The sequence below is a fragment of the Streptomyces sp. NPDC028308 genome (assembly GCF_055565855.1).
Genome location: NZ_JBVHTO010000022.1, coordinates 1 through 51,616, shown reverse-complemented (window position 1 = coordinate 51,616; position 51,616 = coordinate 1). Strand labels below are relative to the sequence as shown.

At 70.2% G+C, this 51,616-nt stretch carries 37 protein-coding genes and 5 pseudogenes; 16 read left to right on the top strand and 26 right to left on the bottom strand.

All coding sequences use genetic code 11. The features are described 5' to 3' along the window. Window positions 1-6 precede the first annotated feature (6 nt). Window positions 7-69: a hypothetical protein gene (locus tag ACZ4VA_RS37915; protein ID WP_392206104.1), complete on the top strand. Its 63-nt coding sequence runs from the start codon at window positions 7-9 to the stop codon at window positions 67-69. A gap of 238 nt (window positions 70-307) precedes the next feature. Here ACZ4VA_RS37915 and ACZ4VA_RS37910 read toward each other — a convergent pair whose 3' ends face one another. Next, the gene (locus ACZ4VA_RS37910; RefSeq protein WP_356175061.1) at window positions 308-712 is read right to left on the bottom strand and encodes a hypothetical protein; all 405 of its coding nucleotides are present in this window, start codon (window positions 710-712) and stop codon (window positions 308-310) included. A 475-nt stretch (window positions 713-1,187) separates the two neighbouring features. Between ACZ4VA_RS37910 and ACZ4VA_RS37905 the strand changes: the two are divergent. The 3 genes and pseudogenes from ACZ4VA_RS37905 to ACZ4VA_RS37895 all read left to right on the top strand — a co-directional run. Beyond that, window positions 1,188-1,426 (top strand): annotated as a pseudogene (locus tag ACZ4VA_RS37905) (alpha/beta fold hydrolase); the annotation flags it as partial. Between the two features lie 107 nt (window positions 1,427-1,533). Then, window positions 1,534-2,526, top strand: coding sequence for a sigma-70 family RNA polymerase sigma factor (locus tag ACZ4VA_RS37900; RefSeq protein ID WP_356175058.1), 993 nt, complete (start codon window positions 1,534-1,536; stop codon window positions 2,524-2,526). A gap of 111 nt (window positions 2,527-2,637) precedes the next feature. After that, the gene (locus ACZ4VA_RS37895; protein ID WP_356175055.1) at window positions 2,638-3,834 is read left to right on the top strand and encodes an NAD(P)/FAD-dependent oxidoreductase; all 1,197 of its coding nucleotides are present in this window, start codon (window positions 2,638-2,640) and stop codon (window positions 3,832-3,834) included. Window positions 3,835-3,966: 132 nt separating this feature from the next. On the opposite strand, the gene ACZ4VA_RS37890 is transcribed toward ACZ4VA_RS37895, so the two are convergent. Together ACZ4VA_RS37890 and ACZ4VA_RS37885 are read right to left on the bottom strand one after the other, a co-directional pair. Further along, window positions 3,967-4,452 (bottom strand): GNAT family N-acetyltransferase, encoded by a 486-nt coding sequence (locus ACZ4VA_RS37890; protein WP_356175052.1) that lies wholly within the window; start codon window positions 4,450-4,452, stop codon window positions 3,967-3,969. 487 nt (window positions 4,453-4,939) lie between these two features. Continuing rightward, a complete protein-coding gene (locus ACZ4VA_RS37885) occupies window positions 4,940-5,197 on the bottom strand; it encodes an amphi-Trp domain-containing protein (RefSeq protein ID WP_355794348.1) in 258 nt (85 codons plus the stop codon). Window positions 5,198-5,436: 239 nt separating this feature from the next. On the opposite strand from ACZ4VA_RS37885, the gene ACZ4VA_RS37880 reads away from it, so the two are divergent. Continuing rightward, window positions 5,437-6,924 (top strand): FG-GAP and VCBS repeat-containing protein, encoded by a 1,488-nt coding sequence (locus ACZ4VA_RS37880; RefSeq protein ID WP_356175049.1) that lies wholly within the window; start codon window positions 5,437-5,439, stop codon window positions 6,922-6,924. 439 nt (window positions 6,925-7,363) lie between these two features. Here the strand turns inward: ACZ4VA_RS37880 and secD are convergent, their stop codons facing one another. From secD to ACZ4VA_RS37865, 3 genes are all read right to left on the bottom strand, one after another. Continuing rightward, the gene (gene secD, locus ACZ4VA_RS37875) at window positions 7,364-9,700 is read right to left on the bottom strand and encodes a protein translocase subunit SecD (RefSeq protein WP_468084467.1); all 2,337 of its coding nucleotides are present in this window, start codon (window positions 9,698-9,700) and stop codon (window positions 7,364-7,366) included. A 99-nt stretch (window positions 9,701-9,799) separates the two neighbouring features. After that, a complete protein-coding gene (locus ACZ4VA_RS37870; protein ID WP_356175043.1) occupies window positions 9,800-10,177 on the bottom strand; it encodes a hypothetical protein in 378 nt (125 codons plus the stop codon). A gap of 160 nt (window positions 10,178-10,337) precedes the next feature. Continuing rightward, window positions 10,338-10,631 (bottom strand): hypothetical protein, encoded by a 294-nt coding sequence (locus ACZ4VA_RS37865; RefSeq protein ID WP_468084465.1) that lies wholly within the window; start codon window positions 10,629-10,631, stop codon window positions 10,338-10,340. A 34-nt stretch (window positions 10,632-10,665) separates the two neighbouring features. Here ACZ4VA_RS37865 and ACZ4VA_RS37860 point away from each other — a divergent pair. Continuing rightward, a pseudogene (locus ACZ4VA_RS37860) lies at window positions 10,666-11,005 on the top strand (transposase); the annotation flags it as partial. 10 nt (window positions 11,006-11,015) lie between these two features. On the opposite strand, the gene ACZ4VA_RS37855 reads toward ACZ4VA_RS37860, so the two are convergent. After that, on the bottom strand, window positions 11,016-11,666 hold the full coding sequence (locus tag ACZ4VA_RS37855; protein ID WP_468084463.1) for a hypothetical protein: 651 nt from the start codon (window positions 11,664-11,666) through the stop codon (window positions 11,016-11,018). Between the two features lie 305 nt (window positions 11,667-11,971). After that, entirely contained in the window at window positions 11,972-13,048 is a 1,077-nt protein-coding gene (locus ACZ4VA_RS37850) for an alpha/beta hydrolase family protein (protein WP_468084461.1), read from the bottom strand. Between the two features lie 112 nt (window positions 13,049-13,160). Between ACZ4VA_RS37850 and ACZ4VA_RS37845 the strand changes: the two genes are divergently transcribed. The 3 genes and pseudogenes from ACZ4VA_RS37845 to ACZ4VA_RS37835 form a co-directional block, all read left to right on the top strand. Next, the gene (locus ACZ4VA_RS37845) at window positions 13,161-13,796 is read left to right on the top strand and encodes a GNAT family N-acetyltransferase (protein ID WP_356175034.1); all 636 of its coding nucleotides are present in this window, start codon (window positions 13,161-13,163) and stop codon (window positions 13,794-13,796) included. After that, window positions 13,793-14,680 carry a PaaX family transcriptional regulator C-terminal domain-containing protein gene (locus ACZ4VA_RS37840; protein ID WP_468084459.1) on the top strand — a complete coding sequence of 296 codons (888 nt, stop codon included), beginning with the start codon at window positions 13,793-13,795 and terminating at the stop codon, window positions 14,678-14,680. The genes ACZ4VA_RS37845 and ACZ4VA_RS37840 overlap by 4 nt, the downstream gene beginning before the upstream one ends. A 130-nt stretch (window positions 14,681-14,810) precedes the next feature. Then, window positions 14,811-15,458: pseudogene (locus ACZ4VA_RS37835) on the top strand (DNA polymerase III subunit alpha); the annotation flags it as partial. 254 nt (window positions 15,459-15,712) lie between these two features. Here ACZ4VA_RS37835 and ACZ4VA_RS37830 read toward each other — a convergent pair. After that, entirely contained in the window at window positions 15,713-16,177 is a 465-nt protein-coding gene (locus ACZ4VA_RS37830) for an SRPBCC family protein (RefSeq protein WP_468084457.1), read from the bottom strand. A gap of 46 nt (window positions 16,178-16,223) precedes the next feature. Between ACZ4VA_RS37830 and ACZ4VA_RS37825 the strand changes: the two genes are divergently transcribed. Then, on the top strand, window positions 16,224-16,832 hold the full coding sequence (locus ACZ4VA_RS37825; RefSeq protein WP_389392551.1) for a TetR/AcrR family transcriptional regulator: 609 nt from the start codon (window positions 16,224-16,226) through the stop codon (window positions 16,830-16,832). An 83-nt stretch (window positions 16,833-16,915) separates the two neighbouring features. Then, on the top strand, window positions 16,916-17,470 hold the full coding sequence (locus ACZ4VA_RS37820; RefSeq protein WP_468084454.1) for a hypothetical protein: 555 nt from the start codon (window positions 16,916-16,918) through the stop codon (window positions 17,468-17,470). A 383-nt stretch (window positions 17,471-17,853) separates the two neighbouring features. On the opposite strand, the gene ACZ4VA_RS37815 is transcribed toward ACZ4VA_RS37820, so the two are convergent. Next, on the bottom strand, window positions 17,854-19,602 hold the full coding sequence (locus ACZ4VA_RS37815) for a S8 family peptidase (RefSeq protein WP_468084452.1): 1,749 nt from the start codon (window positions 19,600-19,602) through the stop codon (window positions 17,854-17,856). A 534-nt stretch (window positions 19,603-20,136) separates the two neighbouring features. Here ACZ4VA_RS37815 and ACZ4VA_RS37810 point away from each other — a divergent pair. Further along, window positions 20,137-31,518: pseudogene (locus ACZ4VA_RS37810) on the top strand (amino acid adenylation domain-containing protein); the annotation flags it as partial. Between the two features lie 321 nt (window positions 31,519-31,839). Here the strand turns inward: ACZ4VA_RS37810 and ACZ4VA_RS37805 are convergent. The 3 genes from ACZ4VA_RS37805 to ACZ4VA_RS37795 all read right to left on the bottom strand — a co-directional run bounded on the left by ACZ4VA_RS37805 (window position 31,840) and on the right by ACZ4VA_RS37795 (window position 35,338). Further along, entirely contained in the window at window positions 31,840-32,172 is a 333-nt protein-coding gene (locus ACZ4VA_RS37805; protein WP_468084450.1) for a hypothetical protein, read from the bottom strand. Between the two features lie 464 nt (window positions 32,173-32,636). Next, entirely contained in the window at window positions 32,637-34,379 is a 1,743-nt protein-coding gene (locus ACZ4VA_RS37800; RefSeq protein ID WP_468084448.1) for an endo-1,4-beta-xylanase, read from the bottom strand. 332 nt (window positions 34,380-34,711) lie between these two features. Next, complete coding sequence (locus ACZ4VA_RS37795) at window positions 34,712-35,338, bottom strand: nucleotidyltransferase family protein (RefSeq protein ID WP_356243952.1); 627 nt, start codon at window positions 35,336-35,338, stop codon at window positions 34,712-34,714. Window positions 35,339-35,414: 76 nt separating this feature from the next. On the opposite strand from ACZ4VA_RS37795, the pseudogene ACZ4VA_RS37790 reads away from it, so the two are divergent. Beyond that, a pseudogene (locus tag ACZ4VA_RS37790) lies at window positions 35,415-35,841 on the top strand (transposase); the annotation flags it as partial. 108 nt (window positions 35,842-35,949) lie between these two features. Here ACZ4VA_RS37790 and ACZ4VA_RS37785 read toward each other — a convergent pair. After that, window positions 35,950-36,909 (bottom strand): AraC family transcriptional regulator, encoded by a 960-nt coding sequence (locus ACZ4VA_RS37785; RefSeq protein ID WP_468084445.1) that lies wholly within the window; start codon window positions 36,907-36,909, stop codon window positions 35,950-35,952. 117 nt (window positions 36,910-37,026) lie between these two features. Here ACZ4VA_RS37785 and ACZ4VA_RS37780 point away from each other — a divergent pair, with 117 nt between their 5' ends. Further along, window positions 37,027-37,707: an NAD(P)H oxidoreductase gene (locus tag ACZ4VA_RS37780; RefSeq protein ID WP_355793663.1), complete on the top strand. Its 681-nt coding sequence runs from the start codon at window positions 37,027-37,029 to the stop codon at window positions 37,705-37,707. A 142-nt stretch (window positions 37,708-37,849) separates the two neighbouring features. Here ACZ4VA_RS37780 and ACZ4VA_RS37775 read toward each other — a convergent pair whose 3' ends face one another. The 7 genes from ACZ4VA_RS37775 to ACZ4VA_RS37745 form a co-directional block, all read right to left on the bottom strand. Next, window positions 37,850-39,625, bottom strand: coding sequence for an asparagine synthetase B family protein (locus tag ACZ4VA_RS37775; RefSeq protein WP_356176283.1), 1,776 nt, complete (start codon window positions 39,623-39,625; stop codon window positions 37,850-37,852). Window positions 39,626-39,752: 127 nt separating this feature from the next. Next, window positions 39,753-40,262: a hypothetical protein gene (locus ACZ4VA_RS37770; RefSeq protein WP_356176281.1), complete on the bottom strand. Its 510-nt coding sequence runs from the start codon at window positions 40,260-40,262 to the stop codon at window positions 39,753-39,755. Between the two features lie 52 nt (window positions 40,263-40,314). Next, window positions 40,315-41,178: a hypothetical protein gene (locus tag ACZ4VA_RS37765; RefSeq protein WP_468084442.1), complete on the bottom strand. Its 864-nt coding sequence runs from the start codon at window positions 41,176-41,178 to the stop codon at window positions 40,315-40,317. A gap of 1 nt (window position 41,179) precedes the next feature. Then, the gene (locus ACZ4VA_RS37760) at window positions 41,180-41,332 is read right to left on the bottom strand and encodes a hypothetical protein (protein ID WP_356243941.1); all 153 of its coding nucleotides are present in this window, start codon (window positions 41,330-41,332) and stop codon (window positions 41,180-41,182) included. A gap of 1 nt (window position 41,333) precedes the next feature. Continuing rightward, on the bottom strand, window positions 41,334-42,422 hold the full coding sequence (locus ACZ4VA_RS37755) for a hypothetical protein (RefSeq protein ID WP_356176274.1): 1,089 nt from the start codon (window positions 42,420-42,422) through the stop codon (window positions 41,334-41,336). After that, window positions 42,419-43,498, bottom strand: a complete 1,080-nt coding sequence (locus tag ACZ4VA_RS37750) for a phage holin family protein (protein ID WP_468084439.1) — start codon at window positions 43,496-43,498, stop codon at window positions 42,419-42,421. The genes ACZ4VA_RS37755 and ACZ4VA_RS37750 overlap by 4 nt, the downstream gene beginning before the upstream one ends. Next, complete coding sequence (locus tag ACZ4VA_RS37745; protein ID WP_356176268.1) at window positions 43,495-44,238, bottom strand: cupin domain-containing protein; 744 nt, start codon at window positions 44,236-44,238, stop codon at window positions 43,495-43,497. The genes ACZ4VA_RS37750 and ACZ4VA_RS37745 overlap by 4 nt, the downstream gene beginning before the upstream one ends. 288 nt (window positions 44,239-44,526) lie before the next feature. Here ACZ4VA_RS37745 and ACZ4VA_RS37740 point away from each other — a divergent pair, with 288 nt between their 5' ends. Continuing rightward, window positions 44,527-45,201 carry a hypothetical protein gene (locus tag ACZ4VA_RS37740; protein WP_468084437.1) on the top strand — a complete coding sequence of 225 codons (675 nt, stop codon included), beginning with the start codon at window positions 44,527-44,529 and terminating at the stop codon, window positions 45,199-45,201. Window positions 45,202-45,557: 356 nt separating this feature from the next. Here the strand turns inward: ACZ4VA_RS37740 and ACZ4VA_RS37735 are convergent, their stop codons facing one another. The 4 genes from ACZ4VA_RS37735 to ACZ4VA_RS37720 form a co-directional block, all read right to left on the bottom strand. Then, the gene (locus tag ACZ4VA_RS37735) at window positions 45,558-46,745 is read right to left on the bottom strand and encodes a L,D-transpeptidase (RefSeq protein ID WP_468084435.1); all 1,188 of its coding nucleotides are present in this window, start codon (window positions 46,743-46,745) and stop codon (window positions 45,558-45,560) included. A 517-nt stretch (window positions 46,746-47,262) separates the two neighbouring features. Further along, window positions 47,263-47,748: a hypothetical protein gene (locus tag ACZ4VA_RS37730; RefSeq protein ID WP_468084433.1), complete on the bottom strand. Its 486-nt coding sequence runs from the start codon at window positions 47,746-47,748 to the stop codon at window positions 47,263-47,265. 140 nt (window positions 47,749-47,888) lie between these two features. Continuing rightward, complete coding sequence (locus ACZ4VA_RS37725) at window positions 47,889-48,383, bottom strand: hypothetical protein (protein ID WP_468084431.1); 495 nt, start codon at window positions 48,381-48,383, stop codon at window positions 47,889-47,891. Window positions 48,384-48,504: 121 nt separating this feature from the next. Next, complete coding sequence (locus ACZ4VA_RS37720) at window positions 48,505-49,320, bottom strand: Rossmann-fold NAD(P)-binding domain-containing protein (protein ID WP_356176258.1); 816 nt, start codon at window positions 49,318-49,320, stop codon at window positions 48,505-48,507. 86 nt (window positions 49,321-49,406) lie between these two features. Between ACZ4VA_RS37720 and ACZ4VA_RS37715 the strand changes: the two genes are divergently transcribed. Beyond that, complete coding sequence (locus tag ACZ4VA_RS37715; protein WP_355795318.1) at window positions 49,407-49,829, top strand: winged helix-turn-helix transcriptional regulator; 423 nt, start codon at window positions 49,407-49,409, stop codon at window positions 49,827-49,829. A gap of 161 nt (window positions 49,830-49,990) precedes the next feature. On the opposite strand, the gene ACZ4VA_RS37710 is transcribed toward ACZ4VA_RS37715, so the two are convergent. After that, a complete protein-coding gene (locus ACZ4VA_RS37710) occupies window positions 49,991-51,337 on the bottom strand; it encodes an aminotransferase class V-fold PLP-dependent enzyme (RefSeq protein WP_468084428.1) in 1,347 nt (448 codons plus the stop codon). Between the last annotated feature and the right edge of the window lie 279 nt (window positions 51,338-51,616).

Here is a 51,616-nt window from a genome sequence, read left to right as displayed (position 1 = left end):
TACGCACTGCGAGTCCTTGGCCAGTCATACGCCGAACACCCCGCCTACCAGCAGGAATGGCGCCCCTAGCCTTTCAAGGAGACAGTCTCTAGCTGAGACACCTGGGCGCACGTTTCGGGGCAGTAGCTCTCATACTTACTCGGCCGTTTCGGCTTCCCGGCCTCAGCGACTGCCCGGCGGAGGAAGGTGACTGTGGAGGACGTGTCCGTACTTGTCGATCTTGACGTGGGCTTCTTCCTGATGTCCTCTGCGAACGTCCATACCGACAAGACGGCATCCACGCGGACTTCCTGTGTGGTTCCCTGGTCTACAGCTGTCCCCTCGGGGAGTCCTTGCTCCGCTCGTGCTTCCTCCGCCGGTTCCAGTCCTGTAGGGCCACCTCGGCGACCAGCCGGGTGCGCCACTCTTGCAGACGCTTCATCTCGTAGTCGCCGAGGTTCTCGTCGACGCCGTAGATCGTCCCCCGTTCGGCTTCGATCTCATCCTCCAGGAGGTCCAGGGCCTCCTGGAGGTCGCCGTTCAGCTCCAGCGCCGTGACCAGGGCCGTGCGTATTGACCGTGCCTCGTCCTTCCGCTGCCAGCCGAAGGTCTGGGACTCGGCATACAGGACTCGCAGCAGGCGTACCCCCTCGACCGCTTCGCCGTTCTCGGCGAGGAACCGGGCCAGGCTCGCCCGCCAGCGGTGGGTGTCGGCGTGGTCGGGGCCCAGCACCCTGGCGGAGTCGTCCGCTCCCGCCCGCGCCTGCGTGACGGCGCCGTCCAGATCACCGACCCCGCGGCGGCGCCCGAGGACGCGGGCCTGGTGAGCCGGCTGTGACCGGCCCGTCCGAAGGGGACGTACGCAGGGGTGGGGTGTGCCTCTCCGGTGGCTGGCCGCGTCTCTGCGGTGATGTCACCGTAGAGCTGGACGGGCCTGGGCCGCTTGACCAAAGGAGACGCAGGACTTGTCATTTGGGGACACCGCACAGCGGACACCTCTCGGTGGCGAGCTGCGTGCGGGAGGTGGCGGACATAGCGGAGAGAGAGCCGCAACCGGACGAGTCGGGTCCTGTCCGGAATCACCGTCGCTCTTGATCGGCTCGCACTCCTATCGAACCCCTGCGATCAGCGGATCCACCCGCCACTACGACAGCACCTCATCACCCGGAGCTGTGGAACCCGGCGCCACTGCGAGACGGCACTTGGGCGAGTGCATCCAAGGCCTCCCCGAGACGCACTTCACGGAGGACCCGCGGAAGATCGATGTCCCGGTGCTCCTCACGCACGGCACCGACGACCCGGTCGTGCCCTACGCGGACGCGGGACCCAAGAGCGCCCAGATCCTGCGGAACGCCACCCTGAATGCCTAGAGGGATACCCGCACGGGATGCTGTCCGTCCACCCCGACGTCCTCAACCCCGTGATCCTCGGCTTCCTTACGACTTAGCCGCCACCTCCGGGCACGTGCGGGTCCCGTGCGTACGGCGCCCGCAATCATCTGCCGGGCCCCCGACCACCTGAAGATCGAAGGAGCCGTCTGCGTAGGATCCTGGAATGGCCCTGCCCTTCAGCGACGTCGACCAGTTCGAGGCGGCAAGGCCGCGCCTCGAAGCCATCGCCTACCGCATGCTCGGCTCGGCGAGTGAGGCACAGGACGTCGTCCAGGAGACTTATCTGCGATGGCAGGCCGCAGATGCCGCCCGCATCGACGTCCCCCATGCCTGGCTGACCAAGGTGCTCACCAACCTCTGTCTCAACCAGCTGACATCGGCCCGCGCCCGCCGTGAGACCTACGTCGGTGCATGGCTGCCGGAGCCGTTGCTCGAAGGCGACCCGATGCTGGGCCCGGAGGAGACGGCCGAGCAGCGGGAGTCGGTGTCGTACGCCGTGATGGTCCTGCTGGAGCGGCTCTCGCCCAAGGAGCGCGCGGTGTACGTCCTCAGGGAGGCGTTCGCGTACTCCCACCGCGAGATCGCCGAGATCCTCGATCTCAGCGTGGACGTGAGCCAGCAGACCTACCATCGCGCCAAGAAGCACGTGGCGCAGGGCAGGGAGCGAGGGCCTCTCGGCGGAACTCCCGGCGCCGTCCCCGGCGAGGAGGGGGCCGGTATCGACACATCGGCCGCGCGCCGGATCGTGGAGGAGTTCCTCGCCGCCGCGACCAGCGGAAGGATCGAGCCCCTGATCGAACTGCTCACTTCGGACGCCATCGCGGTCGGAGACGGCGGCGGGAAGGTGCCGGCCCGGGCCAGTGCCTGGGAGGGCGCACGCGCGGTGGCGAAGTTCCTGCGCGGGATGTTCAAGCCGGCCAAGGCCAAGCGGGACCTGGTCGGCGGTTCCCCCGACCTGTACGCGATCCGCGCCAACGGCGGTCCCGCGCTCGTCGCCGTGGTCGACGGGCGCGTCTTCGGCATCATGTGCCTGGAGCGGACGCCGGAGGGCATCGTCGCGATCCGCAGCCAGGTCAACCCGGACAAGCTGCACCGCGCGACGCAGCGCTGGGCGGCCGGCGGCTTCGGCTCCCCCGTGCTGGCCGAAGCCCTGTGACCCATGTGGCGCACGTCACACCTTGCTCCTGTCAGGAATCGGCGGGCTGTCCGGTTCAAGGGGCGTGACCGCGCCAGGGGGTGCGGGAAACGCGCAGACAGGAGCCAAGACATGCAGCACCGGATCATCGTCCTCGGGGGCGGCTACGCCGGGACGACCGCGGCGGGCCGACTCGCCAAGCGGCTGCGCCGTGAAGACGTCACCATCACTCTCGTCAACGCCGAACCGGACTTCGTGGAACGGGTCCGGATGCACCAGCTGGCCACGGGCCAGGACCTCAAGGCGCGTCCGCTGCGCGAGATGCTCGCCGGCACGGGCGTGGAGCTGAAGGTCGCACGGGCCACCTCCATCGACGTGGACCGCAAGACGGTGGCCCTCGAAGGGGCACAGGGCACGGCGGAACTGCCCTACGACACCCTCGTCCACGCCATCGGCAGCCGCGGTGCCGACCACGGCGTCCCCGGTGTCGCCGAGCATGCGCACCAGATCGCCGGCCGCACCGGCGCGCTTGGCCTGCGCGAGCGCCTGGCCCGCCTGGCCGCGGGTGAGGAGCTCCTCGTCGTGGGCGGCGGTCTGACCGGGCTGGAGTTCGTGACCGAGGTGGCCGAGGCCCGCCCGGACCTTGACACCACACTGGCCACGCGCGCAGAGCTGGGCGACTGGCTCTCCCCCAAGGGCCGCGCCCACCTACGCAGGGTCATCGACGGGCTCGGGATCCGCGTGCTGGAGAACACAGCGGTGACCGCCGTGGAGGCGAACCGGGTCACGACCGAGGACGGCCGGACTCTCCCCGCTGCCGTCACCGTGTGGACCGCGGGCTTCGCCGCCCATCCCATGGCGGCGGCGACCGGCCTCGAACTCGCCGATGACGGCCGCGTCATGGTCGACCGGACGATGCGTTCGGTCTCCCACCCCGACGTGTACGCGATCGGTGACGCCGCTCAGGCAATCGGCGCCGGTGACAGACCACTGCGCATGTCGTGCGCTTCGGGCGTCCCGATGGCCTGGCAGGCCGCCGACGCCATCGCCGCGCGCCTCACCGGCGGCAAGCTGCCGAACGTGTCACTGCGCTATTTCAACCAGTGCATCTCCCTGGGCCGCAGGCAGGGCCTGATCCAGTTCGTCACCGCCGACGACCAGGCGGTGGACCGCGCCCTGACCGGCCGCTTCGCGGCCCGCTACAAGGAGTTGGTCTGCAAGGGCGCCGCCTGGGGCACCAGCCATCCGACGCTGGGCATGCCGGTACGGCGCCGGCGCGCGGTGGCCGGCGGCCTCCCGTCGAAGGAGACAGCACAGGCGGCGTCCTGACGCGCATGCCATCGGCACGGCACGGATGTCACGGACTCCTGCGTGGCATCCGTGCCGGCCGGCCGCTGCGTCGTCGCGCAGTTGTCGCGGTCATGGCCCCTGGGCGCGGGACGCCGGCGACGGCCGGCGCGTTCACTTGTCCGCGGCCGCCGGAGCGTGACGCAGCCAGGTGTAGTCGACGGGCTGGGCGGCATTCCAGTCCTTGGCGAGTACTGGATCCACCGGCACGAACCCGGCACCCAGATAGCACCGGAGGGCCCTGTCGTTGTCCGGGTGCACACGCATGTACACGTCGTCGAATCCCGCTTCGATCGCTCCCGCCAGCAGGCCCCGCACGAGTTCGCGCCCCAGACCTTCACCGCGTCGTGCGGGGTCCACGATGAGCCGGGCCAGTTCCACCTCGTTCTCCTCGGCGTCGAGCCACAGTTCCCCGTAGCCGAGGAGTCTGTCGTCTTCGACGAGCACGTAGGCTCGTACGTCTTCGGCCGTCCGCCACGCGGAAACCGTTTGTTCACGCACCGGGAACTCGCCCCCGCACCACATGACGACTTCTGCCTCGGAGGTCGGCCACCGGGCCACCGAAACGGCGTCGGCGGGGGCAGAACGACGAAGATTCATGAGGTGGATCCATCCTGGCCGGGGCCGACTCGGTCTGGTGGCAGCGGTGGTCGTCTGATCCAGGCACCACGTCGGCGAGACTACGCGGGGCGCTCCGGCCTTCGCCTCCCGATAAGGGCCCGCTGCCCTTCCCCCGGCCGGCGACGTCAGTAGCCGTCAACTCCCCGACACGCCGGCGGCCCACCAGAGGGGCCAGGGCCACAGTCGCCACACACGCCTGGCTCCCCGCAACAGAGGCTGTTGCGGGGAGCCAGGCCGGAGCCGGGCTGTTCACCCAACCCGGCGGCGAACGAGTAACCGCAGCACCTCGCACCCCTTTCGCGCGTCCCCGCGCGAGAGGCAGTCGCCTCTGGCGGGTGCCTTTCCGGAAAGGGCTGCGTGCCTCCGGCAACGGAGTTCATGGAGACGTCGACGGGCAGGATGAAGCAGACGGAGGCATACGTCTTCATGATCCGGTCGATGAGGCGGTGCGGGGGCCGCGCAGCGGTCAGTCGCCTGTGTCTGAAGGCCGGTCAGGCTGCTTCGTACTCCACGACAGCTCGATCTCAAGTTCGATCTTGCCGTCCTCCAGTTCGACCTCGATCTCCGTGCGGAGTTCGTCGGGAATCCGAAGTGTCAGCGTTCCGGGCCCGAGGTCCAGTTCCGCCTGGCCACCGCGCCGGAGTGCGGCTGCCAGGGCGTCGAGCTGATCGGCGGCCTCGACGCGTGACATCGTGCGCTTCTGTTCGAATTCAAGATCCTTCACAGATACCTCACCAGCCGAGGGGAACATGGGATTTCCCTTCCCATCCTGACGCCATTCGTCCTCGTCAGCCCGTCAGAACGGACGGTGCGCGCCTTGGGTGCCCTAGTTCAGCGCCACACCTGTCTCCTCGGTTACGAATCCATGACATTGGGACGTACAACTGGGATCGCCCAACTCGAGTCGTACCAGCTGAACGCGGCCTTCCGCGTACAGAACCGACCGACTCGAAAGGTTCACGTATGTCCCGAGCACACCGCCGAACCCGTACCGCGCTCACCACACCCCTGGCAGCCGCGGTGCTGCTCGCCGGAGGATTCGGCGCCATGGCTCTCACCGGGGGCCCGGCGCTGGCGGCCACCGGGTCCGCGGACACGCAGGACGACTTCAACGGCGACGGATACGCCGACCTGGTCGTATCGGCTCCGGACGCCACGATCTCCAGCAAGGCCAAGGCGGGCTACGTGGCCGTCACGTACGGCTCCGCCAATGGGGTCTCCGCCGCCAACAAGAAGCTCATCAGCCGCTCCACCAGCGGCGTTCCCGGTTCCGCCACCGCGAACCAGCGATTCGGCACCAACTTCACCAAGGGCGACCTGGACGGCGACGGCTTCAGTGACCTGGTGATCTCGGGCGGCAGTCCCGGCTCCGTCATCCTCTGGGGCTCCGCCTCCGGACTCACCGGCGGCACGGCCATACCCCGGTACGGGCAGTCCCCCACGACCGGCGACTTCGACGGCGACGGCAAGACGGACCTCGCCCTGTTCTCCTACCTGTCCGGCGCAGGCGACGACCCGGCGAGCGGCGACGCCACCGTGTGGAAGGGCCCGGTCACCCGCGCCGGACAGCCCACCGCCACCCTGCCGCTGCTGGACAAGGCCGACTGGTGGGGCTACGACGCCAACGACGCGTCCTGCGCCACCAACGGCGGCTGCCAGGAGGACGGCGACTCGATCAGTGGGCCCATCCGCTCCACCCGGACCGGCGACGTCAACGGCGACGGCAAGGACGACATCGTCGCCTGGAAGTACGCGGGCGACGGCCAGTGGGGCAACCGTCTGTTCCTCGGCGGCGGCAGCACGGGCTTCACCAGCGGCTGGGTCCCCGCGGACGGCACGGCGACCGGTACGGGCACCGGCATCGGGGACGTGAACAACGACGGGTTCGACGACGTCGTCGTGGGCAACTACTGGAACGGCGGCAAGGTCCAGATCGCGTTCGGGTCGGCCTCCGGCCTGTCCGAGGAGCGCGTACAGACCTTCGACCAGGACCTGCCCGGCTTCCCCGGCGTGGAGGAGGAGGGCGACGGGATCGGCTCCACGGTCTCGGTGGCGGACGTCAACGGTGACGGCTTCGGCGACATCGCACTCGGCATCCCGGGCGAGGACATCGGCGACATCGACAACGCCGGGGCCGTCGCCCTGGTCCCCGGAAGCGCCTCCGGCGTCACGGGCGCCGGTACGCAGACCTTCCACCAGGACACCGCCGGAGTACCCGGAGTCGCCGAGAAAGACGACCAGTTCGGCACGAGCAGCGCGCTGCTGGACCTCGACGGTGACGGCCACGCCGACCTCGCGGCCGGTTCCGTGGCCGAGAACAGCTGGAACGGCGCGGTCTGGGTGCTGCGCGGCACGGCGACCGGTCTCACGGCCAGGTCGTCCCTGGCGTTCGGCGCCGGCGACCTCTCGGCGCCCGCCACGGGCGCCCGCTTCGGCGCGCTCCTGCGCTGAGCGAGCCGATCGGGCAACGCGGGGTTCGGTGGGGCGGCCTCGCGCGGTCCCACCGGAGCCTCGCCGTTCCCGATGAAGGGTCCCCACTCTCCGCACGCGCGCGGATGGTCCCTAGGCCGGCTGCATCGGGAACGTCCTTGCGGACTGCTCCCCGCACGCGCGGGGAGGGTCCCGCCCGGGTCGTGATCGGGTGCGGCCGGGGACTTCTGCTCCCGCACGCGTCGGGATGGTCCCAACGGCGATGCGCTTCGCCACAAGACGCGCCGCTGCCCGGCCGATACAGCGGCCTCGTCGTACGGCACATCTGCTCCTCGCAGGCGCGCGGCCGGTCCCACAGCCCCGCGCGGGGTGCGGTCCCCGCACGCCCAGCGAGGTGGGGGCTGCATTGGGAAGACCAAAACGACTCAGGCGTGCAGCGACAGAAGCCCGCACTCTGGGCTCAGACGACCGCCCCCGTCTTCCTCCGCGCCTCCAACGGGGTGTACCCGTCATCAACTCCCACCGCGGCGTGGCGGCCCGGTGCCGGTGGTGGTGGCGGGTTGCGGTGTTCCAGGGCGATCGCGATCGGGACGGCGGTGAAGATGGTCGAGGCGATGCCGACCAGGACGCCCGCGATCAGGGCCACGGAGAAGTCCGCCAGCGAGTCGCCGCCCAGTACCGCCAGTGCGGTCAGGATGAACAGGGCTCCCATGCCCGTGTTCACCGTGCGCGGAAGTGTCTGGACCACCGCGTGGTTGGCCGTTTTCTCCAGGTTGCCTCGTGGGTCTCGGCGGCGCGCTTCGCGGACGCGGTCGAAGACGACCACCGCGTCGTTCACGGAGTAGCCGATCACCGTGAGCAGCGCCGCCAGGAAGACGCTGTCCACCGGCCTGCCCAGCCAGGCGAACAGGCCCACCACGAGGAGGACGTCGTGGACCATCGCAGAGACTGCCGCTGCCGCCAGGGTCCAGCGGAACCGCACGCTGAGGTAGATCAGTTGGGCGGCCACCGCGATGCCCAGGGCGAGGAGCGCCTTCTGGCGCAGTTCGCTGCCGAGGCTCGGGCCGATCTGTTCGTCACGCTCCACCGTGACGGTTCCGCCGGACTTCTCCAAAGCCGCCTTGACGCGCTGCTGTTCGTCGTCGGTGAGCTTGTCCGTGCGTACGGTGATGTCGCCGTCGCCGGACTCCTGCACCACCGCGCGCGGGAACCCCGCGTCGGCCACGGCGTTGCGGGCCGTGTCCGCGTCGACGGACCTGCTGGTGCTGTACTCGACGAGGCGGCCGCCGGTGAACTCCACGCCGAAGTCCAGGCCGCGGATGAGGATTCCTGCGACGGCCAGCGCCACCAGGAGTGCGCTCCCGCCGAGCCAGCGGCGACGGTGGCGGACCAGGTTCGGGTTGCGGCCCGACAGCCATGTGCGGACTCGGCCCGTCGAGGCGATGCCCGTCAGACCGGGGCGCTTGCGTACGAAGCTGCGGGCGACGGCGAAGTCCGCGAGCGCGCGGGTGATCACGAGCGCCGTGAGCATCGATGCCAGGACGCCGATGCACAGGGTGACCCCGAAGCCCTTGACCGGGCCCGTGGCGAAGAAGAACAGCAATCCCGCAGCGAGCAGCGTCGTGATGTTCGAGTCGATCACCGCGCTCCATGCCTTGGCGAAGCCGGTCTTCACCGGCTTCGCCAAGTCCTTGGAACGGGCGCCCAGGTACTCCTCCCTGGCCCGTTCGAAGACCAGGACGTTTGCGTCCACCGCCATGCCGATCGCCAGGACGAACCCGGCGAGCCCCGGCAGCGTGAGCGTCGCGCCGAGCGCCACCAGAGCGGCGTACGAGATGAGGCCGTACAGCGCGAGGGCCAAGGCGGCGAGTGCGCCAAGGAGCCGGTAGACGACGGTGATGAACAGTGCGGTCAGGGCGATGCCGATGAGCGCGGCCTTGGTGCTCGCCTCGATCGCGTCGGCGCCGAGCGTCGGTCCGACCGTGCGCTGCTCCACGACGTTCAGGGGCACCGGCAGCGCGCCGCCCTTCACGAGCGCCGCCAGGTCGCGTGCCTCGGCCCGGCCGAAGTCGCCGCTGATCTGAGTGGAGCCGCCGGTGATGCCGGTCCCGCACACCACGTCCGCGTCGACGCCGGGCGCCGAGATGATCTTGTTGTCGAGGGTGATGACGACGCGGCGCTCCGGAGCGCCCTGAGGGGCGCAGGCCGCGTCCGCGGTGATCTTCGCCCAGGTGTCGCCCGCGCCCTTGCGGAAGTCGAGGGAGACCATCCAGCCGTTCAGCGACTGCTGGTCCAGGACCGCCTCGGCGTCCTTGACCCCCTCGCCGGTGAGGGCGGTGGGGCCCAGCTTCAGGTGGTTGCCCGGCTGGTCCGGGTCGGGCAGGGTGCGCGACCCGTCGGCCTCGGGCTTCGCGGAGCCCTTGTCGGCCGTCGCCCCCGTCACCGGGTGGACCGTCAGCTGTGCGGTGCGGCCGATGACCTCGGCGGCCTTGCGTGGGTCCTGCACTCCGGGCAGTTCCACGATGATCCGTTTCTCACCGGAGCGGGCGATGCCGGGTTCGGAGACGCCGAGGGCGTCGACGCGCTGCCTGATGACCTCCAGAGCGCGGTCGGTGGATGCGGCGTCGGCCTTGACGGTGGGTGAGTCCCGGGTCTCCAGGACGATCTGGGTGCCACCGCGCAGATCGAGGCCGAGGCGGGCGGATTGGGTCAGGGCGATGCAGAGGGACAGCGCGACGGCCGCCAGCGCGACGATCGCCCTCCACAAGGGTGGGCGGGACAAATGTGCGCGAGACATGCGTACTCCACGATGAGGGCAGGACGGAGGGACGCGTGACCGGCCCCGCGCGGTGTGCGCCGGGTCGAAAGGGTCAGGCGTAGATGACGGTCTGCGTGCTCATCGGTGGGGCGGGCCGCGCGGGGCGGCGGACTCGGCCGGCCTGTGCGGCGGCGCGAGTGCGGTGGCGGGGCCCGTGTCAGGCCCACCCAGGGCGCGGCTCGGGGCCGTGTCGACGGCCGTACGCGCGGGGCCCGCGGGCTGCGGGCCCGGGATGTGTGCGTCAGGTCGGTGCGTGACCGCGACATGCAGCGCCGGGACGTCGTCCGGTCCTGCCCCTTGTCCGGCGTGCCCCGCCACCATGTGGTGGGCGAGCGGCCGGCCTGCGGGCATGGGCATGCTCTGCGCCCCGGTCACCGGGACGAACAGCGCCAGGACGGTGACGACGAGGGTCAGCGCGGACGCGGCCAAGCGCGCGGAGCGGCTCCGTTGCGGCACGCGTCCCCCATCCCTACGGTGCTCGTCGGGTGCGCACAACGTGGGCCCTCCACCTCAACGTATGGGGTGCCCGGTCCGTTCCGTGTTCCTCGGTTCCCGACGGAGGCAAGGAGAGCTCGTGCCAAGCCGGTCAATCCCGGTGGCAGTTGTCAAGCAGGCCCTAATCCCAGTGGCTGGGATCGTGGACGGCCCGGGTCCACTGGGCCTCGAACTCTTCTGGGCCGATCACGAACGGCACCCAAGCGGGGTCGTAGCGGTCCACCAACGGCGGGTTGAAGGGCCAGTCCTCGGGAGTGCTCCGGTAGGACATTCCGTCCTCGGTCAGCTCGACCTGGCGGAGCCGACGACCGTCGGGGCCGACCTCCATCAGGTAGACCATCGGGTCGTCGTCCTCGTCCCACCGGCGGCTCAGGTACAGCAGGTGCTGGCCGGCCAAGGCTCCGAAGCCCGGCATGCCACGCTGGGTCTCTCGTTCGGCTTTTGATCTTGTGGCGGGTCGAAGCGAATTGACGGAGGCGGCGTGGCAGCGGATAGCGCCCGTTGCCGCAGGTGAACGGGCACGGCCGTCCGTGGCGGGACCACCGTCAGGTGGTCATGGCGTGCTGTGGCGTCTGCGGACCGGGCTCCATGGCGTGACCTGCCTGAGCGATACGGGACGCCGGCAGACGGCTGCCATGGGAATCAGACGGCACTTGGGCCCGCCTGCTCGAACACATCCAGGTCAACGACGAGGCGGTGGGCCACCTGGAGTGGACCGTCTCGGTCGACTCCGTTCGGCGCGTAACGGGGGTCGCCCGCGAACAACGCTCAACCGGGGAGCGCCACGGGCAGTTCGGGATCAGCCGCCACCCGAGCCGGCCGAGGCCGAACCGCCGGAGACCCAGCCGGAGTTGGGTCGCGGCCGATCACGCGTGCTGCGCTCGGTGCGCAGCTCCACCACGACCCCAGCCGGGCCGAGCAGGGCCGTCAGCGCGTCGGCGAGCCGCTGCGGGTCGCCGCCGTCGGGGAACGTGAGCCGCTCCCGGACGCCCTGCAGGACGAGTTCCAGCCCGAGCGTGGAGACGGCCGGCTTGTAGTCCCCCTGGTAGGGCTCCACCACCGTGTGCGTCAGCCGCACCTCGCTCAGGGCCTTGACGGGCAGCCAGTCGTCCGGCGCGGTGGCCCGGACCAACCGCACAGACGCGGGCACCCCGGCCGGCGCGAACTCCACCCGCATGATGTCCCGGGCCCGGGAAAAGACCAGCGCCAGCCAGCCGATCAGGTACTCCAGCCCGGCGATCACCCCCACCACCACGAACACGGTCGACGCCCGCGCCCCGGCCAGCACCATCCAGAAGGCGACGAGCAGGGTCGGCACGCCCAGAGCGAGCGGAGTGAACAGCGCCGGCCCCGCCGAGGCCAGCGCGTTCCACATCCGCCCGGCCGGGCCGATACGCAGGACCAGATCCGTCGAGTCGGGGCCCTGCCTCAGCAAGGGATGGGTGGCCATGCCTCCAGCGTAGGACCGGTCCGCAAGAGCGCCTCGACCGTATCCGGCTGACGGAGCACGGCTTCTGACGGCCCGTAGCCCACAGCCGACGGGCACGGCGTGCTCCCAGGGCTCGAACCACGGGTGGGGCCACCGCACGGCGGCGGCCATCAGCCGGCTCCATCTATGTCTGCGGCGAGGAACTCGGCACCCGTGTCGTCGCCGCAGACATCCGCGCCAAGTGGCACAGTCCCGAAGTCGGCGGCCACCCGCGCCGCTTCGCCCTGCCGGTCTCCGACGAACGCGCCGTGCCGGGTTCCGTCTCGTCATCCATGCCGTCCCTCGGCATTCCCGCCAGGACCGGCCTCCTCGAGGAAGTGCCGCTGGTCGCCCAGGAATCCGTCCGCGAAGAGCGTGCGCGGGGCGAAGACGGCGGTGAGCGTGAATCTGAGGTCCGACCGTTCGACGGACCGCTTCACCAGGGAGTGGGCCGCGTCCGGGTAGTGCCTGACCGTCAGTGCGCCGCCCGCGTCAAGCACCTTCCGGTAGTCGCGTTCCGTCTCGGCGGTGTCCACGTTGACGTCGTGGCCCGCCAGAGTCAGCAGCACCGGCACGCCGCGCAGGGCCCGCAGGTCCCGGGTGGCGTCCGCAGTGTGGTTCCTCGTGATGAAGCGCCACCGACGGGCCGTCATCCCGTCCGCGTCGCCGTGCGTCGCCCGGAGGTACTCCTCGAACGTCGCGTGCCGCTGAAGCAGGCGGCGAACGGTGTCGCTCCGGGCGATCTCGGCCTTGGTGCGGGAGGCGGACGCACCGTCGGCCCGCAGTTCGGCGAGCAGGTTGTAGCGGCCCTGTCGGAGCCAGTTGATCGCGGGCGAGACCGCGATGACGAAACGCACGGACGTCCTGGCGGCGACCTTCGGCAGGACCCAGCCGGCCTGACTGGCGCCCCAGAGCCCGATCCGGTCACCGTCGATGTCCGGGCGGGTGCGCGCCCAGGCGATGGCGGCGGCGGTCTCGTCGGCGCGGTCGTCCATGGACTGGTCGAGCCAGTCGCCGGGCGCGCCCGCGACGCCTGGCTTGTCCCAGGACAGCGAGGCGTACCCGGCCCGGGCGTTCGCTTCCCACAGGGGCCGGTAGCCGCCCTCGTGCGTGGCGTCGAGCGGTCCGTCGCCGTGGACGTACACGACCAGGCCGTGGCGTGCGCGGCCGTCGCGGGGAGTGCTCAGCACGCCGTTGAGGATGTGGTCGCCGTGGCGGATGGAGACCCGCCGCTCGTCCATCGCGTAGGAGTTCTGCCACAGCGCCACGCCCGTGAGGCCGGCTGTCACGACCAGGACCGTGACGAGCGACCACACGGCTGCGCGGAGGCCGCGGCGACGCCGCGGCCCGGTCCCCGAAGTCATGGGAGTGATCACCTCTGGTGGGTTCATGAGGCCAAAAACTATCACTTCTTCTACGATCGTATCCGTTCTGATAGTTTTGCTCCGAGGTCGTGAAGCGAGCGAGGGGAACGGCATGGAAGTGGATGCAGTGGGCGGCGATGCGGGAGTGGTGACGGTCCGGCGGAGCATTCCGGCCGGCGCGGAACGGCGCGCGGCCGAGCTGTACTGGGACGCCTTCGGCCGCAAGCTCGGACCCGCGCTGGGTCCCGCGGACAAGGCGATGCCCTTCCTCGCCGCCCACCTGAACGCCGATCGCGCGATCTGCGCCCTCCTCGACGGACAGCTCGTCGGCCTCGCCGGCTACCAGCTCGGCGGCCGGGGCCTCACCGGCGGGTCGGCCGCCGCCGTGCTGCGCGCGTACGGACACCTGCGGGGGATTCACCGACTGCTGCTCCTCACCCTGTTCGAGCGCCGGCCCGCCCCCGGGCAACTCGTCATGGACGGCATCGCCGTGGACGCACGGACCCGCGGACGAGGGGTCGGCACCCTGCTCCTGGAGGAAGTCGCCGCCGTCGCGGCCGAACAGGACTGCCGCGAGATCAGACTGGACGTCATCGACACCAACCCACGGGCCAGAGCACTGTATGAACGGCGCGGCTTCACGCCCGTGCGCACCGAGCACACGCCCTACCTGCGAAAGTTGCTGGGGTTCGGCGCGGTGACCACGATGCGTCGCACGGTCGGGACGAGAGGAGCGGCACAACTGTGAGCGACGAGACGGACCGCGTGGATGTGCCCACGCGCCTGCTCGTCCACGCATTGATCCGCGAGGACGGCACGGTCGGCGCGGACGAGCTGTACACCGTCGCCGGCACCCTCGGCATGAGCGACCAGCAGGTCCGGCTCTGCGTGAAACGCCTCGTGGCCGAGGGCCGGTTCACCCACGAGGGCCGGGGCCGCAAGGCCCAGCTGCGGGCGACGGCGGACACCACACGCGCCCTCTCCCCCAACCCGGGCTTCCTGCACCACGCCTTCCGGCAGGATGCCGGACTCGCACCGTGGGACGGTGTCTGGCACCTGGCAGCCTTCGCCGTACCCGAGTCGGCGCGCACGGCTCGCGACTCGCTGCGCGAGACGCTCCTCCACCTCGGCGGCGCTCCCCTCCAGGGCGGCCTGTACGTGAGTGCCAACCACTGGGAGCCGTACGTCGAGGAGGCGGCCCACCTCCTCGGCGCCCACGACGCGCTGACCCTCCTCACCACGACGGATCTACGCAGGGGAGACGTCCGCGAGCCCGCCGAGCTCGCCCGCCGTCTGTGGCCCCTGCGGGACATCGCCGAGCGCTACCACCGTCTGAGCCGTGTCGCCCGCCCCCGCCTCGCCCGGCTCACCGAAGGGGCCGGCCTCTCCCCCGCCGCGGTCCTGACGATCGCCGTCGAGCTGGCCGCCGAACTCACCCGTGCCATGGAGCGCGACCCGCTGCTGCCGCCCCAGCTCCTGCCCCGCCCCTGGCCCGGCACCCAGGCCCGCGAGCTGGTGGCCCAGTGCTGGGCGGCGTTGGGCAGACGGGAAGACGACGGGTCACTCCCCGTCCTCTTCCGCAGCTACACCGACATCGCCCGGGAGGCAGTGGAGCGCACCGCGGGCCTGTGATGCCCCGGTTAGCCCCGGCGCACGGGAACCCAGGGCCGCGTGGCCGTCCTATGGGCGGTGACGGGACTCGTCAGGCGCGTGCTTCTTGGGGCCCCCGGCCGGAGGCTGGGTGGAGTGCCGAGCGTGCGCGGAGCTGATGACCGCGCAGCCGAGCGGGCTGCCGGAGATGAGCGGGCGGGGCAAGCTCAGCACGGAGGTGGAGACGTTGTCGATCGACGTCACGCATCATCTGATGGACCACCACCGGCTGCTGCGCGAGCTCGGCGCGGTCGACGCAGCCCACCTGAGGGACCTGGTGCCTGGCCAGAAGGTGCTGGTGGCCGGCGTGCGGGCCTCCACCCAGACGCCGCCGATCCCGTCGGGGAAGCGGGTGATCCTCGTGACGCTGGAAGACGGTTCAGCCTTGGTGGACATCGCGTTCTTCGAGGACTCACACGAGGCGTGCGCCCACACCGTGTTCCACAGCGGGCTCCTGCTCGTGCGGGGAACCGTCGAGGCCCGGGGGCCACGGCGCACCCTGGTGGGGCAGATGGTGTGGGACCTGGACGAGGTGGCCGCCGCCCGCCGCGACCACGGCCCGCAGGCCGCCCTCGACCTCCTCGGCCGCCGCTCCCTCGCACCCACCCCCGCCCAGCCCACTGCCCCGGTCCCGCAGCGCACCCTCACAGACGGCACAGCCGGAACAAAAGTCCACCCGTACGCCGACCTTCAGCCGGCCGGCACCCGCTCGGCGGACCTGCGCCGGCTTGGCCACCGGAGCCAGGGTTCTCCAGGCTGAGCCCTGTCCCACGAGACGTCTGCGCACACTCGACGTCAGGGTTCGCTCTGCCCCTTCTCTGGCGCTTCCGGCGTGCCGGTGAGTGCATTCGTGGGTGGGGAAGATCGGTAGGCCATGCGTCTACTGCGTCAGAAATTTAGCCCTGTGAGCCGACTGGAGAAGTGCCTGGTGGTGCGGTCCGGCCCCGGCCAGGGGCGGGGGCCCGCCGTGGACTTCGGTCCTGCGTCGGGCAGACGAGCCGCCATGCACCGACATCAGGATCCCGAAACGGACGAATGGCGGGCCAACTCGGCTGCCATACGTCGCAGGACAGTACGGTTGGCGCGCCGCATCGTCGCTCGGACGACGGGTGCCAGCAGGCGGTCGGCGACCGGGGCGCGCACCCAGGTGTATGTGAAGGCCACGTGGCTCCCACCGCCACGCAGCGGTTCGATGGTGTAGGTGCCCTGGGCTCGGCGTCGGCCGGCCGCGCTGACGTTTTGCTCCACGATGCAGCGCGGCGGGTCGGTCTTGACGACTTCGATGATGACGCGGGTCTTGATGCCGCCCATTGCGGCTGTGACCTTGGCGCACGCGCCGATGCCACGGTCGGGGCCGCTGTAGCTCCAGTCGATCAGGTAGTGGTTGGTGAATCGCTCGTGGTGAGCTATGACATCGAGGAAGTCATAGACCTGCTCGGGCGTCTGCGGGACGTCGATCGACACGGTGACAGACTTCATGTACCACACGGTACACAGGGCATGTACCGATTGGTACGCTCGCGACGTGGCGAATACGAACGGCTCACATCCCGAAGGCGAGGGGGCGCCAGGCGCGGACGGGGGGCGGCGCGCTCACCTGGTGAACGCGGCCGTCGACCACGTCGCGGAACACGGCCTCACGGACTTGAGCCTCCGTGGCCTGGGTGCCGCGATCGGCGTCAGCCACCGCATGCTGATCCACTATTTCGGCTCCAAGGAAGAGTTGCTCGTCGAAATCGTCCGGACGTCGGAGCAGCGCCAACGAGATCTGTTGTCCCGGCTGCACCTGGAACCCGGCCTTTCACCTGCCGATGCTGCGCGGCTCCTCTGGCAGCAGCTGACGGACCCCCGACTGGCCAATCAGGAGCGGCTCTTCTTCGAAGTCTGTGGCTACGCACTACGGGGGCGACCTGAAGCCGCCCCGGTCCTTGAGGGGCTCGTGAATGACTGGCTGGAGCCACTCGTAGCCGCCGAGGTCGCCGCAGGAGCGGACCCTGGCGTGGCACGGAACCGCGCCAGGCTGGGACTTGCCACTGTCCGTGGTCTGCTACTCGACCTACTCGCCACCGGTGACCGCGTCGGTGTAGACGCGGCGATGGCGGAGTTCCTACGGCTGTACTACGGACCGAAGTGACGGAGTCGCCGATATAGGCGATCCGACAGCATCAACCGCGACCTCGGCCAGCACGGCACCCGAGTGACGCGATCGTCGGAGCGGTGACCGGCCGACTGGACGCCCCCTCCAGTCCGCTTCTCGGCCGCTTCGATACCGAAGGCCGTCTCCGCCACGTCGGCCGTGAGCTCGCTACCAGCGTCGGAGGTCTTCTGCAGCCCCGAACTGGCCGGCATCCCTGGACGGGACGCCGATTCTCGGCAGGCTGGGGCAGCACGCAGACCCTCGATGCCCAGCTCGTCGAGCCGCAGCTTGTCGTTGAGGTAAGCGCCGACACCTCGAAGGTAAGCGCGGCCGCGCGGGACCGGCTGGCGCAGTTGGCGGCCGAGCACGGCACGACCATCCGCAGTCTGGTCGAGGAGCTGGCGCCGAGTACGCCGACGCAGGCCGAATGCGCCGAGCGTGCCGAGCTGGCCCGCGCCGAACTCACCTCCGCCCTCGGCAAGGCACCCAGTCCCGAGGCGGAGGCGAAGGCACGGGCTCGTTTGGAACGCCTGGGCGGGACGGCGTCCAAGCCGTCCACCCCGACCAGTAACCGCCAGCCGCCCAGCAGTAGACCGATCGTCGCGTCGGCCCGGGCCTGGCCAGCCGCTGCCTGAACTCGCTGTCGTCTCGGCCCTGGCTGCCGTTCTGCGTTCACTTCCGGAAATCCCTCAAGCTTTTAGCCAGCACATTCGCCAACGCGGCCGGCTCAGCTGACTCGGTCGGCAGTCGGGGACGGCCGGGGCCGGAGAATCCGTCCGGGAGGGGCCCGGTGCTGGCGGTGCCCGGCCAGTTCCGGGTAAGTCCCGCCCGGGGGTGGCCACATGGCCGACGACAGCGCTGTGGTTCTGGAGATCTGGGCGCGACCAAGACCAGGCGGCGGCTCGCTCGGAGGACGCGACTTGCAGCCTGCAGCGCGCAGCTCGGTCAGACGGGCCTGGTGCAGCGCGCCCAGACCCCGGCTTGGGCGCGCTGCATTGAGGGATCGCTCGGACAGGTCCTAGAAGGTCAGGTTCCAGGCGTCGATTTTGCCGGTGTCGGAGGCGGCGTTGTCGTTCACGCGCAGCTTCCAGGTGCCGTTTGCGACCTCCGACGAGGCGTTCACGGTGTAGGTCTGGGCGATGTTGTCGGCGCTGCCGCCGGCGTGGTTGTGCAGCGTGTAGACGCTGCCGTCCGGCGCCACCAGGTCGACCTTCAGGTCACCGATGTAGGTGTGCTTGATGTCCACACCCACCTTGAGGGTGGCCGGGGCGTTGCCGCTCACGCCGGTGACGGCGATCGGGCTCTCCACGGTCGCGTTGTCGTTGATGGCGAAGTCCGCGAGGTTTTCGAAGTACTTACCGGGCGGCGGGGTGGTCCCTACGGCCTTGAGGGCGTCGACTTGTCCTTCGCCGAAGAACGAGTTGTTGGCCGTCGTGCCCGTGCAGCGGCTGTCCGCGGGGCAGGCGATGTCGTTGGCCTGGGCGGCCAGCTTGGCGCGGATCTGCGCCGGGGTGATGCCCGGGTTGGCGCTGGCGATGAGTGCCGCCACGCCGGCCACGTGCGGGGTGGCCATCGAGGTGCCGCTCTTACTGCCGTAGCCGCCGCCGGGGACGGTGGAGTACACGTTGCTGCCCGGCGCCGCGACGTCGATCACTCCCTGCCCGTAGTTGGAGAACGAGGCCTTGGTGACACCCGTGCCGTTGGCCGCGACCGTGACCACGCCCGGCAGCTCGGTCGGGATGTCGAGGCAGGCGTTGGTGATCGTGCGGGTCACCGGCGTCGAGTCGTTCGGGCTCGCGGAGTCGGTCGTCTTGTGGGCGAGGTCGTAGTTCTCGTTGCCCGCGGCGGCGATCTGGAGCGAGCCCTTGCCCTCGGCGTACTCCTGGGCTCGCTTGACGCCCTCGATGATGGCGGCCTGGTCGACGTTGTCCGGGCAGTTGAACTGCCACGGGTCCGTGTAATAGCTGTTATTGGTGACCTTGAAGCCGTGGTCACCGGCCCAGACGAAGCCGCAGATGGTGTTCTCGGCGAAGAAGAAGGAGTTGCCCGGCTCGGCGACCCGGACCGCGGAGATCTTCACTCCGGGGGCCACGCCGACGACGCCCTTGCCGTTCTTGGCCGCGGCGATGGTGCCCGCTACGTGGGTGCCGTGCGTGTCGACGTCCCGCCATGCGCCGGTACGGGTGTCGGGCTTGCCGTAGGCGCAGGAGACCGAGTCGGCCGCGTTGAAGTTGGGCGCCAGGTCTTGGTGTTGGTCGTCCACACCGGTGTCCAGGATGCCGACCGTGACGGAGGCGGAGCCCGGGTTCGTGGCCCAGGCCTGGTCGGCCTTGATCTGGCTCATGTCGGCCCGGACCGGTTCTCCGGCCGGGGTCGATGCCTGGGTCGGATTGGCCGGGAGCGCCGGGTTGTAGGCGTCGGCCGGGACGTCCGAGGTACGCGTGGCGCCGACCTGCTGCACACCGGCGACGCCGCGCATGGTGGCGGCGAATCCGCTGGACGCCGAGTGGGCGACGATCACGCCGATGGCGTCGAAGTTGGAGAAGACGGTGCCACCGTTGGCCGTGATCGCGGAGCGGACCGCCGAAGTGTCACCCGGGGCGGTGATCACGAGGTAGGCACGCGTGCCGGCCACCCAGGTCGCGCTCTGGGAGGCCGGCACGGCGGCCGGAGCGTGGGCGCCGGCGACCGGCGCGGTGGAGGGGCCGACGGGGAGCGTGCCCGCGAGGGCGCCAGGGGCACCGAACGCGAGGGCAGGGCCGAGCATGGCCGCCAGGACCAGCGTGCGTCTGAGCCGACTGGATATGTGGGGTATCAATGCGTCCTCCGGAGACGGCCCGGCCGTGCGGAGGGCACCGGCGGGGCTGTACGAAACGAGTGGTGGATGCAAGATGTCAGGGGTGTGCTCACGTGCGGAAGTACCTTTCCGTGCAGGGGTGTTATAGAGGGATGGCTGAAAAGAGGCGTACTCCGGGCATCGGAGGGCCGGGGTTCACCGCCGCTCTGGCCATCGAACTGCACGACGCCGCACGTGAGTTCCGCTTCCTGAACGCCGGGCCGGTGCCGGGGGTGCGTCCCGTCGGCGGGACACATCACGGCGCCGCGGGGCCGCCCCGCGGCGCCTGCGCGTCCCCCTTGCATCGGATTGATGAGTGAGTCAATTCACCCACCACCGCGACCAGTTCACCGAGTCGCACCGACAGGCAAAGGGCCGTACGGACTTCGAATTGCCTCCCGTGCTGGGCATTCTCGGTTGGTCACCCCGCCAGCCGGTCGCGCACGCGTCGAGGAGTAGCCGATGATCCCGTTGTCCTTCGCTCAGCGCCGGCTCTGGTTCCTGTACCGGCTGGAGGGGCCGTCGGCGACGTACAACATCCCCTTCGCGCTGCGCCTGGAGGGGGAGTTGGACACGGCGGCCCTGGCCGCCGCCGTGGCGGACGTCGTTGCCCGGCACGAGAGTCTGCGCACCCTGCTCGTGGAGAGTGAGGACGGCGTTCCCGAGCAGCGGATCCTGCCCGCCGAGCAGGCCGCGACGCCGTTCCGAGTGGTCGACGTGGCCGCCGAAGCGGTGGGACAGGCGATGCTCGACGTCGTGCGTGCGGGGTTCGAGCTGGACCGGGACCTGCCTCTGCGGACCGCCGTGTTCCGTGTCTCGCCCCGTGAACACACGGTGCTGTTCGTGTTCCACCACGTCGCGGCGGACGGGGCGTCGATGGCGCCGTTCGTCCGGGATCTGCTGTCAGCCTACGAGGCACGCGGGCACGGCACCGCGCCCGACTGGGCTCCGCTGCCCGTCCAGTACAAGGACTACACCGTGTGGCAGCGGCAGATGCTCGGAGACGAGGACGACCCCGACAGCGTCGCCGCCGAGCAGTTGGAGCACTGGCGCCGCGAACTCGACGGGGTGCCGCAGCCGGTTCAGCTGCCCCTGGATCGCCCACGGACCGGCTCGGGAGGTCACCGCGGCGCCGAGGTCATGTTCGAGCTGGAACCCGAACTGCTGTCCGGGGTAAGGAAGCTGGCCGCGCGGCACGGTGCCACGGCACCGATGGTCGCCCAAGCGGCCCTCGCGGTCCTGCTGCACCATCTCGGCGCGGGCAACGACCTGACCATCGGCAGCCCCATCGAAGGGCGCGCCGACGAACAGCTCGAGGACCTCATCGGGTTCTTCGCCAACACCTGGGTGCTGCGCGTCGACCTCGCCCGCAACCCCACCTTCGGCGAACTGCTGGAACAGGTCCGCGACCGGGCCCTGGCCGCCTACGACAACCAGGACGTCCCCTTCGAGCACCTGGTGGAACTCCTCGACCCCGACCGCACCACCGCCTACCAGCCGCTGTTCCAGGTCATGTTGGCCTGGCAGTTCGTCTGGCCGGAGATCGAGCTGCCGGGCCTGCGGGGCACGCTGGTCTGGCCCGGTACCGAGACGGCGAAGTTCGACCTGTTCCTCAACATCGTCCCCGACGCCTCGGGGCGGGCCTACGGACGTCTGGAGTACGCGACTGCTCTGTTCGACCACACGACGGCCGAGACCCTCGTCGACCGCTATGTGCGGGTGCTGCGGCAGGTGGTCGCACGTCCCGGGACCAGGCTCGGCACGGTGGACGTGCTCACGGGGACCGAGCGGGCAAGGCTGGCCCGGTCGAACGAGACGGCGGCTCCGGTGCCGGCGGCGACGGTCCCGGAACTGGTCGCCGCCCAGGCGGCACGGGCCCCGCAGGCGACCGCCGTGGTGTGCGGGCGGACCTCCTTGTCGTACGGGGAGCTGGAGGTCCGCGCGGGTCGGCTTGCCGCGGTGCTGCGTGAACGGGGTGTGGGGCCGGACGTTTTGGTGGCCGTGGCCCTGCCGCGTTCGGTGGACCTGGTCGTCGCGCTGCTGGCCGTCCTCAAAGCAGGCGGCGCCTACCTGCCGATCGACGCGGCGTTCCCCTCCACTCGCGCCGGCCTTCTGCTGGACACCGGACGCCCGTCCTTGGTGCTCACCCACCACGACACCGCACATATGGTGGCCGGCTGCCAGCCTCCGCTGGTGCACCTCGACGACCTGGACCTGGACCTGGACGGCCCCGTCGTCGACGCCGCGACGGCCGGGATCGGCCCCGACCATCTGGCGTACGTGATGTTCACGTCCGGATCGACAGGGACCCCCAAGGGCGTCGCCGTCACCCACGCCGGTGTCGTCAACGGCGTACGGGACCTGGCCCGGCGCCTGCGGGTCGAGGCCGGTTCGCGGGTCCTCGCGGCGACCTCGGTGAACTTCGACGTCAGCGTCTTCGAGATCTTCACCGCGCTGACGGCCGGAGCGAGCGTCGAGATCGTCCGCGACCTCCTCGAACTCGCCGAGCGCAACGCTTGGTCGGGCACCACCATAAGCGCCGTACCGGGGCTGGTGTCCGCGCTCCTCGACCAGCTCACCGCCGACGGCTCCAGCGGCCTCCACCTGGACGTGGACACCGTCGTGCTGGCCGGTGAGGAGCTCTCCGGCGACCTCGCCCGCAGGGTGCACCAGACGCTGCCGGGCACCCGGGTCGTCAACGCCTACGGCCAGACGGAGAGCTTCTACGCCTCCGCGTTCACCGTCCCGCGGGAGTGGACCGGGTCCGGTGCGGTACCGGTAGGGACCCCGCTGGCCAACATGCGGGCCCACGTCCTCGGGCCGGAACTCGCCCCGGTCGCCCCGGGCGTGACCGGTGAGCTGTACGTGGCGGGCCCGGTCGCCCGCGGCTACCACCGAAACGCCGCCGCCACCGCCGAGCGCTTCGTCGCCTGCCCGTTCGGCCCGCCGGGTACGCGCATGTACCGTACCGGCGACCTGGCCCGGTGGGACGCCGAGGGCCGGCTGACGTATGCCGGACGCGCCGACGACCAGGTCAAGGTCAACGGCATCCGCGTCGAGCCCACCGAGATCGAGACCGTCCTGGCCCGGCACCCCGCCGTCAGCCGGGCCGCCGTCACGGTGTGCGAGGACCCCTCCGGGAGCAGACGGCTCGTCGGTTACGTGGTGGCGGTGGACGGCGGTGCCGGCGACGGTGACTTCGCCCTGGACGCCGGTGTCTCGGTGGCCGACCTGCGGCGGTTCGCGGCCAGGCGGCTGCCCGACTACATGGTGCCCGCCCACCTGCTGGTCCTCGACCGGTTGCCCCTGACCCCGAGCGGGAAGCTGGACCGGGCCGCGCTGCCGGAGCCGCAGTTCGCGGGCGCCGAGTACCGGGCGCCGCGCGGCGAGGCGGAGCGGGTGCTGGCCGAGGTGTACGCCGATGTGCTGGGCGCCGGGCCCGGGCAGATCGGGGTCGACGACGACTTCTTCGCCGGTGGCGGCGACAGCATCCGTTCCATCCAGGTGGTGGCACGGGCCAAGGCGCGCGGTGTCGTCGTCACCACCCGGGAGATCTTCGAGCACCGCACGGTCGCCCGGCTCGCGGAACTGGCCGAGAGCCGGACCGGACAGGAGCCGGTGGCGCCGGCCGAGTTGGAGGGCGGGGGTGTCGGCTGGGCGCCGCTGCCGCCCACCGCCGCGCACGTGCTCGCGCTGGGAGGCGGCATCGGCCGGTTCTGCATGTCCGCGCTGCTGACCCTGCCCGAGGACACCGACCGCGCGGAACTGGTCGCCACCCTGCAGTCCGTACTGGACCGGCACGACGTACTGCGCTCCCGGCTCGACCGCGAGCGGCCGGGCCTGTGGATGGAGGCGGCCGGTCACGTCGACGCAGCCGCGCTGTTGCGCGAGGTCCCCTGGTACGCGGCCGACGCGCAGACCGAACTGGACGAGGCCGCCGACCGCCTCAACCCGGACGCGGGTGTGATGGCCCAGTTCGTGCGGCTGATGACCGACGACGGTTCGGACCGGCTGCTGATCGTGCTGCACCACCTGGTCGTCGACGGCGTCTCGTGGCGGATCCTGCTCCCGGACCTGGTGGCCGCCTGGCAGCAGGTCCGATCGGGCACTGCCACGCGACCGGCGGAGACCGGCACTTCGCTGCGCCGATGGACCCATGCCCTGGCTGAGGAAGCCGTCCGCCCCGAAAGGATCGCTGAACTACCCCTGTGGCAAGGCATCCTGGGCGGCGATGAACCGGTAGTAGGGGCCCGGGAGTTGGACGGCGTACGTGATGTCGCCGCCACCGTGGACACGGTACGCGTCGGCGTCCCGGCCGACGTCACCAAGATCCTGCTCGACACCCTGCCCAAGGTCTTCCGCGCCGGCGCCGACGACGGCCTGCTGACCGGCCTCGCCCTGGCGCTCGCGAGCTGGCGCCGGACCCGCGGCGTGTCCGGGCCACAGGCGACGTCGGCCCTGGTCCGACTTGAGGGCCACGGCCGCGAGGAACACCTCGTGCCGGGCGCGGACCTGTCCGGCACGCTCGGCTGGTTCACCGCCATGTACCCGGTCCGCCTGGACGTGACCGGCATCGACCTGGCGGACGCGTTCGAAGGCGGCCAGGCGGCCGGCCGCGCGGTCAAGGCCGTCAAGGAACAACTCCGCGCGGTACCGGACTCCGGCCTCGGCTACGGCCTGCTCGCCCATCTCAACCCCGACACCGCCGCCGCACTGGCCGGGGCGCGCCGCCCGCAGATCGGCTTCAACTACCTGGGCAGGACCTCCGGTACGGACATCCCCGAGGAACTCCGCGGCCTGGGCTGGGCGCCGGAAACCACGCGCGCCGACCTGATCGCGGCTCCCGACCCGGACATGGAGGTGCTGTCGGCGCTGGAGATCAACGCGGTCGCCGCCGACACCGGGAACGGCGAGGAACTGACCGCCTACTTCGGCTTTCCCACCGGCGTCCTGTCCCGCGAGGAGGTCGGCGAACTGGCCGGTCTGTGGGTCCGGGCGCTGACGGCGCTGGCCCGGCACACCACCACAACCGACGCCGGCGGACTGACCCCCGGCGACGCGCCCCTGGTCACCGTGACCCAACAGGAGATCGACGCCTGGGAGGCCCGCTTCGGCAGGCTCGCCGAGGTATGGCCGGCCACCCCCGCACAGTCAGGACTGCTGTTCCACGCGATGCTCGCCGGCTCCTCCTTCGACGCCTACCACATGCAACTCGTGTTCCATCTGTCCGGCGAGGTCGACGCGGAACGGATGCGCCGAGCCGGACAGGCGCTCCTGGACCGCCACCCCGCCCTGCGCGCAGCGTTCGTCGACCGGGCGGACGGCGATCTCGTCCAGGTGATACCGGAATCGGTGACGCTGCCGTGGCGGCACCTCGACCTGACCGCAGCCGAAGAGCCGCAGCGCACCGCGGAGTTCGAGCGGTTCCTCGACCAGGACCGGACCACCTACTTCGACGCGGACACTCCGCCGCTCATCCGGCTGGCCCTGGCCACCCTCGAACCCGACCGGACCGAACTCGTCCTGACCGCCCATCACGTCCTGTTCGACGGCTGGTCCACACCGCTGCTGATGCGCGACCTGCTCCTGCTCTACGCCGCCGACGGCGACCCGACCGCGCTCACCCCCGCGCGCGACTACGGCGACTTCCTCACCTGGCTCACGCAGCACGACCACGAGGAGTCCGCGCGCGTCTGGGCGGCCGAACTCGACGGTGTCCAGGAGCCCACCCTGCTCGTGCCGCACGCGGGAACGCGGCACGATTCCGCGGGCATCGGCGCCATCGAGGTCGTGTTCGAGGGTAAGCAGGGCCTGTCCCGACGGGCCGCGGAGCTGGGCGTCACCCTCAACACCCTCGTTCAGGGCGCCTGGGCCGTGCTCCTCGCCCGTCTCACTGGGCGGTCGGACATCGTCTTCGGCGCCACCGTGTCCGGGCGCCCGGCCGCGGTGAAGGACGTCGACAGCATGGTCGGGCTGTTCATCAACACCATCCCCGTCAGGGTGCGTTGTGAGCGGCAGACCACCTTCGCCGACCTGCTCACCGACCTGCTGCACCGGCAGGCGGCCCTGCTCGAGCATCACCAGCACAGCCTCGCGGAGATCCAGCAAGCCACCGGGCTGACGACGCTGTTCGACACGATGGTCGTGTTCGAGTCGTACCCCATCGACCGGGACGCCATCGGCGAGGCCAACTCCGCGGCCGGTGTGGCCATCACCGGGCTGCGCCCGTTCGCGGGCTCGCACTACCCGGTCATCCTGGCCGCCGCGGCCGATCCCCAGCTTCAGCTGGTCCTGCAATACCAGAAGGACCTGCTGGACCAGGAGTCCGCGGCCGACATCGTCGCGCGGTTCGTACGGGTCCTGGAACAGGTCGCCGCCGCGCCCGAGACCCCGATCGGCGCCATCGACGTGCTCGGCGAGGACGAACACGACCGCCTGGTACGGCAGATCAACGACACGGCCCGCCCGGTCGCCGCGACCACCCTTCCCGGCGCCTTCGAGGCCCAGGTCATCCGCACCCCGGACCGCGTCGCGGTGATCGCCGAGCAAGAGGCGATGACGTACGCCGAGTTGAACCGGCGTGCCAACTGCCTCGCGCACTGGCTGATCGACCAGGGCGCGGGACCCGAGCAACTCGTCGCGGTCAAGATTCCCCGTTCGGTGGACCTGCTCGTCGCGGTGTACGGCGTGGTCAAGGCCGGCGCCGCCTACGTACCGCTGGACACCGAACTGCCCGCAGACCGCGTACGCCACATCCTGGCCGTCGCCGACCCCCTGCTCCTGCTCGACGGGACGCTGCCGGACGTGTCGGGGTATCCGGACACCGACCCGGAGCGCACCTTGTCCCCCGACAACACGGCCTACGTCATCTTCACCTCCGGCTCCACCGGCGGCCCCAAGGGCGTCCCCGTAGCGCACCGCTCGATCACCAACCGGATCGCGTGGGGCCTGGAGCACTTCCAGGTCACCGTCGAGGACCGGATGCTGATGAGCACCTCGGCCAGCTTCGACGCCTCGGTGCCCGAGATGTTCTCCAACCTCCAGACGGGCGCCTCGATCGTCGTGGCCGGGGCCGAGGGCCGCCGCGACCCCGCCTACCTCGCCCGCCTCATCCGGCGCGAACAGGTCACCGGCGCGTTCTTCGTGCCCTCCCTGCTCTCCGCGTTCGTCACCGAACCGGCGGCCACGAACTGCACCAGCCTGCGCTGGATCGAAGTCGCAGCCGAGGCCTTCCCCGCAGCTCTGGCCAACCGCTTCACCGAACTGCTCCCCACCTGCTCCGCCCACAACCTCTACGGGCCCACCGAGGCCACTGTCGAGGTCACCGGCTGGCAGCACGTCCCCGGCGCCGACCGCGTCCCGATCGGCACCCCGATCTGGAACAACCAGGTCTACGTCCTCGACGCATCTCTGCGCCCGGTCGCCCCCGGGGTGGCCGGCGAGCTCTACCTGGCCGGCACCTGCCTGGCCCGCGGCTACCTCGGCCAGAGCGCCCTGACCTCCGAACGCTTCGTGGCCTGCCCCTTCGGCCCGGCCGGCACGCGCATGTACCGCACCGGTGACCTGGTGAAGTGGAACAAGGACGGGCAGGTCGAATACCTCGGCCGCACCGACTCCCAGGTCAAGGTCCGCGGCTTCCGCATCGAACTCGGCGAGATCGAGCACGTGCTGAGCGGCCACCCCTCGGTCGCGCAGGCCGCCGTCGTGGTCCGCGAGGACCAGAAGGGCGACCAGCGCCTGGTCGCCTACATCGAACCCGACCCCGACGCCGCCGTCACCGACACCACCGCCCAGATCGAGGAATGGCGCCACGTCTATGACGACACGTACACCGTCTCGGCCCAAGGAACGTTCGGCGAGGACTTCCAGGGCTGGAACTCCAGCTACACCGGTGAACCGATTCCGCTCCAGGAAATGGAGGAATGGCGCGACGCGGCGGTGGCGCGCGTACTGCGGTTCGCGCCGCGCCGGGTGCTGGAGATCGGCGTGGGATCCGGCCTGCTGCTGGCCAAGATAGTCGGCGAGGTCGAGGAATACTGGGGTACCGACATTTCGCCGACGGTCGTCGACCGGGTCCGGGCCCAGGCCGACGAGGCCGGTCTCGGCGACCGGGTCCGGCTCAGCGCCCAGGCGGCCGACGACCTCTCCGGGCTGCCCCGGGGCGCCTTCGACACCGTGATCGTCAACTCGGTGGCGCAGTACTTCCCGAGCGCCGAGTACCTGGACCGGGTGCTGCGCCAGGCCATGCGACTCCTCACCGACGACGGGCGGTTGATCGTCGGCGACGTCCGCAACGCCACCACCCTGCGAATGCTGACCACCGCCGTGCAGCGCGCGGCACACCCGTACGCGCCCTCGAGCGAGGTGCGGACCCTGGTGGAGCAGGCACTGCTCGCCGAGCGGGAGCTGGTGGTCGCTCCGGAGTGGTTCGCCGACTGGGCGCGTGAGCATGGCGGCAGCGTGGACATCCGGCTGAAGGCGGGGCAGGCGCACAACGAACTGACCCGGCACCGCTACGAGGTCGTAATGCACAAGGCGCCGACCGATGTCCTCGACGTTTCAGGCGTGCCCGCGGTGGCGTGGGGCGGGGAAGTCGCCAATCTGGCCGGCCTCGGTGACTGCGTCGAGCGGGCGGCCGGTGGCCCGGTGCGAGTGACCGGGATCCCCAACGCACGGCTGACCGAGGAGGCCGCGGCGGCGACCGCCACCGCCGGCCGAGGCACAGACACCGGTGCGACCGCCACCGTGGGCCGAGGCACGGCCGCCCCCGTGACCCCCGCCGGTGGCGGAGGCACCGTCGCGTCCTCCGGGCTGCCACTCGATCCGGAGGACGTCGCCGACTGGGCGCGGCGGCAGGGTCTGGACGCCGTCCTCACCTGGTCGGGCGAGACCGTCCACGCCTTCGACGCGATCCTCCTGCCCGAGCGGAAGGACGGGCTGAAGACCCTCTCCGGGGGGTTCGTTCCCCGTGCTGGTGCCGACCGGATCCGGGTGAACGCCCCGGCGCTCGCGAAGGCGATCGGCCCTCTGCTGGCGGAACTGCCCGCATACCTGCGTGAACGCCTTCCCGACTACATGGTCCCGGCAGCCTTCGTACCGCTCTCGCGGCTCCCGCTGAACCCGGCCGGAAAGATCGATCGACGAGCACTGCCCGCGCGGCACACGACCGTCGTGAGCGGTCGTGGGCCGCGCACGCCTCATGAAGAGAAGCTGTGCGCTCTCTTCAGCGAATTGCTCAGTCTGGAGAGGGTCGGCATCGACGACGACTTCTTCGCGCTCGGGGGGCACTCGCTGCTCGCCACCAGGCTGATCAATCGCGCCCGCGCCGACATGGGGATCGAGATACCGATCCGCAAGATCTTCGACCTGCCCACAGTCGCCGCGTTCGCCGAATGGTCCAGCAAGGCGGCCGCACCCCGCCGCCTCCGGTTCGAGCCGCGCGATCACACGGGGGAGAGCGCCGCGACTCCGCTGTCCTTCGCGCAGCGCCGCATGTGGATCCTGCACCAGCTGGATCGTGGCACGGCGACCTACACCATCTCCCCGACGTTCCGGCTGACCGGGACACTGGACGAGGCCGCACTCGGCGCCGCGATCGGTGACGTCGTCGCCCGGCACGAGATCCTGCGCACCACCTATGTGACCGACGCCGACGGTGAGCCTGAGCCGAGAATCCTGACGGCGGAACAGGCGCCAGTGCGGGTGCCGGTGATCGACGTGGCGCCCGAGGACGAGTCCCGGGCGATCGAGGAAGCCGCCGCTCACTGGTTCGACCTAGCGGCAGAAATACCCTTGCGGGCAACTCTGTTGCGCCGCTCCGCCCAGGAGCACGTCCTTATCCTGGTCATCCACCACATCGCCACGGACGGCAGTTCGGGGGCACCGCTTGCTCGCGATCTGGCCGAGGCCTATGCCGCGCGCCTGGACGGACGGGCCCCGGAGTGGCAGCCGTTGAGGGCGCAGTACAGGGACTACGCCCTGTGGCAGCGCGAGTTGCTCGGCGACGTGGCGGACCAGGGGAGCCTGGCCGCGGCGCAGAGCGAGTACTGGCGCAAGGAGCTGGACGGCGTACCGGAGCCGCTGAACCTGCCGCTCGACCGACCCAGGCCCGCGGTACGTAGCTCCGAGGGTGACATGGTCGCTGTCCTGGTGGGGCCCGAGTCCGCGAGCCGGCTGCGGAAACTGGCCGACGCACGCGGGGTGACCCTGTCGATGGTCCTCCAGGCCGCGCTGGGCGTGCTGCTCGGCCGACTGGGTGGCGGCGAGGACGTGCCGATCGGCAACCCGATAGCCGGCCGCACCGATGAAGGACTGGCCGACATGGTCGGATTCTTCGTCAACACCCAGGTGCTGCGGATGGATCTCTCCGGCAACCCGACGTTCGCGGACCTGCTCGCACGGGTGCGGGACAAGGCGCTGGCGGCCTACGAGCACCAGGACCTGCCGTTCGAGATGCTGGTCGAGACGCTCGACCTCGAGCGCTCCGCGGCGTACCAGCCACTGTTCCAGGTGCTGTTCGCCTGGCAGAACTTCGACAAGCGGAAACTCGAACTGCAAGGGCTGGAGGTCGAGTTCGAGCAGCACCTCACGTCCACCGCTCAGGCCGACCTGATGTTCAGCATGGCGGAGGACGACGGTACCGGGGCGCTGCGAGGCGACCTCGTCTACGCGACCGAGCTGTTCGACCGGGAAACGGCCGAGGCGATCGCCGCGGGGTTCGTGTCGGTGCTGGACCAGTTGGTCGCCGCCCCGCGGACTCCGGTCAATGCGATCGAGGTGCCGGGGGCCGCACAAGGCAGGCTCGCGAAGGAGCCGAGCGACCGCGGTCCGGGAACCACGCGCGAGGGGAACATGAGCGACTCCGGTCCGCGCAACACGCACGAGGAGAAACTGTGCGCCCTGTTCGGCGAGTTGCTCGAGGTCGAAGGGGTCGGAATCAACGAGGACTTCTTCGCGCTCGGAGGGAATCCGGACCTGGCCACCCGCTTGAGCACACGCATATGCGAAGAGTTCGGCATCGACCTGCCTCTCAAGACGATCACGGACTACCCCACGGTGGCCGAGCTGGGCGGGCTGGTCGTCGTCGGCGGTACACCTGACGACCAGAGCGACTCGTACGGAGTGGTACTGCCCCTGAACAGGGATCCCGGTACGGGCAAGCCGCCCCTGTGGTTCTTCCACGGTGGCGGCGGCCTGGGCTGGGCGTTCTTCACCTTCGCCCCGCATGTGAAGGACCGGGCGGCGTACTCCTTGCAGTCCCGTGGCTCCAACGGCAAGGATCCGCTGGCGGGTTCGGTGGAGGAGATGATCGACGACTACCTCACCCAGATCCTCGCCCGCCAGCCGGAAGGCCCGTACCACCTGATCGGCTGGTCCTTCGGCGGCCCGGTCGTGCACGCGGCCGCGGCGGAGCTGGAACGGCGCGGCCACCGTGTCGGCCTCGTCGCGGTCCTGGACGCCCCACCCGCGACCACGTCCGCGGACAGCCCGTTCAAGCAGGTGGCGGGCAGGACGGCGGCGATGTACCGGGGGGACGTCGAGGAGGTGTTCGGCGAGTACATGAACACCGACAACCTGGACGGTTTCCTGGAGGACATGTCCAAGGTGGGCGCCAACAACCTCAACAAGATGGCGGTGTTCGCGTCACCGGTCTACCGAGGCGACCTGGTCTACTTCAACGCGAAGTGCGACAAGGTCGACGGGCTGACGTCGTACGGGCCCGGCTGGCGCCCGTACGTCCTCGGCTCCCTGGAGGAGTACGACATCGACGCTTCCCACCACGACCTGCACATGCCGGGGCCGGCGGGCCAGATCATGGACGTGATCGCCCGCAGGCTGGCGGAGTGAGCCGAGGACCTCCGGGCGACGGGCCGGACCTCAGATCTCGCATAGGGAGAATTCGCGCTCGCAGAGCTTGTTCGCGCCGGGCGTGACCTTGCTTGTTGCGTGAATGTGCCTGAGGCTGCGGGCACGCTCGTCGGGCTGTTGCTGGAATCGTAGTAGGCCCGGCAGACGGAATCGTGCAGGGCTGATGACGATCCCGCTCTCCCCCGGGCTTGCCCTTCGCCCCAGTTGGTTCACGAAGCGAGCCGACTGGGGGCATGTGGGGAGCGGAAAGCTGACGGGCTCACCCATCACACAGGGGTGAGCCCGTCAGCTTGGGACGGCTCAGTATGAGGAGGGGACGAAACCTTCTGACTGGTCGAGGTGGAAGGGAGAGCCCGGCATCTCTGGAGTCCATCCGTTGGCCTGTGCGATGCGGATGCCGTCAGCGACGGCATAAGGAACGACCGCGCTGGCTGACTCGATCCGCCAGTTGTTTGGATGCGGCTGGTTGGTCGTGACCACCACCGTGCTGCCCGGCGAGTCGGCCAGTTCGACCGCGTAGGTCAGTGGTGACCAGAGCAGGGCCTGGCAGTAGGTCGGGCGCCGGCGGATTCTCCAACGGTAGGTGATGCCGTCGACCGTGATGCGCCGGGATCCCTTCTTCACCAATGCCATGCCATATCCCCCTCGCAGAGAAAAGTATCGGCTTGCGACGGGTGGTTGGATGGAGTTTCCCGCCGGGTCGTGACGAGTCGTTTCCCCAGTGAACCCCAGTGCCCAGTCGGGTGAACCCGGCGCTGACAGGCTTCTGGCGGCTGCTCCCGACCCGCCTCACCGGGGCCCGTGATGATCACTTTGGTGCGGGCCGCGACCGCGGCCGCCGCAACCCTCGCCCTGCCCCTGCCCCCCTTCGCGCACGCCGTCAACGCCCCGCAGCGCCTCGTGCCGGAGACGCTGCCGATCGGCCTGGTCGTCGACGCCCTCCCCCTGGCCCCCGAGGACCGCACCGGCTGCCAGCGCACCAGCTTCAAGCACTGGACGGACGGCGACATCCCTTCCGACGGCTGCAACGCCCGCAACGAAGTCCTCTTGCGCGAGGACAACCGACTACCACCGACACCAAACCGAGGAATGATTCCTCACTCCTCGTCAAAAGCCTCGAGCAGGCGCTCGTACGCCAGTTTCGGCCGTAGGGCCGCGTCCCACGGCAGGGAATCAGCCGTGCGCGGAGGATAGATCTTGGTGTCGGCGGTGGAACCGTACCGGTCGGTGAATCCCCACGTGGAGAACGATGTGCAGTTCGGCTCCTCCAGGCAGACCCGCAGCTTGCCCGCCATCTCATCAGCCTGGGTCTGCCGCCCGTCCTCCTCGTCCTCACCTATGGGCACGTCCATCTCCGACACCCGCGCCTGAATCCCGAGCTCCGCCAGATCCCGCACATGGCTGCGGAAGGTCTCCGGGTCGATGCGGTCATCGGGTGCGTACTCGTGGTTCTGGAAACCCACGCCGTCGATCGGAACGCCGCGTTCCTTGAGTCGCTCGACCAGATCGTAAAGGGCGTCCCACCGCTCGCCTTCCTCCTCGACCCCGTACTCGTTGAGGAACAACCGCGCCTTCGGATCAGCGCGGTGGGCGGCCCTGAACGCCTCGTCGATGTACTCCTCGCCCATGGCCTCGAACCACGGGCTCTGCTCGGAACGCAGACCGAGATCCCCGTTGGTGTAGCTCTTCTCGTCGTCGGACATGGGCTCGTTGACCACATCCCATTCCGCGACCTTTCCCTTGAAGTGCCCGGCGACCGTGGCGATGTGCCGGAGCATGGTCCGGCGCACCTCCTCGGGGTCGTCGTTCTCCCGCATCCAGTCGGGCAGAGCCTCGTGCCAGACGAGGGTGTGCGCGTGCACCTTCATGTCGTTCGCGCGGGCGAAGCGTACGAGCAGGTCCGCGTCGCGGAAGTCGTAGACGCCCCGGCGTGGGTGGAGGAACTGTGGCTTGAACGCGTTCTCCGGAGTGAGCATGGAGAACTGGCTCCCCGCGAGCGCCCGGTAGCGTGAGTCGGTGAGCAGCGGGTTCTCGGCCAGGGCGGCGCCGACGTCGAACGGCCGCCCCACGTCTGCGGCCCGCGCACGCAGCGAGTCGTCGGACTGCTCCTGGCGTAGCTGCGGCGCCTTGATCACGCGGAGCGCGTCACCGCTCTCTGCCCGCGCCGTCAGTTGCGTCAGACGCCATCCCTCGCGGCGCTCGTCTTCGCCCGCGTCCGCCTCGAGACCGAACCAGACAGTGCCCTCGGCGAACACCCCCGGGTCCTGCACGGTTCCCAGCCGCCGCCCGTCGGCTTTCACGCGGAAGGTGTCACCGATGCTCGACACGGCGAGCGTCACCGTCCCGGAGCAGCCGCAGTCGAAATTCTTGGAGGTGGCCGGCTCATCGCCCTCGCCGTCCCATATCTGTACCTTCACTTGTCCGTCGGCGGTCACACCGACGCGGAGTGAGGGCCGCTCCTGGCGCCACTCGTCGTAGATGACCGGCACCCGTCCGTACAGCCGCAGCCATGAGTCGCCGGCATCGTCACCCACACCGGACATGCGCGCGGTGACGGTGAAGTCGCCATCGGACCTGAGATGCGGGCCGGCCAGGTTCAGCGGGGGGTTGGGCTGGCCGCCGGAGGAGTCCTGCTCCACGATCCGCCGATCCGATGCGCTGACCCGCAGGATGTCGTTCCGCGCGGTGGTCCCCGGCATCTGCGTCCAGTCGTGGTTGCGCAGAAGGTCTTCGCCGTTTCCGCCGCCCGCGCCTTCGCGCTGCCCCGTACACCCGGCCGCCACCGCCATGACGAGCACCGCGGCGGTCAGTCGCTGCCACGTCCCCCCACCAAGGTCCACGAACCCTCCCACTCTCTTGTTCGAGACGAGATCAACGTCTCGAAACCGGGCCACAGTTCATCACACACGGGGTACGGCGTCCTTGCGTGGCACGTCCCAGCTGGTGTGGCGGAGCGGGCAACGGACCTCTGCACGGACGGTCGCCTTGAGCAACCCCGTGGAGGCCGTCCTGCGGCGCGACCTCGACATGCTGCGCTTCCTTGACGGCACGGGGATGTACCAGGGAAGGGAGGACCAGCACCTGGTTCCACCAATTCAAACGGCTCCGGATCCGCTACGCTGTCCTGCTTCAACTCGCCTGCACCATCTTGCGCTTGCGTCAGCTCCGCGCATCAGGATGAGACAGGGGCCGGAGCGGCGGACTTCGAAGGCCAATCGAGGACGGTCAGCTCCGGCCATTCTCGCCGCCAGCGGGCCGTCTTGGTCTCGTACACCTCACGCGGGGCCAGCACTGGATTGGGCCGGACGACGAGATTGAACACGTCGGAGAGCCCGTGCGGTGCATAGACGCGCCACTGCCCGTCTCCCTCCAAGCGCACGCCCAGGCAGCACGTGGTAGCCGCGAAGTTGTCGATGGCAGTCTCGGTCGAGGCGTACGGGGTGCACGCTACGCCGAACTTCTGCTCGTACCAAAGGTGGACGCGGGCTTCGTTGCGGACCTCGACGTCTGCCGGCAGCCCGGCAAAGGTTGCTGCGGCAGCCTTGATCACCGCGTCCTCTGCTTCCCACGACAGATCGTGGTCGTCGAAGTAGAAGACGTCATAGTCCTTGATCCCACTGGTGGGGGGCCTGTCCGTGACCACGTTCCAGACGGTCTGGAACACGCAGCCCGCCGTCAGATACCAGCCCGGCAGCCCCAGTGCCACCGTGCGCTTCAGCACCTCCAACAGCACCTCGTTGCGGGACAGTACTGACTTCAGAGCAGCGAGCTGCTCGTCGAGCGGAAGGCGACCAATCACCGCTCATGCCTACCACGTGACGGGCCAATAGCGCCTGTAGATCGCCCTCGAGGCTCGTCCGACGAATCTCATCTCGCCGATCTCGCTGGGGATTTCGGTCGGCAACATGCACGACCGGCTCGGCCTGGAATCCCTCGTGCGCGGGATTCCGCCCGTCCGTCCCCGTCGCGGTCCAGGGCAGCCAAGGCCGGCAAAGCTGCATGGAGAGAAGGGCTACGACTACGACCACCTGCGCCGCTGGCTCAGCAAGCGCGGCATCCGCCATCGCGTCGCAGGCAAGGGCATCGAGCCTTCAAAAGAGCCTCGGCCGCCACCGCTGAGTCGTCGAGAAGACCGTGTCCTGGCTCGCCAGCCGCTGTCGTCTCCACCGCCGCTACGAGCGCAAGGCCGAACACTTCCTCGCCTTCGTGGGCATCTCCGCAGCCCTCATCTGCCACCGTCGCCTCACCGTATGGTCGACGCCTGAGTCGATACGGGCGTCGAGCACGCAAACCGCAGAGTGAGCAACTCCTCCCCTGGACTCGTGCGCATGCGTGGGGGCCCGTGGCTGGACAGGTTGCCGCCCTCGCTGATGGTGTACGCGTCCACTCCCCACCTGCCACACCGCCCGTCTACTTCGCACCGCGAGAACCGGACGCTGCCGCGAGCACTCCGGCACGATAGGTGCTGGGGCTTCGGCCCTTGTGGCGTTTGAACGCGGCACTGAAGCCGAAAGCGTCGGCATAGCCGACGGACCTGGCGATCTGCGCAATGCCGAGGTCGGTGTCGGACAGCAGCGCCTCGGCCTCCTCCATTCGGCATTCGGTGACGTAGGCGAGAGGCGGGCGGCCCATCAGGCGGGTGAAGCGCTTGGCGAACAGTGCCCGGGAGACGCCGGCTTGAGCGGCCAGGGAGGCCACTGTCCAGGGTTCGGCGGGCCGGTTGTGAAAGGACTGCAGCGCGGGCGCGAGGACCGGGTCGGCAAGGCCTCGGTACCAACTCGGCGCGTCGGCGCCGGCCTTGTCGAACCAGATGCGCAACGTGCACACCAGGGCCCAGTCGAGGAGTCGGTCCATCAGTGCCTGCGATCCGGCCGAGAGACGGGCGGCGTCGGCGGCGGCCGTCTCCAGCCAGGCACAGACCTCGGCGTCGTCCTCGACCACCAGAACAGGGGGCAGGGCACGCAGCAGCCGCTCGTGGCGGTGGCCCGATGCACGATAGGCGCCCACGATCAGCGCAGTCGCCTTCTCCGAGTCGGCGCCCCACTGGATACCGACGAGTTCCCGCGCACCGCACTCGGGGCTGTCGGCGAAACAGGTGATCTCGTAGGCGGCGTGGGAGCCGTCCAGGGTGGCGGGGTGGTCCACGAGGTGGAACGGGTCAGGTCCGCGCACGATGGCGGTGTGGCCCGCGTGGATCGCTTGTTCCGTTCCGTCGGACAGCAGTAGAACACCCCCGCCCCGCAGCACGCTGATCATGGTGAGTGGCGCGATGTCCGCGAAGCGGACGGCCCAGGGCACCGTGAGGACGACGTGACTGACGACCGCTCCCTCGGCACGAATGCCGCTCAGCAGAGAACTCAGAGGATCCATGGGAGGCACCGTAGACGATCTCCTATGTTTCGGAGCGACTCTCCCATGGATCATCTACTCCATCGCGGCTGAAGTGGACTCGTACACCGGGCCGACCGAGACCAACCGGGAGACACCGTGAGGCAGCAGGACAGCCGTGCCAGAACAGCCCTCGTCGTCGTCGCACACCACCGCACCGATTCCCTCACCGCGCACACGGCCCGCCATGCCGCCGCACAGCTCGAAACCGCCGGATACCGCGTCGACCTGCTCGACTTGCACGCCGAGGGGTTCGACCCGCGGATGAACGTGGCGGACCAGCCGGACTGGGCCAACCGGGAAAAGAGGTACTCGGACGAGGTGCACACCCACATGCGGCGCGTCCTCGACGCCGATGCCGTCGTCGCCGTCTTCCCGGTGTACTGGCAGGGCATGCCCGCCATCCTCAAAGGCTGGATCGACCGCGTATGGAACTACGGTTTCGCCTATGGCCGCAACAAGCCCTACCTCGCCGGCAGGCGCATCCTCTGGCTGGGCCTGGCCGGCGCCACTGCCGACGATCCGATCGTGGCAGGCATGCGGACCATCCTCGAAACCAGCCTGAACGAGGGCATCGCCTACTACTGCGGTTTCTCCCGCTCCACCGTCGGCCTGCTCACCGACGCGGAAGAACGCCCCCAGCGCATCGATGGTGAAGGCAATCTTGTGGTCGGTGACGCGATCACAGGCGCGGAGCGAGAGGCGCAGTACACGGCTTTCGACCGTCGCACAGGGGAGTTCGTGGAGGCTTTCATCGCCCAGGAACCCGTGGCGGCCTGACGCCCACGCATCGCAGGAACACGAGAGGCCACGTCGACGTCCCTCCGTTGCGAGGACAGTTGCACAGTGGCCTGCCATTTGAGCAGGGAGCAGACACCGGCAGACGGTGCACCCCGAGGTGGGTCCGTCGGGGTTCCCACGGTCACAGGTCGTACGCCCGCAGCCACAGTTCCAGGGTGAGTACGAGCCACAGCTTGCCGCCCTGGCGCGGCAGCAGCGTGCCCTCGCCGCGCATCCAGGTGCGCACGGTGTCGGGCCTGAACAGACCCCGCCGCCGGGCATCGCGCCCGAGCAGCAGATCGTTGCCCAGTTCGCGCAGCGGTCCGCTCAGCCACTGCTGCACCGGGACCCGCATCCCGCTCTTGGGCCGGTCCACCACGGTGGCGGGCAGCAGATCGCGTACGGCCTCCTTCAGCACCGACTTCTCGGCCGTGCCCCGCAGTTTGAGGGCGGGCGGCGTGGCGAAGGCGTGGTCGATGACCTGCCGGTCGAAGAGCGGGGCGCGGCCCTGGAGCCCTTGGGAGGCGGTGAGCCGTTCGACTTTGGTGAGGATGTGGTGGGCGCCCTTGGTCCGCAGATTGCAGTGCAGCAGCTGGTCGAGCAGGTGGGTCATCCGGTCCGGGCCGGTGAGGTAGGGCTCGACGAAGCGCTGCGGGGCCGGGGCGGAGTCCAGCGCGGCGAGGGCGTCGGGGGTCAGCAGGTCGGGGAGGTCGGTCCAGCACTTGCGGTAGGAGCGCAGATAGGCGGTGGCCCGGTCCTCGTACCACGGCGTCCCCGCCGCGCCCGGCGCACCGGCGTGCATCTCCTGGACCAGCATCGGCAGGTTCTTGGGACCGCCGAACACGGGGTCGCCGCCCTCCCCGTTGAGGACGATGCCGTGCCCGTCGCCCGCGACCGCCTCCGCGAGCATCAGGTTGGGCACGGTCAGCGGGTCGCCGACGGGGCTGTCGAGGAGGGCGGCGGTGTCGGCGAGCCGTGCCGCGACCGCCGAACCGGACACGGTCAGCACCCGGTGCCGGGTGTGGCAGTGGGCGGCGACGAGCCCGGAGTAGCCCAGTTCGTTGGGGAGTTCGTCGCCGAAGCTGATGGAGTAGGTGTGCACGGGGTGACTGTGCAGCTTCGCGGCGAGCGCGGTGACGAGGGAGCTGTCGACGCCGCCGGACAGCAGGACCGCGACGGCGTCGGCCTCGGGCAGCCGGCGTGCGGTGGCCTCTTCGAGCAGGGCGCGCAGCTTCAGGGCGTACGTGTCGTCGGGTCGTGGCCCGCCCGGCTCGTCGTGGCCCTCGCGGGGTTCCCAGTACACCTGTTGGGTGAGAGTCCCGTCGACGGCCAGCCGCACGACCCGTCCGGGCAGGACCTCGCGCACGCCTTCCAGCAGCGTCTCCTCGCCCGGCAGGTAGGCGAAAACGAGGAAGGAGCGTACGGCGGAGAGGTTCATCCCGGTGCCCAGCGCGGGCCAGCGGCGCAGGGCGCGCAAGGAGGTGGCGGCGGCCCACGTGTCGTCGGCGCGGGCGTAGAAGAGCGTGCGGGCGCCGACATGGTCGCGGATCAGCACCAGGTCGCGGCCGTCCAGGACTGCGAGCGCGAACATGCCCTCGGCGAGCGCGACGCCGGGCGCGCCGAGCCGGGCCCACAGCCGCAGCAGCACCTCGCCGTCGCCGCAGCCGGGCGGGACGGGGGCGCCGGCCCTGGCGAGCGCGGTGAGCAGGTCGGCGCGGTTGTGCAGGGTGACCTCGCCGACGGCGCGCATTCCGGACGCCTCGAACGGGCCTTCGGCGTGGCCGGGTTCGTCGGGCAGCAGTGCCAGTCCCGGCGCGAGAGGTGGGGCTCCCATGGCGGTGAGGTGGGCGTCGGCGGCCGTGGGCCGGGCGTCGCGGTGCCCGGGGTCCGGGCCGAGACAGGCGCAGAAGCGTGCCATGGAGCGAGGGAGTCCTTTCGTCGTTGTGCCCGGCCGCGCCCGCGCGGTCCTCGGGAGGTGGAGCGTGCGCGTACGGGCGTCGTGGTGGGTGCGCGGCGCCCCGGTCCGGACCTCCGCGACGCACCGGTCAGCCGAAGTCGTCGTCGCTCCAGCCGCCGTCGCCGTCACTCCAGTCGCCGCCGTCCCAGTCGTCCCCGCCGCCGTCGCCGCCCGAGGCGGACGAACTCTGGGCCTGCTGGCGCAGTTCTTCTTCCTCCTCCGGCGTCAGGTGTGCGGGTGGCAACTGGGCGGCGGTGACGGCGAGTCCGGTGACGCCGAGGCCGACGAGGATCGCTCCCATCCGGCCGCCGAACGACGTACGGTTGATCATCACGGTGTCGCCGCTGCCCCACAGCGTCCGGCCGTAGCCGATGTCGCGCCCGTAGGTCACGGTGCCGTCGGCGAGCAGCCGCTTGACGATCCGGTCCCCCAGCAGTTCGTCGGTGCCCGCACCGCCCCGGTCGTCATGCCAGTCCACCACGCCACCGGGGCCGCGGCGGCGCCACTCCTGACGGCCGTCCTCGTAGGTGCGGTGGACGCTGCCGTCGGCGAGCAATTCGTCGGTGTAGCCGATTTCGCGGGGGCGGATCATGCTCATCGGTCCTCGGGTCTGCGGTGCTCGGGCATACGGTCCTCGGGTCGGCGTCTGATCATGCGTCGGGCCAGGTCATGAAGCCCGCGGTGCGCAGCTCGCGCAGTTCGCCCCAGACCGAGTGCCGGGAAGGGCGGGGGCCGCGGGTCAGGCGCAGTACGGCGCGCAGGAGCCGGGCCGACGCCACCGAGGCGACCTCGGCGAACCGGCCGCCGGCGAGCCAGGCGACCTCCTCGGGCCGCAGCCCCGGAGGCAGCGCGCCGAGTGCGGGGACGGGTCCGGGTGCGCGCCCGGTCACCAGGCGCAGGGTGCGGGCGTGCCGGGGCACCAGGCCGAGCGAGGCCACCCGTACTCCGGGTACCGGCCCGAGCTGCTCGCGCACCCGGGCCGGCAGGGTGACGCCGGTGGGGCTCGCGTCGTGCAGGACGTGCACGGTGGCGCCTTCGGCCCGCTCCAGGGCGCCCACCAGCCGGGGGTCGAGCGGCAGGTCGTCGGCCGCGCTCAGCACGGGGCAGGCCGCCTCCAGGTGAACGTGGTTTGCCAGCAGCATCCAGGCGATGGAACGGTCCTGGCAGATCAGCAGGCGCGGCAGCCCGTAGGCGTAGAGGTCGGGCTCGCGCGCGGGCCCGCCGATCGTCGGGGCCGCACGGTGCGGGGGCGGGAGGAGACCGGCCGGCTCCAGTCCCCGCAGCGCCTCGGTGAAGTGGGGGAGCCTGAGGGGCGGGCGCGGGCTGTGCGGGATGCGTCGCAGCGGCGCGGGAGTGGGCCTCAGGACGCGGCAGGTCTCGTAGTACAGCTGCCGTTCGGTGTAGCGGATCCCGCCAGGCAGGGTCGCGCGCCGGGCGGCGACGCCGATCGCCCGCTCCAGAACCAGGCGCGAGACCGGTCGCGATGACACCGGCGGGTCGATAAAGGCAGGCATGTCAGTTCGCGTCCTTCCAGGGCGACGGCTGCGGCTGGTTCGGAAGCCGGAGCCCGGCGGTGTGCCCGCGCGCCGGTGCCGCGCGCAGAGCGGCGACCGGCGCGGCAACGCCCTTGGAGAGCGCGGCCGCATGCGACCCGACAAGTACTCGCATGTCAGATTCCCTCCAGCTCGGTTGACTGCGGCCAGCTCAGGAATCCGAGCTCTGCGGCCCGCAGTTGTGCCGGCTCCGGGGCGCTGCGGGCGCGCTCGACGGCTCGGGCGACGGACGCCTCCAGCAGGGCCGGGGGGACCGCGGCGACCGGGCCGAGCCAGCCCTGGCGCAGCCACGCGGCGTCCTCGGGGGCGAGCCGTTCCATCCGCCGGAGCCAGCCGGCCTCCCCCGACCTGACTCTCTCGGGGGGAGTCTCGTGCAGGACGACGGCCCCGCGGTTGCCCCTAACGGCCTTCACCGGCAGACCCGCGTCCACGACCACCACGTCGGGGCGGCTCGCGCGAACGTCGGCCAGCAGCTGGAAGCCTCTGGCGCTCGCGTCGTGCAGGACGATCACGGGCCCGGTGGGCGGCACATCGGCGAGCCGGGCCGCGAGGGTCAATCCCTGCCGGTGCGGGAAGTCGTTGGCGGACAGGAAGGCGCGTACCACCCGGTCCGGGCACAGCAGCGCCACCGTCCGCTCCTGCCGGGCCCGATCCCTGGGCAGGCACGCGGCGTCGCCGGCCGTCTCGTCGTCCACGACGCCGGGTGGCAAGCCGCCGTGGACACTCACCCAACGCCCGAGCATCATGCTCCGGAATACGTGCGCATCTGGCTCCATGCGTGCGCCGGCGCGGCGGGCCGGCCGGTACGGCCGCCCCTTCGCCAGCAGGTACACGACGACGGCCGCGCCCGCGCTCCCCCACCACAGCAGCCCGGCGTGGGCGGTGTCCGGCATCCGCACGGCGAGCACCGCCAGTCCGGCGACGAGCACGACCGCCACCGTGCGTCCCACCCATGGAGGGCGACCGCTGCGCTCAGCCGCGTCCCAGGTGCGGTTCTCGGCGCGGGCCAGGTACCACAGCTGGGTGAGGGTGATCGTGCGGCGGCCCTCGTCGGTGTGGGTGCGGGCGATGCGTGCGATCCGCGTGTCGTGCATGCCCCGGCCGTGCACCTTGGGGTCGAGGGCGAAGGCCCGCTCGCAGTGGGCGCACACGCTGTTCGTGCGTTCCTTGCGCGGCAGGGAGGTCTGGCAGTGCGGGCAGATCATCCGCCGCCTCCGCCGGGCCAGGTCATGAAGCCCAGGGAGGCGGCGCGCCGACGTTCCGGGTCGGTGGCCGTGCCGGCGCGCTCCACGGCACGCGTGACGACCGCGAGCAGCTTGGCGGGCGGGACGGCGACCAGCGGCAGCCCCCACCCCTTGGACAGCCGCTTCAGCTGGTCGGGGGGATACTCCCCGCTGCGCCGCAGTACGTCCATGACGGCGTCGCCGGGCGGCTCGCCCCGCACGGGCACGGCGTTCGGGCGGTCCCGCGCGGCGTCGGGCGGCAGTCCGAGGTCCACGACCCGGTGCTCCGGGTACGCCTCGCGCACGCGGTGGGCGAGGGTGAGACCGGCGGCGTCGGCGTCGTGGAGCACCAGGACCGTTCCCGGGCTCGACGGGCCGAGGACGGCCGGCAGTTCGTCGGGAGTGGCGACCAGGCGCAGCACGTGGCGGGCGGGCAGGCCGGCGGCATCGATGCATACGGCGACGGAGGGGTCCGGGCAGAGCAGCACGAGCCCGCCGGATCCGGGCTCCGACGCCGGGGCCTCCGCCGCACGACCCTTGTCGGTACGCGGGGACGGCCGAGGTGACGGATACCGCCTGTCGCTCATCACCCCCGGAGGGAGCGAGCCGTAGACGTCGGTCCACTGCCGCATCAATTCGGTACGGAAGGACTCCCGGGAGACGCGGGCCCGGCCTCGTCTCCACCCCGACGCCGCCGCGATGAGGAAGCCGAGGGCGGTGACCAGGAGCAGGCCCCCCAGCACCGCGAAGAGCACCGCACCGCTGATCAGCCCGACGACGCCGAGGACGAGGCCGAACAAGGCGGCCACTCCGCCACAGCCCGTCTCCGCGTCGCTGTCCTTCAGCGACTTGCGGGACAGGGCGTACCACAACTGCCCGGTGGTGCAGCGCAGTCGGCCTTCCTCGGTCAGCTTGGCGGCGACGCGGCGGACGCGGAGGTCGTTCAGGCGCAGGGGGTTGGTCTTGGGGTCCAGTGCGTACCTGCGGCCGCATTTGCCGCAGACGTTGCCGGGGCGTTCCTTGCGCAGCAGGGACTGTTCGCAGTGCGGACAGATCACGCGGGGCCCTCCAGTCGGTGGGCCAGCCGCCGCAGTCGGGCGGCGAGGCGTTCCTTGACGGTGGTGACACCCGGTCCCCTCAGCCGCTGGACCCGTTCGATGTCACGCAGGGCGGCGGCCAGCGCCAGGTAGTCGGTGCGGGCAAGGGTGCCGGTGGAGCCGGGAGGCGCGACCGTGCCGTCCGCCGGGCCCGCCGCTCTGCGGTCCGCCTCCGGGGCGGTGATCGCGTAGTCCTCGTGGTCGATGCCGTAACCCGTGTTGGCGGCCAGGATCGTCAGCGGAGAAGTGTCCCGATTGGCGAAGGAATGCGGCATCATCTCGGGGATCCTGATCAACTCGCCCGGCGTGAGCGGGACTTCGGTGACCCGGTCGCGCTCGGCGTCGTACAGGCCGCAGGACGCGTAGCCCAGGCTGAGGACGAAGTGCTCCCCGCCGTGCGCGTGCGGGGTGAAGGCGCTGCGCGCACCTACGACACCGAGCTTGACGGTGGCGTTGGAGGGACGCTCCGGCGAGGTGGCGGCGTCACCCACGAGGTAGTGGGCGAACTGCCCGTCGTCGATGAACCGCAGGAGATCCCGCTCCGGACCGAGGTCACGGGCACCGTCCCGGTCGGCGAGGGCGATCGAACCGTCGGGCAGCAGCCGGTACAGCCGCACACCGCCCGGCAACTCACTTGGGCTGATCGGCCCCTTCGCGGTGGCGGCCGCACCCGGCACACCTTCCTGGACATCACCGAACAAGAGTTCCTCCCCCCATGCCCACCCCGGCAAGTACGCGAATGGTAAGGCGTTGATCGAGAACGCGGGGAGGGTCCGCACGAAACCCGGGGTGATGCCGCGGTGAACCACGGGTGGACACAGCCCACGGGCCAGGGACACGGCACCGCCCTTTTCACCCCCGCCGTGCGCCTCCGCACGCCCCTGAGCGCCGGATGCGCCGGTCAATTCCTCAGCGCCGTAAGGGAGTTCGGCACCGCACCGGGGTATGCATTGTGCGTCCGTGGGCGCGGGAGCGGGGAGGCCGGCACTGTGGCACGCCTTTCGTGGACGTCCCAACCCCCTCCCTCGCGTGGGCCACGCACCCGGCACGTCGTACGCCGACTGCGCGCCCAGGGCATGGCCGGACCCGCCTTCCGCGACGTGCTGCCCGCCCTCACCGGGACGGTGCTGACCCTCAGCTCCGTCGTCGCGGCGCTCGCCGTGGGGTACCGGTTCGCGGGTGTCGGCGTCCCGCTCGCCGCGGTCGCCCTCCTGCTGGTGACCGTCCCGCTCACGGTCCGGTACCTGCGCCCGGGCGCTCGCCGCCGCAAGGGCCACTACACGGAGCGGGAGTTGTTCGCGCTCGACACCCAGGAACTGGCGCTGGCAGTGGCCCGGATGCTGCGCCGGGACGGCTGGCGGGTGCGGCTGCTGTCCGAGCCGGAACGACCGCGCCTGTTCGCGAGCCGCGCCGACGGCCGCGAACTGCACGTGGCCTTCCGCCCGGTGGCCGAGCCGCTGCCGGACGAGGACCCGCCGCTCCCCCGCGTCCGACGGTCGGAACCGGACCGCCTCGTCCACCTGGTCGTGCACCGGGGCACCTTCCGGACGCGCGACGTCCAGTGGGCTCGACGTCAGGAAAACACCCTCCTGCTCGACGGCGCGGCCCTGGTGCGCTGGGCGACGGGCGTCCCATTCGACGAACTGCGTCCACCGGAGAAGTGACGCGGTCCCAGCAGCCGCTCGGTTGTCCGGGCGGACGTTCGGCGTCGAGCGTCGAGCCGCGTCGACATGTAGCTCAGTAGTGAGAGCGCCGGGCTTATTGACAGAACGGTGGCCCAGCCATGAAACCCGACCCGCTCTTCATGGAAGATCCCTGTGCGCGGTCGCCGGAGTGCAGCACAATCAGCTACGTCACGGGGAAGAGGACTGAACCCCTGAATGAGGACCACGTCCTGGACAGCCGGTCCGGCAGGGGCAAGCGGGCCGCGTGGCAGGTATGGACGTCGTCAGGAACCAGGCGGCGGCCGCTGAGCGCCTCGATAGGAGGATTCAGGTTCGCCTACGCGAGCAACCTCGCGTCAGTTCGATGCGCTGCTCGAGACCCACATGCTCCACGGCATGTTCCAGTCACTGAGGCCGTTGTCCGGGGCCACGGTGGCCTTGTCCGAGGAGTTCTTGACGATCACGACGTCACCGGTGATCGAGTTGTCGAAGAACCACGCGGCGGGCTGCTTTCCGTCGCCGGCGTTCCTGACGTCCTTCAGGCCGACGCAACCGTGGCTGGTGTTGACCTTGCCGAAGACAGAGTCGCCGCCCCAGTAGTTGCCGTGGATGAACGTGCCCGAGTCCGTGAGGCGCATGGCGTGCGGCACGGCCTTGATGTCGTAGGAGGGCTTACCGTCCTTTTCCGTGAGGCCGACGGTCGCAGCGTTCATGTGGACATGCCGGTACTTCTCGGAGATGACCATCTGGCCGTTGTACGTCGGGTGCTCGGCGCTGCCGGACGAGATGGGGATGGTCTTGATCGTCTTGCCGTCCCGTACGACGGACATCTGCATCGTCTTGGCGTCTACGGTGCTGACCTGGCTCCGGCCGATCTTGAACGTAGCCGTCTCCTGGAGGCCGTCGAGGTTCATCTTGACGGTGACGGTGGAGCCGGGCTTCCAGTAGTGCTCGGGGCGGAAGTCCAGTCGGCTGTTGTTGAGCCAGTGTCCGACGATCTTCTCGCCGCTGCTTGAACTGACCTGGATCTTCGACTTCACGCCGTCCTTGTCGCCGATCGCCGTGTCGAAGTTGAAGGTCACGGGCATGCCCACGCCGACGGTCGAGCCGTTCTCGGGGAAGAGGTGGCCGAGGAAGTCGTTGGCCGGGGAGACCGTGGAGATCGCGGTGTTTTCCTCTGCGGAGCGGCCCTTCGCGTCCTGGGCCTCCGCGGCGACCTGATATCGGGTGGCCTGTCTCAGTGGGCCGTCCGGCGTCCAGGACGTGCCGTCCTCGGACAGGGTGCCCGGAACCTCCGTACCGGTCGCGACGGCGGTCATGGTCACCTTGGTGAGGGTGCCGTCGCTGACGGTGACATTCACGGGGTCGTTGATTCCGATGCCGTGGGCCCCACTGGGCGTGATCCTTATTCGGGCGTCGGAGACGTCCTGGGTGTCCGTCTGATGCGCCGACCCCCGCGTTTCCGGGTGGGCCCCGGTGTCGCCGGTGGCGGCGTAGCCGGTACCGGCCAGGGCCGTGAGCACGAGGGCTCCGGCCGAAGCCATAAGCACGGCGCCTCGATTGCGTGCGGTGATCAAACGCTTCTCCCATGCCGCCGGTCTTTGAAGCCCATCGCTGATCAACAGAGAAGGGCAATCAGCTCCAACGGATCATTTTTCCCTATTAGACCGTTTTGGTGAACGGTTTGTGGCGGTTTTCACATATTGAGTGCACACCCATTGAGACCCGCCCAACGTGGGGTGGCGTGTGATCGATCAGCTCTCCCCCACCGGTGTAGAGGCCTACAGGGAGAGGCCTCGCGGTGACCTGACGAGAACAGCCGCTGCCGCGCCCACCAGATACCTGAAGTTGATTCCAAGGCGAGGCGGGTCCGCGCACCAGTACTGAGTCGGTCCGAGCATCGTTAGGGCGGTGCCAGATGGCCGCTCATGAGGTGCCGCACTGACAAGCGCTCCCGGCCCCGACGCTCACCAGCAGGCCGGCGTTCGCCCTTCCCTTTCACCGGCACCACAGCAGCAGCCGTCGTCGGCCGCTTCGTCTTTGTGGAGGGCCAGCGCCTTGTCATAGAGCGGTGGTTCCCACACTGCTGACCCAGACGTTGAAAGGCACAGACTGCGTCCCCGGCGCGTTCTGCCCGGAGTCGTTGTGCACGTCTTGAAGGTCGGAGCAGGCGATGACACCCGGGGCGCCGTCCACCAGATACCCCTCGACGACCCGACCCAGATCATCACAGGGCACAAAGGGCGTGCCGAACGGCAACAAGTGTGCGGGCACGGAGCCGGTGGAGCACCGAAGCTGCCCGGCCTGCCGGTCGTGCCACACGTAGAACGTCGCCGCCCCGACAAAGCCCAGCCCGTGAACACGGTCTCGGATCACCGAGGCCGTGCGCTCAAACGCCGCGACCACGTCGCCTACCGACAACGACCGCCTGTTCTCATCGTGCGCCGTGAGCGACCACGTGTTCGTCTCCCACTCCAGACGCCGGTCACCGGGCTCCAGTACCAAAGGCTCGTCGGCGACCTCGGCGATCCACTTCAACAACACCACGCCAGCATCCCCACCAGGGCCCCCACCCCATCAACCACGCATCGGAACACTGTGCCTGCCACCGGCCCGCAACCCGCCGACCCGCTGCCCGAAGAAGCCAGTCCACGCCCAGCGGCCAGGCTCCTGCTCGAGTCCGGCCGCTACGACAGCCCGCCGTATCCCGGCCGATGATCGGCCACGCGCCGGGCTTCGGCCCTGACCTCGGCATCGACCTCGCCCACCGCGGCCCCGTCTTCCAGGACGCCGTACTCGTCATCCAGGGCGGCAAGGCGCTCGCCCAGGGGCAACTGGTGGCCGAACCTCTGGTGGACCTGCCAGGTGAACTCCCACGGCGTCATCTTGCCCGCCAGCAGCCGGCGCGCCAGCGCCCGCACCGCCGCTTCGTCCGCGGCGACACTGCCACGCGGGCTGAACACGAGGCTTAGCTCCTCGCATACGGCGGGAAGCAACTCAGGCACGTCGTAATCCGCCTCGCCCCGCGTGCATCCGGCCAGCATGCGAAGCGTGGGGCTGTCCAGCCCGGCGACCAGCGCAGCGCACGCGGCCTCGACGACCTCATACGCGCGAACCTCGCCGACCCCGTACAGAGCGGCAACGTCCTGCAAAACATCGGAAGGAGATTCGGTCAACGACATCCGCGCATGATCCCCCGCACGAGATGACCCCGTCGACCACAATTCCGAAGGCTTCGTGGAGGCCGCCGCATCGTTGCCGTCGGATCCGAAAGCGGGTTACGTGCTGGTGCGCGGCAGGAGGTCAGGCGGCGTGCGGCCGTGCTGCGCGGGCCGCAGCGGCGGCGACGGTCAGCGTGTCGCGGGCGGGGTGATCGAGAAGGTCTTGCAGATCCGTACCACTGGCCGCGAGGAAGCCGTGCCGGACACTGGTGGCGATGGAGGACAGCATGGGCGGCTGGAACGGCAAGAGCCCGGGGGTGTCGAGGAGCCTGCGCCGGTACTCGCCCAGCCCGATCGTGCGGTGCCCCGCCTGCAATTGCGCGGCGACGACGCCCGCGGTGACCGGTGTGCCGACGAGGTCGTAGACGCGCCCCGCGTGGCGGGGTGCATCGTGCGCGACGATTGCCGCCACGTCGGCCAGGTCCTCACGCGCAACGGCAGCCAGCGCCCCCGCGCCGAAAGCGGATTCCAGCATGCCGCCGTCCCACATCAACAACGCGCCGAACAGCTCGGCGTACAGGCCGTTGCGCAAAATCGTCCAGCCCAGACCGCTGTCCATGACCAGCCGCTCACTCACCCGGTGAGCCAGCGCGAAACCCAGGTGATCACCCGAGCCGGTCAGGCTTGTGTAGATGATGTGCCGCACACCGTCACGGACGGCCGCCGCAACTACGTCCGCATGCCGCCCGACGACCACATCGTCCTCCGCGTAACCGGCGGAGACCAGCACCAGGGTGGTGACACCCGTCAGGTCGATCGTGGAGGGCTTGTCGAAGTCCACGTGCCGCATCCCCTCACCGGGCGTGCGGCTACCGCCGACCGCATCCGACTTACGGACACGCAATGCAGCCAGAGTGAGTGCGCCCAGCTGTCCGTTCGCTCCGGTCACCAAGATCATGAGGTCGGGGTCTCCTTCGTGGTTCTTTTCCGTAACTACGATGGGATCCTGACCCGCCCGCCCACCGGCCACAAGAAGGCAGTTGGATGTCACTCACGCACACCGCAGTAACCCCCCAAGCGGCCGACCTCGACCCCTGCGGACAACCAGAGCACCCCGACTGCGGCATACGTGACGTGCTGGACCGGGTCGGCGACAAGTGGTCCGTCCTGGTGATCGTGGAACTCGCCGGCGGACCCCGGCGCTTTCGTCAACTTCAGCGCGCGATCGACGGCATCTCCCAGCGCATGCTGACCCTCACCGTCCGCAGACTCGAACGCGACGGACTCGTCCAACGCACCGTCTACCCAACCGTTCCCGCCCAGGTCGACTACCGCCTCACCGAAACCGGCGCCAGCCTGACCCACCTCGTCAAAGCACTCGCCGACTGGTCCCTCACACACCGCCCCGCCATTGCCGACGCCCGACACGCCTATGACCGACAACACCCCGGCCACAACATCCACTAGCCCAACAGCTTCGCGACCGATCCGGATGACGCGGCCGTGCACTTCCCGCAGCTAGGCAACGAGTTCACGTATGGACCAGCAGGTGAAGAGCCGGCCGAGCCCGGTCGGGCGGGCGGCGGTCTTCCCGGAGAGCACCGCATCCAACACCTGCGAGGGGAGCGTTACGCAGGCCGCAGCCGGAAATGACGGGGCGACACGGACGACGGAGCCGGTACGCACGCCGCAATCGGAGCCCGGACCGTGGGCGGATCCGGAACAACGCGCAACATGGACGGGGCCCGCAGCGCGGCGAGGCTGCGCAGCGTGGGGGCGGTGCGCTGTTCAGAGGGGGTCTGTGAGTACCCCTGGGCGATGGCGTCATACAGGGCGCTGGCGAACAGGGCGATGTCGCCAGGGGTGTTGTCATGACTGACGCTGACCCGGACGGCGGTGATGATGCCGCGCCGAGGCAGGTAGAGCGGGCTCTCATCGGCGACGATCTTGCCCACCAGAATGCTGCGGTCCGCGAGACGGCGGCGCAGCACGGCAGCGGGTACCCGGGCGTGGCGGAAGGTGACGATGCCGCTGTGCCGGCCGCCTTCGGCGATCAGTTCGCTACCGGGACTGCTCTGGACCGCGGCGCGCAGCGAAGACGCCAACTGCGCAATCCTGGTGCCGGGGTCGGTGCCGGGGTTCGTGCCGACGGCAGCTCCAGCGTCGGTGCCGGGGGTGATGCCGCCGTCGGTGCTGGTACCGGTGCCAGGGGTGGGATGATGGGTGAGAGCGGCGTTGAGGGAGGCGAGGGCCGGAGCGGGCGCCGACAGGGGAGGCAGGCCGCCGTGCGGGGCCAGGACCTCGTGCAGGCGCGGTGCGGCGTAGGCGAACCCGGCGCCGTGGGGGCCGCGCAGGAAACGCCAGCCGTCCCCGGTGAGCAGGTCACAGCCGAAGGCGGCCACATCCAGGGGTAGTTGTCCAACCGCGTGGGAGGCGTCGACCGCGTAGAGGCAGCGGTGCCCGGCCAGCAGGGCCCCGACCTCGTGGACGGGTTGGACGGTGCCGCAGACCGCCGACACGTACGGCAGGCACACCAGAGCGACGTCCTCGTCGAGGTGGCGGGCCATCCACGCCACATCAACCTCCCCGTCCGCGTCCTGCGCGATGACCTCGATCCGGCAGCGGGTACGCGCACGCAGCGCGAACAGTGCAGACAGCTGAGCGGGCGAGGCGTACGGGCTCACCCACACACGCTCCCCAGGATGCAGCGGCAGGCGGGACATCACCGCCGTGAACGCCTGATCGCCCCCGCCACACACCACCACATCCCCAGCCGGCGCACCCAGCATGACGCCCAGCCGGCGCGGCAACTCCCCGTACAGGACGTCCGCGAGACGCTCCTGCACCACCAGCGGGCCCTCCCGGTCCTCCACCCGCGTCCAGCGAGCCATCACCTCCGCCACCACAGGAGACAGGGCGCCGGCGCCGGCGGTGTTCAGATCCACCCGCAGCTGATCGAGGTGTATCGCGTTCACTGTGGGCCTCCCCCGTCAACAACACCCATGAGGCAATGTGTTGCCTCCTTCTTGGCAATACATTGCCTGGAAAGAATGGGAGTTGGCAACATGGGCTCCGGCCGCACTCAAGGCAAACCGACAAAACGTCACCCCCACCGGTGCCGGCTCGGGTGTTTCCGGCTTTCTTTTCGAGGGGTTGCCAAGCATTGCCAAAGGCTTTCCCGACCCACCAACACGCCACATAACCCCAGGCCAGAGCCCATTTGATGAGGCACGTGGGGTCGTCAGGTGCTGGCT

Coding starts and splice junctions, on each gene's coding strand:
- ACZ4VA_RS37865 (WP_468084465.1), bottom strand. CDS start 10,631: ATGCCGGGCTTCGGAGCCTTGGCCGGCCAGCACCTGCTGTACCTGAGC.
- ACZ4VA_RS37720 (WP_356176258.1), bottom strand. CDS start 49,320: ATGATCTTGGTGACCGGAGCGAACGGACAGCTGGGCGCACTCACTCTG.
- secD (WP_468084467.1), bottom strand. CDS start 9,700: ATGTCTCGCGCACATTTGTCCCGCCCACCCTTGTGGAGGGCGATCGTC.
- ACZ4VA_RS37855 (WP_468084463.1), bottom strand. CDS start 11,666: ATGGCCACCCATCCCTTGCTGAGGCAGGGCCCCGACTCGACGGATCTG.
- ACZ4VA_RS37735 (WP_468084435.1), bottom strand. CDS start 46,745: ATGGCTTCGGCCGGAGCCCTCGTGCTCACGGCCCTGGCCGGTACCGGC.
- ACZ4VA_RS37890 (WP_356175052.1), bottom strand. CDS start 4,452: ATGAATCTTCGTCGTTCTGCCCCCGCCGACGCCGTTTCGGTGGCCCGG.
- ACZ4VA_RS37880 (WP_356175049.1), top strand. CDS start 5,437: ATGTCCCGAGCACACCGCCGAACCCGTACCGCGCTCACCACACCCCTG.
- ACZ4VA_RS37900 (WP_356175058.1), top strand. CDS start 1,534: ATGGCCCTGCCCTTCAGCGACGTCGACCAGTTCGAGGCGGCAAGGCCG.
- ACZ4VA_RS37760 (WP_356243941.1), bottom strand. CDS start 41,332: ATGCGAGTACTTGTCGGGTCGCATGCGGCCGCGCTCTCCAAGGGCGTT.
- ACZ4VA_RS37850 (WP_468084461.1), bottom strand. CDS start 13,048: ATGACTTCGGGGACCGGGCCGCGGCGTCGCCGCGGCCTCCGCGCAGCC.
- ACZ4VA_RS37815 (WP_468084452.1), bottom strand. CDS start 19,602: ATGCTCGGCCCTGCCCTCGCGTTCGGTGCCCCTGGCGCCCTCGCGGGC.
- ACZ4VA_RS37715 (WP_355795318.1), top strand. CDS start 49,407: ATGTCACTCACGCACACCGCAGTAACCCCCCAAGCGGCCGACCTCGAC.
- ACZ4VA_RS37725 (WP_468084431.1), bottom strand. CDS start 48,383: ATGTCGTTGACCGAATCTCCTTCCGATGTTTTGCAGGACGTTGCCGCT.
- ACZ4VA_RS37785 (WP_468084445.1), bottom strand. CDS start 36,909: ATGGATCCTCTGAGTTCTCTGCTGAGCGGCATTCGTGCCGAGGGAGCG.
- ACZ4VA_RS37775 (WP_356176283.1), bottom strand. CDS start 39,625: ATGGCACGCTTCTGCGCCTGTCTCGGCCCGGACCCCGGGCACCGCGAC.
- ACZ4VA_RS37755 (WP_356176274.1), bottom strand. CDS start 42,422: ATGATCTGCCCGCACTGCCAGACCTCCCTGCCGCGCAAGGAACGCACG.
- ACZ4VA_RS37770 (WP_356176281.1), bottom strand. CDS start 40,262: ATGAGCATGATCCGCCCCCGCGAAATCGGCTACACCGACGAATTGCTC.
- ACZ4VA_RS37895 (WP_356175055.1), top strand. CDS start 2,638: ATGCAGCACCGGATCATCGTCCTCGGGGGCGGCTACGCCGGGACGACC.
- ACZ4VA_RS37805 (WP_468084450.1), bottom strand. CDS start 32,172: ATGGCATTGGTGAAGAAGGGATCCCGGCGCATCACGGTCGACGGCATC.
- ACZ4VA_RS37765 (WP_468084442.1), bottom strand. CDS start 41,178: ATGCCTGCCTTTATCGACCCGCCGGTGTCATCGCGACCGGTCTCGCGC.
- ACZ4VA_RS37830 (WP_468084457.1), bottom strand. CDS start 16,177: ATGAAGTCTGTCACCGTGTCGATCGACGTCCCGCAGACGCCCGAGCAG.
- ACZ4VA_RS37845 (WP_356175034.1), top strand. CDS start 13,161: ATGGAAGTGGATGCAGTGGGCGGCGATGCGGGAGTGGTGACGGTCCGG.